The sequence below is a fragment of the Rhizobium sp. Rhizsp42 genome (assembly GCF_047304155.1).
Taxonomy (GTDB): domain Bacteria; phylum Pseudomonadota; class Alphaproteobacteria; order Rhizobiales; family Rhizobiaceae; genus Rhizobium.
Map to the genome: position 1 here is coordinate 1 of NZ_JBGLYS010000042.1, position 46,721 is coordinate 46,721.

A 46,721-nucleotide genomic window follows, 5' to 3' on the forward strand; every position below is an offset into this window, starting at 1 on the left:
TGACTGTCCCTCGATCATTACCCGCATCTCACTGATCCGTTCTCTCAACGGGCGCGGCATCTTTCATGCCACCTCCTTTCCAGCATTAGTGCAGTGAACCGCCAGCACGGTCCCATCTTTCCCGACGACGGTTCGTGGATAGCCGACGTCCGGCAGTGGCGCGGGTGGGCCGACGACTTCCTCGTCGGACCACGATTTGCCGTGTCGGTGCTGATTTTCATTCAGATGCCATACGGCGCGATACCCGATCCGTAAACCAACGCCACTCGTGCGCCGGGCAGCAGGGATAAGCTACCGGGATTGCCGCCGAAGCCAGTATTCTCCACCGGTAGACCCAGTGGGCGCCATGATTTCCCCAGATCTTCCGACGAATGCTTCCAGCCAGCCATCCTGCCCGGCCCGCGACCTCGTCGAATGACAGTCAGCACGGTATCATCGTCCAATCGCACGCTTGATGGCATTATGCTGTAACTTTCGTCGTCGTAGGGAAGCCGACACTTGGCCTGGAACGACCTGCCACCGTTCAAGCTCTCGGCGCACAGCGTTCTTCCCTCCTGACCGTCAGGCTTCGCGCAGGTCACCATGAACAATGCATGTTGCGATGATATGGGAAGGATGTCGGTTCTGGTGGCGGCGCCGCCGATATCGTGCCCGCTGAACCCAAAAGGTCCGTCCCAGTGCGCGCCTCGGTCCCGGCTGAGGTAGAACCAGCTCCTAGCATTGATCCCAAGGTCTGTTCGAGCCGCCAGCAAATGCACTCCGGGTCAAGAAAATCACTTGGCGCGGTGACGCGATCGAAGTGTCCATCATGAAGCCTCGGCCCGGACCGAAGGCGTCTTGCAACGTGCTCATCCGCGGAAAGACTTTCACCGCCCGGCGCGTGCCCGTGGAATTCCTCCACCATCCACGATTTTCCCCCCATCCTTGCTACGGGCCTGCCTAGGCACGAAGTTGTGGCTTTTATCGCGTGCGTGGAGCTCACCCTGATCCTCCAACCAACACGGCGAGAACCTCTTCCTCCCAGCGCCAGAGCCCATAATCGGCTGGCCAGGCGGCGAAGTGATGCTTCTCGCGGTAGACAACGGAATGTTCGGCCAAAATCCGTCATCTATCCCCCGCGATCGCGTACAAGACCGAGGAGTTTGAACGCCGAGACCCCATTATGGTGAGGGCGTAAATTTTCGCTGATATCTCTTTTGTCTCGCGGCTGCGAATAATCTTGGCGGCTTGGGGAATGAAGCTAGCGACCGAGCACATGGACGCGCCGCAACCGATCATTGTCGCCATATCCATCACGACTTGCTCCAGTGCGGTTACATTGCCGTCGGCTTCGTGGCGTCCACGCCTCGTTTGCGATCGATCCATCCCATGACGGGAGTGACCGCGATCCCGTGCAGAAAGATCGATGCCAAGATTATGACAAAGACCGTCGCCCAAACGGTTTCCATGCCGGTGAAGTCAGCCTTGCCCGAGGCGTAGGCAAGGTAATAGATCGATCCCAGACCCCGGATCCCGAAGACCGACACGATTAGCTTTTCGGCTGTTGGGTGGCCGCATCCAGCAAGGCTTAACCAGCCGGCGAGAGGCCGAACGAAGACAAGTGTCGCTGCCCCGACGATGGCGACCCGCCAATCGACTAGATCCAGCAGCGATCCTTCCGCGACGATAGATCCGAAGCAGACGAGCAGGACCATCATCAAGAGCCGCTCGATCTGTTCCCCGAAATCGTGCAGTTCACTGTGGAAGCGGCTCTTGCGCTCGACGTGACGAATGGTCAGCGCGGTCACGAATACCGCGACGAACCCGTATCCGTGCAGGAGTTCCGTCGCGCCGTAGGACAGAAACGTGAAACCTAGCGCGGCCAAGCCATCCCCGGTTTTTTCGATCCGTCTGGTCTCGGGCAGTTTAAAGGTCAAATAACCGAGCAATCGACCGATGAGCCATCCGACCCCAATTCCGGCCGCGAGCTTCCAGACGACATCGAAGGCCAACCAGTAACCGATCCACTCCTGTCCGTTGCTTGTCGCCATGGCGATCGCGGCCATGACGAAGGGGAAGCTTAGCCCGTCATTCAGCCCTGCTTCCGACGTTAGGGAGAACCGAATATCGTCTTCCTCGCCGGTTTGCGGCGGTCCAACTTGTACATCGGCGGCAAGGACCGGATCGGTGGGCGCGAGTGCCGCGCCAAGCAGAAGCGCCGAGGCGGGTGGCAAGCTGAGTAGCCACCACCCAAGAAGAGCGATGCCGGCGATCGAAAGAGGCATGGCGATGCCGAGCAGACGCCAGGTGATCATCCAACGTTTCCATCCTAGCGCTCGGTCAATCTTCAGGCCCGCGCCCATCAAAGCCACGATGACCACCAGTTCCGTGAGATGCTCGGCCCAGCTGGTGTTTTCCAGGGGATTGAAGCGTGGAAGGGGCGTGAATGGCGACCAGGTCAGCAACATGCCGATGACAATGCAACAGATGGGCAGAGATATCGGCATGCGTTTCAAGGCCAGCGGCAGCCACGTCGTCAGAAGCACGATCAACCCGAATATGAAAAGTGTAATGACGTAGCTGTTCAATCGGCTATTTCTCCCGCGTCGGCTTAAGCCCGTTCCAGCGGCAATCTGGCGACCTCCGCGCCACGACCTTCACGCTTGCTTGAAAGTCCTCGGCCATGTCATGAGAAACTTGATTGGTGGCGCGGGGCTCCCGGTAACCGACATGGCGGTCCACCTCGGCGGGTCTGTCCGCCGGTATACAGCATGGATTTGAGCCAATTCGCCACCGAACGTCGCACGTTCTCGGCGCGTTCGGTGTCACCATGAATAATGACCGATAACAGACCGCGTCCAAGACGACTTGTGTCGAGTACTGCGGCCCGACACCTCGGGTCCTGTTCCAGGACCGCTCTCGCGCTCTTTGCCCTCTTGAAGCTTTTCGATGACCCACCCGGGCAAGTTTGCTCGCTTCCCGAGCCATTCTCTTCGCGGTGAGTCCGGGTCTGGCCAATGGTGTGGTGAACCGCGATCTGATCCGTGGCCAGACCGTATTTCGGCCCCCGAACTCCACCCCTGATTTTCGGGTCAGGGGAGCCCTCCCTGAGTGCTTGCGCGCGTCGCGAGCGGCATCGGCAATTTTCGCGAGTTCCTCGTCCAAGCAATCACAGGCGGTGTCTTGAAAGTCGTGTGGCGCGAATATGCCGTCAGACAAACCAAACGTTGTCATCGCGATCCTCCAGCCGGCCTGTTTAATTAGGCAAGCCTTACACATAATCAGGTGCCCGGCCAACGAAATATACTTTCCAGGGTTGGTGTTTGACACATATCGGGTCGGTCCTTTTATTAGCTCCACGACGTTTGTTGGGCGTTCGCCATGGAGGCATGCGACAGTTTTTCGGAACTCGTCGCCGAGACAGTTGGTCCCGCGGCAACCCTTGGCGATGCGATGGACCTCGTGGAGCGTGGCCCGCCGATCGATGGAGCGATCCTGGATATCAAGGGAAGTCTGAGGCTTGGACTGCCTTCAGGTGCAGTTGGATCCTCAAAGCTGGGGCGGGACATCGGTTTGCTCCTGTCTCGAAGCAAGTTAACGTTGGGCAATGTCACCAGTTCCAAAGCCGGATCGTCGATTTGGGCCGGTCTTGGCCGCTACGTACCGAACCTCGTTTTGCGAGCGGTTACGGAAGGCCATAATCATAGACCTTCCTATTGGTCGAACCTAGCCGAAAGCCGCTGTCTGAGATAGATATTCACAAGATGGGCGGACTGAAACGAGCAATGCGATCAAAAACGGGCAAGGCGTGGCTAACCAAGCTGCTTGCCGGTGCCGGTGGGCTGTTGGCGGCTTCGATTTCACTTGGGTACACGCTGTATGAGCGCAGGCAGGCCGATGTCGTCCCTCAGGTCGAAGTTGCGACACCGGTGGATGCTGGGCGTTGGAAGGTGTCTTTCGCCGGAAGCGCTTTGGCCAAAGAGATGCCGAATGGAGCGAAGATATCGCCGGGCAAGAAGGCCATCGTTGTCAGCATGATGCTAGAAAACCTGTCGGCACAGAGCTCCAATCTCTATGGAAGCTTGATCAAGCCCACCAATCTGCCCGACACGCCGAAGCCGCAATATTACCTGAGCCGCGACCGGGCCATCCTTTGGGATCTGCAGCCTCGAATGCCCGAGGCGGTAACTGCGGTATGGGAGGTTCCCGCGAATGTCGCATTGCCTGATGTTCTAAGGCTGCGGGTCGAGGGCGAGTTCTTCAAGCCGAGGGACAATCTCTATAACGCGCCGGGCTGGTTCCCCTTGGGGACGGTCGCGGAAATCGCATTGCCGCTGGATGGCGAGACGTCGGAGACAAAACCTTGAGGCGTGCGGCACCAATGATTCCGGCTGTTCTTGGAGCAGCGGCTCTGCTTGCGGCACTCCAGGCAACGACGCCACCCTATGCCACATTGACCGGGCCAATCAGCACCGTGGGTCGTCAGAGCGACACGGTTTCGAGTGATACGTTCAGTGTAAAGATCAACCGCGTCCTGAAGGCGAAGAGCATTGCCTACAAGCAATTTGGACGAGCGGTGGATCTCCAGAGTTCCGGCGTCTGGGTGGCGGTCTCCGCCGAGTTGCAGGCGTTCCAGAAAACCGTGCCGGTTCGCGCCGCGACGCTGATCGGTTCATCCGGTCGAATGTACCGTCAATCGCGACGGGCAGGGGATGCGCCAAACGTTCTCTCGACGAAAACCGTTCAACCCGGATTGCCGACGACGGGCCTGTTGGTGTTCGAGCTTCCTGAGGACGAGCTCCGCAACATGAAGCTTGTGCTTTCCGAACAGTATGATCCGCAGCTGAAGGATGAGATTAGCGTGTCGCTGGAGACGATCGAGACCGCACCGCAGGCTAGGCTGGAGATTCGCAAAGATGGCGTTTGACCGCGAGAGAAGGACTTGGTTGCTGTCGCTCGCAAGCTTGCCGCTTCTCGTAGTCGCAGCTGTTGTCGTCAATGCATGGCGCAACATCGAGGATTACCGGCATCGGATCGAGACGGATATCCAGCAGGGATCCGGCCAGCTCGACTACGCCGGCGCGGCGTGGCGCCTCGAGAAGGTGAGACTTATTGGTGATGGGCGCGACGCGCAACTGCGTCTTCCCGGCGAGATGCGGCTGATCATCGTTCGCATGGTCGCAACCGCCGCCCGCGATATCGGTGACGGCTGGGGCCAATGCGAGGTCAGCCTGGTGGATGGGACGGGGCGCCGCTGGTTGCCGCTCGACGTCATTCTATCGAGCGACATCAGCCGCGATCTGGAGCCTGACAACGAGCCCCTAAAAGGCTGCGGTATCACGTCGCTCGATCCGCCTCATCAAGACCATGCCGCCTTGATCGAGGAGAAGTTCGTCGTTCCTGACGCGGCAATCCCCACGCTGTCTGTAAGGTTGAGCGTCGCGGCCTTGCGGCCGCGGGCGATCGGCTTCCCGCTCGCGTTGAACTGACAATCACGCCTCACCGAGGCGCAATTCTCGCCCCCTCCATACTCGACCCTGGGCAAAGCCGATCTCCAGCGTTGCCGCCAGCAGGCAAATCTTGATCGGTGTGATCAGCAGGCCCTCGCCCGGATCACTTGGCGTGCCGACGAAGGGTGAAATCGTCTGCGCGATGACCTGCCACAGCGGCAAGTCATGCGGTCCGATGAGCTGTGTCAGCCAATACCAGCTCCAGGCGGAGCCCCAATCCAACAGCCGATAGCCGATAATGGCGACGAGGATCGAACCAATACCGGAATTCAGCGCCAAGCCTATCCCTTCGGCAAGCGCGCGATAGCGTTTCACCGTGCCTGCAATGAAGTGCGAAATGAAATCGCGCACCGACTTCGGCAGTGCTTCCCAACGGGACACGGCGCGGGCGAGGCGCCCTTCGCCGGGCATACGCACGCTATCGATGTCATAGCCGTACACGACGGCAGCGAGCGTGAGCCAGACGACCGGGTAAAGCGCATAGAAGAATAGGCTGACGAGCTGCGCTGTGATCGGCGGTGACGCGAATTCGGGTGGAATCGGCACATCCCGTTGCGCAATGGCGTCTGTTACGGGCGAAAGCAGGCTGACCAGTGTGCCGATCGATTCCGGGATATGGCTGAACCAGGCCCTGATCTCATCCTGCCACTCCGACAGGACGAACAGACCGATAAACGCCCAGTTGGCTTCGCAGACCACGATGAGGATCGGCCAGATCGGCGCCTGCGAACGCTTGTGCATGGTTTTTGCGAACCGTCTCACCACCCAGGCGACAATGACAGGGATGATCAGCCACTTGCCGCGGGAAACATCCAGCAAACCGGCGCTTTCGCCGGCCAAGAAAAGGCTGAGCGACAGTTTGGAATAGTCCCGCACCGTGTCGGCGAGAAAACCCCAGGCGGTGTAGAAGGCGAAGAAGGGGACAAGGCTGAGCGCCAGAGCACTGACGAAATCGCCGGGGGGCGGGGGCGTCTCAACCTCGGTCGTCGTTTCGAGTCGATCCGTCAATCCATGTGAGGCGGCATTCAGCGCCGGAAGGCCGCGCCGCACCGTCTCAAACAGGGCCATGATGACGACAAGTTTCAACAGCACGACCAAGGCGAGAACGGAAAGACCAGCGAGCGAGCTCCAGCGCCCGATCATGGCAGCGAATTCGTTCAGTAGAAGATTGCCGATGAAACCGAGCAGCCAGAGGGCTGCCAATTGCGGCCAGAAACGCCAGACGAGAGAGGCGGTCAATCGCAGTTGATGCAATGCGGTCTTGAAGCCGCCGTCTAAGGTAGTCGCCTGAGCGGAGTAGGACATTTCTCCCTGATACCATTGCTAGGATTCATGGCCAAGATTGGATTTGTCGATCCCAGCCTCTGGGGGCCGCACTTCCAGCAAGGTCGGCCAGCCAATGATGACCGGCTCTCGACCGATCAGCGGCCTGAAGACTTCAGCCTCGGGCTCGTCAGCCGCTATCGCGATGATCACCGAGGTATCGACGGCGATCATATTGGTAGACCGTTCTCGTCATAGAATTCGTCGTGCGCCGACGTCGTGCCGGCCGGGATGTTGCGCCGATCTTTGGCTGCCAGATCCCAAACGGCGTCCATTGGATAGCGGATCTTGTCTTCGCGCAGCGCCTGGTCGTAACGCTCGAGCGCCAGCTCCACCAGCCGGTTGATCGGCTGCCCGGTGCGGCTGGAAAGGGCATGGGCCAGATCGCGGGCCTTGCTGCTGCGAACGGAAAGCTGCGGTTCAGACATGCGGCGGACCTGATTTTTTATGCGGCGAATATCGGGGAAGCAACGCGAGATGGCAACGTTTTCGGTTTGGATGGCATACGCCAGCATGATCGGATGCAACGGCAATGGCGGCATTAATTGACCTCGAGGCGATTGCACCGGCTCAATGAATGGCGACGCTATCAATACGGAGAGATACCGCCCGTTAGACGACCGACGAGAAGCCGTTCATCGGAGTTGGGGCGCCGAGCGCTTCAGCGGTCACATGGACCGCTTGGGTTGCATCTAGCGCCACCGCCGCTAGTTCTTATGTGAGTGGAATCGCGGAAGGTGACCATGTCAAGGATTGCCGTTGTCGGAATGGGAGCAATGGGAAGTGCCATTGCAAAGGCGCTCCCGTCATCGAGCGCGGAGATTGTCACCTATCTGGAGGGACGATCATCTACGACACGTGAACGCGTGGCCGCTGCGAGCATACGGGAAGTTGAGCTGACGGCGTTGGTTGACGCGGACGTCATCTTGTCGGTTCTGCCGCCTTCCCAGGCTCTAGCGGTCGCTGACCTTGTCGCACCCGCTATGCGCTCTTTCAAGTCTTCTTCCGCGGTCTTTGTCGACTGCAATGCCATTTCAACTGAGACGATGGGCAAGGTCGCTCAGGTGTTACACAACGCCGATGCCAAGGTGCTTGACGGCTGCATCATCGGCGGGCCGTCGGAGGTGGCAAAGCCAGGTCCACGCTTCTATCTTAGCGGGGGCGCGCGAGACACAATTCCTGTTCTTGTCGAATACGGCTTGGATGCACGTGCCCTGGACCGAGACGTTGGTGCCGCGTCCGCCCTTGAAATGTGCTACGCGGCCATCAACAAGGGCCTCATCGGTCTTGGCGCCTCGATGCTCTTGGCCGCCGCGCGGAGCGGTGCGAAGCAAGCTCTAATGGCAGAGCTTTCTGAAAATCAGTCTCGGCTCGTGGCGAAGCTCGCCAAGGACATTCCCGACATGTACCCGAAAGAATACCGTTGGGTCGAGGACATGGATGAGATTGCCGCGTTTCTGGGAGCAGATGACCCGGCCGCGGATATATTCTCTGGGATGGCGGCTGTCTTCCAACGACTGGCAAACGACCGCAAGGGCAACGGCGAGATAGCGACGACCTTGTCCGAGATGCTGGCGGATCGACCAGAAGGTAGCCTCAATCGGTACGATGCCTTGAGCAACCGTAATTTTGACGAAGGCAGCAAGTGCCTCGAACCGGTCCCAAGCGCTCGTGAAAGCCAGGATAGAGCTGAACTGGAAGAGGGGCTTGAGGCGAGCTTTCCGGCTGGTGACCCGATCTCAGCTACCGTGACCAGCGAAGCGGGAAGCACGAGGACGTGAAAGCTTCCGATGACCTTAGGAAATGAGGCACAAATGGCTGTCGTCCGCGTCGTCGATCTTGAAACAGGAGGTAGTGGCCAGCAGGAGGTGTGCGAGATCGGTTGGCAGGACGTCGTCCAAAGCCGGGATGGTCGGTGGCAGCTCGATGTCGAGCGTGGCTCATTGATGGTCAATCCGGGGCGAGCTATCTCGGCGGAAACGATGGCCGTTCATCACATCCTCGACCGTGACGTCGCCGGAGCACCATTGTGGAGGGAAGTCGCATCGTCGGTGCTGCAACCGCGTCGGCGTCCTTTAGCACTTGCCGCTCACCGCGCCGCGTTCGAACAACGCTATTGCACTCCACGTCTGAGCGGAGGTGCGCAATGGATTTGCACATGGAAGTGCGCGTTGAGACTGTGGCCAGACCTACCGCGCTTTTCAAACCAGATGCTTCGCTACCTGCGAATGCCCGACGGGCTGGTTCACGAGCTAGGCCTCCCGGCCCACAGGGCTTTGCCCGACGCATACGTGACCGCCCACCATCTCCGTGACATGCTCAATGAAGCTTCGCTAGGTCAGTTGCTTGCTTGGAGTGCCGAGCCGGGTCTTCTACCCCGCATTCCATCCGGAACGGAACGGGGAAAGACTTGGGATGAAGTCGACATGGAGGTCGTGCGGCATTTCCTTTCCGACCGAGATCGAGATGTACGCTTCACCGCCCAGACGGAGATCACGAGACGGGGCGGCGAGCCTGCTCGGGAACGTGTCCCAGCTCAAGGCCGGCTCCTCTAGCGGGTGCGGGCACGAACGACAAGAAAATAACTAGCGAGGAGGGCCGATGTTAGTCGACCCCCCTCTGTGGCCGACGTCCGCAACAGGCTAACGGACGTGGGGCTCGGCGATCTATCAATCTTCGCGACGGCGAAAGGTTGCGGAAATGCATGTACTCACTTCGGCGTAATGCCACCCCGGGCGACCGCTGGGCGACGGTGCGTCGAGCGCCCGTAACTATCGCGGCCACCGGCGGGGAAGATGGGACCTAAGGGACCAAGACCAACTCGGCACGGACGACGAAGCGAACGGCGGGCAAGGCACAAGGCCGACGTTAAGCGCGGCCGGGCAACCGGCGTCCGACCCACGTGGTGATGACCCTCGCGGCCCCTTGATCGCCTCGGCGTCAACGCTCGCGCATGGTCCTTGTGACCTTCGATGGGCTTCCTTAGATGCGGGGCGCGCGGATCGGCCATGTTGATAGGCCGTCATGCCACCGTTGCGGCACACGATCAGCCGGAACGTCGCCGATAAAGTCAGTCTGTCCTGGAACCGTGGACGCGTTTCCGCATTTGGATTAATGACCGATCCGCGAGAAAAACCATGGCCGACAACCTCTCCAAATACCGCGCGAAACGCGATTTCAAAAAGACCGCCGAGCCAAGCGGAGAGGTTCAGGTAAAGCCCTCGAACCGCCGACGCTTCATCATCCAAAAGCACGACGCCACTCGCCTTCACTACGACCTGCGGCTGGAATTGGACGGTGTCTTCAAATCCTGGGCGGTCACGAAAGGGCCATCGCTCGATCCGCAGGACAAACGTCTGGCGGTGGAAGTCGAGGATCACCCGCTCGATTACGGCGATTTTGAAGGTACGATCCCCAAGGGCCAGTATGGCGGGGGCACGGTCATGCTGTGGGATCGGGGTTACTGGGAGCCAGAGGGAAACAAGACGCCAGAGCAGGCGCTCGCCAAGGGCGATTTCAAGTTCACCCTTGAAGGCGAACGGCTTCACGGGAGCTTCGTCCTTGTGCGAATGCGTGGACGAGAGGGCGAGAAGCGAACAAATTGGCTTCTGATCAAACACCACGATGATTTCTCTGTCGACGAAGGCGGCGCGAGGGTGCTCGAAGAGAATGAAACATCTGTCGCCTCCGGACGGACCATGGATGCCATCGCATCTGGTAAAGGCCGAAAGCCAAAGCCGTTCATGACATCGGGCGGTGCCGTTGAAGCAGACGCGGTCTGGGACAGCAACGAAGGGCTTGCCGCCGACGAACGAAAGGCAGGCAGCAAGGAGAAGCCGAAATCCGCGACAAAGGCCGCCGCGGCCGCGATGCCTCTCTTCATTGAGCCGCAGCTCTGCGAAACATTGGAACGACCACCGTCGGCCAAAGGCTGGATTCACGAGATCAAGTTCGACGGCTACCGCATACAGATGCGAATCCAAGGTGGTGAGGTCACCCTCAAGACCCGCAAGGGCCTTGATTGGACCAAGAAGTATTCTGCTATCGCGAGTTCTGGCGAAAGTCTCCCGGACGCGATCATCGACGGCGAGATATGCGCCCTCGACGAGAACGGTGCACCGGATTTCGCGTCACTGCAGGCGTCGCTGTCCGAGGGCAAGACCGATGAGCTCGTCTTCTTCGCCTTCGATCTTATGTTCGCTGGCGATGACGACCTTCGTGAGTTGCCGCTCACGCAACGCAAGAAGCGGTTGGCTTCACTTTTATCCGAGGCGGGCGACGACCCGCGTATACGGTTCGTCGAGCATTTCGAGACCGGCGGTGACGCGGTTTTGAAATCGGCCTGCAAGTTGTCGCTCGAAGGCATCGTCTCGAAGCAGGCCGACGCGACTTACGTGTCGGGACGAACGAAAACATGGGCAAAATCAAAGTGCCGAGCGGGCCACGAGGTGGTGATTGGTGCCTATGCCACCAGCAACGGTAAATTTCGGTCGCTCCTGGTCGGTGTCAATCGCGCTAACCACTTCGTCTATGTTGGCCGCGTTGGAACCGGTTACGGGGCGAGCGTCGTCGAAAAATTGTTGCCGCGACTGAAAAAGGTAGAGGCAACGAAATCTCCGTTCACCGGCATCGGCGCTCCGAGGAAGGCACCAGATATTGTTTGGCTAAAGCCCGAACTGGTTGCTGAAATCGAGTTCGCGGGGTGGACGGCGGATGGCCAGGTCCGACAAGCCGCGTTCAAGGGTTTACGTGAGGACAAGCCCGCCGATGAGGTTGAGGCAGAGCGGCCCGCGAGCCCAGACGAAACGGATGTTCCCGACCCCGAGGCCGCACCCAAACCGCCAAAGGCGTCGAAATTTCGCAAGGGGGCCAGGGTCGATGTTATGGGCGTCCTGATATCCAGCCCCGACAAGCCACTGTGGCCCAATGCCCTGGACAAGCAGCCCGTCACCAAGGTTGATCTGGCTCACTACTATGAGGCCGTGGGACCATGGCTGATCGGCCACATAAGGGGGCGGCCTTGTTCGATCATCCGGACGCCAGACGGGATCGGCGGTGAGCAGTTCTTTCAGAGGCATGCGATGCAGGGAACATCAAACCTGATCGAGCAGGTTAAAGTAACGGGCGATAAACAGCCGTACCTGCGGATTGACCGCGTCGAGGGGTTGGTCGCCATCGCCCAAATCGGGGGCACGGAGCTGCATCCCTGGAATTGCGAACCCGAGCAGCCCGAGGTTCCCGGGCGCCTGGTGTTCGATCTCGACCCCGGTCCGGACGTTGATTTCGACACCGTGGTCGAAGGTGCGCGCGAGATACGAGATCGACTGGAGGAGCTTGGCCTTGTCAGTTTCTGCAAGACAACCGGCGGCAAGGGTCTCCATGTCGTGACGCCATTGTCGGTGCCGAAAGGTAGGAAGCTGACGTGGGACGAGGGAAAGGCCTTCGCGCACGATGTCTGTCAGGAAATGGCAAGGGACAACCCGGACCTTTACCTGATCAAAATGACGAAAAGTCTTCGGAATGGGCGTATCTTCTTGGATTACTTGCGCAACGACCGCACCTCGACCGCGGTCGCGCCGCTCTCGCCAAGGGCCCGACCGGGAGCGACGGTGTCGATGCCTCTCAATTGGACGCAGGTCAAGGCGGGGCTTGATCCCAAGCGGTTCACGATCAGAACGGTGCCCGGCATCCTGAAGAGCAGCACGGCCTGGCAGGATTATTGCGACGGCCAGCGGTCCTTGGAACAGGCCATCAAGCGATTGAAGCAGCGCAAAAGGCGGGATGACTGAGCGGGTGGTCGCCCGCCGGGCGATTGGCCGCTTATCGAATTCGAAAAGCATGGCTTCTCTGACCACGGACACCATAGATGGATCTTGCCTGGAAGAAGCTTTGATCGGGGACCCGGTTATCCCACTGAACGGGCCCGGCGAACTCGAAGGCTGTTTCACTCTGCTGCCCCTCAACAGCGGAGAACTGAAATGCCCACGCGTCCACGTCGTGGGCTTTTTTCCTTCTTCCAGACGGCAATTGCGCTAATAGACAACCCAGCCACCGCCGCTCAAACCTCCCTGGTAGTTCGAGACCAGACACCGTGGGTGAGCTCCTCGATCTGTCCAGTCATCCCGGGGTTTAACAGCGCGTCCGCTGGGTGGACGTAGAAGGACGCTCCCCGCCTCTCTCTTGTCGGTGAAGAGGTCGTTCGGGCCGGTCCCATTGTTCCCAATCATTAAGTTGCGGTCGGGAACGCGCTGACGTCCCAAGAGCGTTGCGACCGTGGTGAAGCAACCTAGTAACCGCCAAGGCCACGACAGCGTGAGAGGCTGATCTTCGAAACGAGATGAAAAATGGATCCGAGCCGCGCGCGCGGCGGTCGCACGTAAGTGGGGCGACTTGTTAACCAGCCTTGCGCGATTTCAGTTCCTTTTGGACCGACTTCTTCAGCGCATCCATTATGTCTACAACGTTGCTCTGCTTACCGTCATGCAGTTCCTTCGATTTGGACGTCGCTTTCCTTACGGGCTCGTGAGCTTTTTTCTTTGAAGCAATAAGCTTCAGCAAGCTGTCCTGGATCGGATCGGACGTCATCGCTGGCGACCATTTTTGGGTCCGCTTCTTGATGAACTTTTCGAGCGCGGCGACACCCTTGGTGTCCGAACCCTTGCCGATGGAAGTGAAATACTCGCCTTCTGGCCGAACTTCGTCACCAAACCTGAGAGTCCACACGACAATGCCGTTGTCGCGCGGCTCAAGGATCACGGCATGTTCTCGACGCCCGAGAACCACGCGAGAGAGGCCGACGACGTCCTTAGCCTTCATGGCCTCTCGAACGACGGCGAACGCCTCGTCGCCGATCTTCTCGTTCGCCGTCAGATAAAACGGAGTGTCGAGATAGATCCACTCGATCTCCTCTCGCTGCACAAATCTCTCAATGTCGATGGTGCGGACGCTTTCGAGCTCAACGGATCCCAGTTCGTCATCGGTGAGAATGACGTAATCGTCTTTACCGCGCTCATAGCCCTTGGCCTCGTCCTCATCTTTGACCGGCTTGCCCGTTACACTATCGATATACCGCGAAACAACCCGATTGCCGGTCTTTTCGTTAAGCGTATGAAACCGCACTTTCTCGCTTTCCGAGGTCGCTGGGACCATCGCCACGGGGCAGGTGACGAGAGACAGCTTCAAGTAGCCTTTCCAGTATGGACGACGAGGAGCCATGGTCAGCTTGCTTTCTTGCGAGTGGTCTTGGACGACGCCTTGGCATCCGCCTTCGGTTTCCTTTTGCCAGTATTGGCGTTCGCGGCGCTTGGCTTCCTGGACGAAGCCCTGTTCACTCCAGCGCTTTGCCTCAGTGCCTTCAAAAGATCATTGGGTTTGGAGACCTTGACCGCCCTTGGCTTGGGAAGTGCTTTCCCTTCCGCTTTCGCCTTCACCAAGGCGGCGAGAGCGGTCTCGTATCTATCGTCAGTCTTGGCGGGGTCGAATTCCCCGATCTTCGTGTCGATGATGTGCTTGGCCAAGTCGAGCATTTCGCCCTCGACCTTGACCTTCGCAACGTCCTTGAACGCTTCCTTGGAAGACCGCACTTCGTAATCGAAATTGAGTGTGGTTGCGATCAGGCCTTCTTCGTGTGGCCTGATCAAAACGGTTCGCATTCGCCGGAACAAAACGGTCCTGGCGATTGCTGTCACGTTCGTCTTGGACAGGGCGTCGCGGATACAGGTGAATGCGTCTCTTGCTTCATCGTCGACTGGCACCAGGTAGTACGGTTTGTCGAAATAGACACCATCGACTTCCCCGCAGGAGATGAAAGCCTCTGCTTCAAGCATCTTGTCCGAATCTGGGATGACGGCCGCGACCTCTTCGGGGTCGATCATGATGTAGTCGCCGCTTCCGGTCTCGAAACCCTTCACCTGTTGTTCCCGCTCGACAACCTCTTCGGTCTCGCTATCGATGAATTGCCGCTTCAGCCGGTTTCCGTTCTCCTGGTTTAGTAAATGGAAGCTGATACGATCGGAAGTCGAAGCGGCGGTGTAAAGACCTACAGCACAACTAAGTTCGCCAATCTTTAGGTGGCCTTTCCATTGAGCGCGGTGCGCGGTCATTCCACGTCTCTCCCATCTGTTCAAGACAACTAACTAAATCGCCTTCAATATAGTTCCCGCAGCCCCGCGAGTGCGGCGAGACAGCCGGTTCAGACAGTGATTTTGCTCGGACCAATACGGTATCTGTCGCGCAAAGCTCGTGCATGGCTTCTTTAAGGGTCTCCTGAGGTCACGGATCTTGCCTCGCCCCAGCTGCTTCATTTTGAAAACATTGGGCGCTTGTTTCAACAGTACTCGTCCACCAACCATTCTCTACCACTAGTAACAAAGTGTCCGCAGCATTCCCTCGTAATTCGGTTTGCCTCGACACGATTCCACGAGGGGCGAGGTCATCCTCACTTGGTCTTTCGCCGGATAAGGCTTGGTAACGACCTTGCCTTGATGAGAGCAACCAAAAACCGGACAAAAGATGATCGCAATGGTCAGGCCACGGATGAGTTTCATCGCCGGATCTGCCTTTACGATTTCGCCGAGACAGAGTTCTTGGACAGCCAAGTGATATATTTTTCTTCCACGAACTGATTGCGTGGCATTCATTTGTCCCTCCTTAGCAGTGCCGTCTCAATATTTGCCGAAGCGCTCCAGCCAATCTTCAAATAAGTCCGCCGGAAGATCTCATTGATGAATTTTTCCGGATAGAGCCTTTTATACCGCTCCATCACCCTATACCGCTCCATCACCGCGGCGATGATGTTAGCCGCACGGAAGCCCCGACCCGCAACTGCCGCCGACAGCCCCGAAGCTCACTGCCCGGAATCCTTGTTGAATTGCCGCCAACTGAAATGCTGCTCTACTGCCTGGTACACAACCACGGCAGCGCATGATCCCGCTTAGCGGAAAATCCGAGTGCTATAAATGTGGTTCCTCCAAGCGTACACAGCTGCCCCAAATTTTCAACCCACACTGATATGCTAAAGGGTCAATGGATCGGGCGGGCCGACATTGATGTAGAACGATAAGAACGCGTGGTTGAAAGCGGATCCGCGCTCAGCATGGCATCTTGCGTCTCACCGAAATTCGGCAAGAACTCTTTCACGAACGTCTGAGCCGCCGCTTGGGTGGCAACGGCTCATTTCTCGCGCGACGCGCGTGCCATCGACTGTTTCGATCTTGTCATTCGGTTCAACGGCTGTCGGTGGGTCGGCGGGGGACGCCCAGCAAATATCGCCGCGGTTCGCGATAATGGGCGGAATCGCGAAAAAGAGCGGCTAGCTAGAAAACCGCCACGAATTCCCAGCGTAAAGGTCGATAATGCATGAGATTGGATCCGCGAGAGGCTTTGTATGGAATTTGAAGCATTCGGCACCCGGTCGCGCCGCCTCGACGTTGGAATTATTGGCACGGCTATATCAAGTCCTTCCGCGGCTTGGCTTCTCGCGAAGCATCATGATGTAACGGTATTCGAGGCACGGGATTGGATCGGCGGTCACTGTAACACGATAACGTTTAAGTCAGAGAGCGGCGACACTGCTGTCGATACCGGCTTCATTGTCTACAACGAAGTGACTTACTCCAATCTGACAGCATTGTTCGATGTCCTTAGCGTTCCGGCGGCTGCTTCCAATATGTCTTTCGCGCCGTCCCTCAACGGAGGTCAATTTGAATATTCCGCCCGCAGGGAACTGGGCTTATTCGCTCAGTGGTCAACCATCGCCATCCGCCGCTTTTTGTTGATGATGCGCGATCTCTTGCGCTTCTATCGTTACGCACCGGCATTATCCCTTAGCGACTGTCCTTCTCGCAACGGTCTAATCCCTTCTGATTGGGAGGCATTTGCATGATGATCACGCTGGCGATCGTCCCTAAAGGTTGTGTTGTCTCCGGTCTGATCCACAAGGACGTGGACTGGACGCGCTTAAACTAAGCCTAAAATCCATCCATCTGGGAGCCCCTTATGAAAACTTATCTGACCGCCTACATCGCGACGCTGATCGCCTTCGTCGCGATCGATTTTGTCTGGCTGAGCACCATGGCCGACCGTCTCTATAGGCCGACACTAGGCGAAATCTTGGCGCCGCAGTTTCGACTTGCGCCGGCATTGGCGTTCTACCTGATCTACGCCGCCGGGCTGACCTTCCTCGCGGTCAGGACGGGGTTGATTTCAAGATCGATGACGACAGCCGTGCTTCACGGCGCTGTCATCGGCCTCACGGCTTATGCCACCTATGACCTCACCAACCAGTCGACGCTGAAAAACTGGTCGCTTCTTTTGACGATCGCCGATCTTATCTGGGGAACCGTCTTGTCAGCGGCAGCATCGGGCTTCGGGTTTTGGCTCACGCAACGAATCTTCGGGGTTGCTCGCCTCTAACGGTCGGCGCTACGCCGGCTGCCAGCGTCATCGTAGCCCAAGTAAGGGCTTAAGGGTAAATTTCCGAATTTATTTTTGATCCACTAGCATGCTGCTGCGTAGTTAACGCCATGAACATGCAGATGCCGCTTAGAACCGAGCTACGTCGAGCCTTAAGCGCCGAGGCGAAAGTGTGGCCGACGTCGTCGGGCGGGGCGCGAGAGGTCGATAAATTGGAGGAAGAACCCGTTAGCTTGGATGCGGGACGGTTAAAGGCCTTGATGTCCGCGGTCGCGGATTCGCGCGACATCGGCGCGTTTGAATTACTCTATCGCTATTTTTATCCACGCGTGCGCTCTTACATGGTGAAGATGACGAGGGGAAATCGGATTTTGGCCGAGGAGCTAGCGCAAGAGACGATGATGCGCGTCTGGCACAAGGCGGGGCTTTTCGATCCGGCCAGGGCGCAGGCTTCAACCTGGATATTCACGATCGCCAGAAATCAGATGATAGACTCGGTGCGTAAAAGTTCTAAGCCTGACTTTGATCCAAACGATCCAGCATTCGTGCCAGATGAGTTCGAGGCGGCGGACGTGCTTATCGAGCGGCAGCAAAGTGCTGCGGCGCTGGGTCGGGCGATGGCGACTTTAAAAGGCGGATATGCTGAAGTGCTGCGCCTGTCGTTTTTCGAGGGTCTTACCCACTCGACGATCGCGGAAAAACTAAACCTCCCAATTGGTACGGTGAAATCGAGGATACGACTTGCATGCGAGAAACTGCGTACAGCCCTTCAGGACGAAGCCAAATGATCGAACATCACCTGGATGACGATATGCTCCTGCAATACGCGGCTGGAACCTTGGCCGAAGGCTGGAGCGTTGCCGTTGCGACCCATCTCGCCTTGTGCCCGGCATGCAGATCCAAGCTGTCGGTCCTCGAAAGCGTTGGCGGATATTTTATCGATAGTGAAATTGCCAATGACACCAATGTTTCGCGAGACTGGGAGTGCTTGAAGGCGGAAATCGATGCAGGCAAGATTGACAAGGTTGTGCCTATTAAGAAGCGTTCTGATACCGACCGGACATACCCAGAGCCTCTGAGGACCTATATCGACGCAGCCGGTGGTCTGCGGTGGCGAACGCTTGGGCGCGGCGCCGCCCAGATGATCATACCGACCGGCGACGAAACGGCGACGTTGCGATTGCTCAAGATTCCAGCCGGTCAGCCAGTCCCGGAGCATTCCCATCGGGGCGTTGAATTGACCCTGGTGCTTGATGGGAGCTTCAGCGACGAAGTTTCCACGTTCGCTCGAGGCGACATCGAAATGGCGGATGACAGCCTGATGCATCAGCCCAAGGCCGATGCCGGCAAGGACTGTATCTGTCTTGCCGTGACCGAGGCGCCGCTCCGCTTCAAGAGCCGGTTATTGCGGCTGATACAGCCAATGCTGGGCATCTGAGGCGGGGCATCATCCTTGTGACGTCGCAAGTCAGCTCGCTTGCTTGGAAATTTCACCAGCTATTTATCCAATGTCTGAACCGAGGCCGCCGTTATCCGTGCAAGCTCTACCGAGCCAAGGAGCCGGTATTGAGAGGAGATGATCATGAAGAAGTTTCTGGTGGTTTCTTGCGTAGCGTTGGCAAGCGTCATGGCAGGGAGCATGATTGCGTATGCCGCGAACCCGAAGGTTGGTGGAGCCGCGATGTTCGAGAACAAGAACATCGTTGAAAACGCCGCGAATTCAAAAGATCACACGACGCTCGTCGCTGCCATCAAGGCCGCGGGGCTTGTCTCCACACTCGAGGGAAAGGGGCCGTTCACCGTCTTCGCTCCAACCAATGAAGCCTTCGACGCGCTTCCCAAAGGCACCGTCGAGACGCTGCTCAAGCCCGAGAATAAGGACAAGCTCACGAAAATTCTGACCTGTCATGTCGTCGCCGCGGACGCGATGGCCAGCACCGTGGCGAAGATGATCAAGGACGATGGCGGCGAGCATGACATCAAGACCGTCGGCGGCTGTGTATTAAGGGCGAAGGACCACATGGGCAAGATCACGCTCACTGACGAGGCAGGCGGAACCGCGACGGTGACGATCGCTGATGTGAAGCAGTCGAACGGCGTGATCCACGTGATCGACAAGGTACTTCTTCCCAAGATGTAACTTCCAGCGCCGGGCTAGTTTGGTGCATGGATTTTCAGGAACAGCAAAGCCACCACTGGCACTTTCAAAAGGTGCCTTCAGGAACATGGTTCTCCTTCAAAAACAACAAAGAGGGTATTTGAGACCGGCTCGTGGCAGGCACATGCGGTCTTCCACGTTTATCGATTAACCTCCTTCCAGAATGGGCCGGCGACCGAGCCGCCGGCCCCCCGCGGAGCCAATGACGATCCGCGCCAGCTCCTGGGGCGTGGAGCCGGGTCCAGCGAGTAAGTAGCTCGCATGGGACGATTTTGTTACGGAGTACTCGAGCACTGGATCAAAAAAGAATCATGTGATGCAGCCATGCGTCCGGAGGATCGCGAGCCAGCAATCATTGCACGGTTCGTGGATGTGGCCGCGGAAGCAGCACTGTGATCAAAATGTCGTCGCCTATCTATTGTCAGGGCTCCGCGACCCACCCAAGCCGCGGCTCTCATCCAAGGTTCCAGAAGGTTACGGGGCGGCCGCTGGTAGGAAGCCTAGCTGTCAGGCGGCGGAAGGAAGCTAGCCCCTCGCTCGACGACCTGCTCAATCCGGCCGACAATTTCCTTCGACGCATTGCTCCATTGATGATCGTATCCGAGAGGAAGCCGTTGGCCGGGCAGAGAATTGGCGGGCTTGCACCGGTTGTCGACGATCGTCCAGCCCTCCCGCGCCTTTCGACCGCCCTGCAAGGAACCGTTCGCCACGGCGGACGGATCACGAATTAGAGATTCAATTCCGAGCATCGCGGTCAGGGCAGCACATCCACTCGGTTGAGCGTCTCTCGAACCATCGGGTTATGAAGCAGACGCGGGTTTGTCATGTTGCTTCCATCCAAGACCTTGCTGACGCGGATGCGGCGAATGGGTAAGATGTGCTGTCGACGGAAGCTCATTAATTGGAAAAGCCTCCAAACGCTTAAGAAGGACCCTATGGTCGTGTATGAATAACGGGCCAATGGCCGAAGTTCCGAAACTGCAAGACGCAGCGCATTACCCTCAACATCTTCCGTGGCCATTGACATGTCGTGTGGATGACAGAAGCTGACGATCCAGCACTCGGAACGGAGATGGAGATGGTCCAGTCGATCGTGGAACTGCGGAACGTCCCGGGCACGGAAGCGGCAGTCGGGTGGGCTGGCGGTCACACTGTGGTGGTCGACAGACCAGATGGTAAGGCTGGCGGCATGGGCCTCGGCTTCAACGGCGGCCAGCTGCTGGCCCTGGCCATCGGAGGTTGTTACTGCAACGACCTCCGCTATGTCGCTCACGATCTCGGCGTGGCCATCGGAGAGATCGAGGTAACGGTGAAACTGGAAATCGACGGGGCGCCCCTAGTAGTGACCGACGCCGTCCTCTCCGTGAGATGTACGACGCTGCACGGCCCCGATGCGCAGACCTTGATCGACCGCGCGTGGAAGGCCTGCACGGTCGCAAATTCCCTGAGGGAAGGCGTGCCCACGAGATTATTGGTGATTGACGGCTCATGACGCGTCCGGCCATGCTGGCCAGCCTTGTATCCTCCGGACAGACGTGCTTTAAGAACCTCCAATATCCTGCCTTGCTGGCCGCCGAACCTGTCGATGAAGGGTGCGACCCTTCGCCTTAGCCGAGACTTCCGGCAAATCTTTTGGCGTATCGGCGGCACGATCACGCTAGCGGTCATGGAAACACTCACTATCGAAAATGGGCTCATTACCGTCTGGCGGGATTATTTTGATCCCGGTGACTTCGATAGACAGCTGGCTGCCTTGTAAAGTAAAGTCGAAACGATAGGCCCGGTGCGTGCGCTATCGGGCCTATCGTTCCAGCGTCAGACCTGGGCCATGCCTCCATCCACAGCCAGTTCCGCACCCGTCGTGAAGCTGCTCTCGTCGCTGGCAAGGAATAGTGCTGCCGCCGCCACCTCATCAGGTCTAGCCATGCGTCCGAGAGGGACCATGCTGGACAAGGCGTCCCGAACCTCCCGTGAGGCGCTCGCCATCATCGCTGTATCGGTTGGTCCTGGGCTAACGACGTTGACGCGAATGCCCCTGGGAGCCAGTTCGTTGGCAAAGGTGCGTGCAAACGAACGGATCGCGGCCTTGCTCGCACCATAGACGCCATAGCCCTTGGTGCCGATGTCGCCCGCAATGGACCCGATCAGCACGATTGTGCCACCGTGTCGCATGAGATCTATCGCACCTTGCGCCGCGAATACGAGAGACCGGACATTCAAGTCAAATGTCCGATCGAAATGATCCTCGGCAATGTTTTCCAGCGGCGCGTATTCAGACAGGCCCGCGTTGATCACGAGCACATCGATCCGGCCTCGTTCCGATGCGATATGCTCGAATACGCGCTTACGATCGGCATTTTCGCTGGCGTCCGCTTGAATGACCCTGATGCTGCCCGTGGTCCCTGCCTTTGATGTGCTGTCGCCACCCTTCCGGCTGGTCGCGTAGACGTGCGCGCCTTCGCTGGCGAATCTCTGCGAAATGGCTCCGCCAATCCCGCCCACGCCGCCGATCACGAGGGCGATCTTGTTTGCTAAGCTGCTCATGTGAACTCCATTTATAATGACCGAGGATTTGATATATGAGCTATACCTACGGTCAATTACGCACTACATATAAAGCAGATATCGAGGAGTATACCCATGTCGGAAGTGGAGGCTGTTCTTTCACCCAAAGACAGCTTGTCTCGTCGGGCAAAGCCCGTCTCCAAGGAGGCGTTGGTGGATGTCGAGAAGGCACGACCGGTGCTAGAGCAGATCGCCAACAAATGGTCGGTCCTGATCCTGACGGTCTTGTGCAGCAGGCCGTCACGGTTCAACGAGATTATGCGGCGTCTTGACGGGATCACGCACAAAGCGCTCGCCGACGCATTGAAACGGCTAGAGCGCAATGGGCTCATACGCCGTGAAGTGCTCACGACCACGACGCCTGTAGGCGTTGAATATACCATCACGCAGCTCGGCCGTTCCCTTCAGCAGCCGTTCGAGGCGCTATACGCGTGGTCCATGACCTTCGGTCCTGAGCTTGAGCGGGCGCAAGTGGAATACGATCGCCAGCGAGACTAGTTCTCTGGCGATCGTAATGCGTGCTACTGTCCGCCTGACGCGCGGACCACCAACTTGCCAAAATCGCGCCCCTCGAGAAGACCCATGAATGCGGCAGGGGCATTTTCGAGGCCTCGATCATGTGTCCCCGGTACTTCAGCCGGGCGTCAGCGATCCAAGCCGCGGCTTCCTTTAAGTTCATGCAAGACCATGCCCGAAATTAATCGTTCCAGGCGACCCGGGCCGTCGAGAGGCCTTGGGAGCTGAGTGACTAAGGCAGAGCAGGCAACACGGATTGCGTCCATCGTTTGCTAGTGTCACGTTTTTGCCAACATTCGCGGTAGCGTTACCCGCGCTTGATCGATCGCCGCGCAACCGAAAATTTTTGGCGGACTTGGACCATGCCGACTTATGAGATAGACCAGCCTTCAATATCTTTTCAGACAGCTGCTAGGACGCTTGCGGATCATATGGAGGATTTCGCGAACGAGCTGTCCAAGTTACCCCGCTCGATCGAGCTTACTGCCCTTGAACTCAGGTTTGCGATGCTGCGGGCTTTGATGGAGGAGCGACTGACCGGCGAGGACCTGCCACCATGCGGGGCGGCCAATCAGAACTTCGCGGCTCAGGAGCGACTTTCCCGCTCCTGATCTATGCTGAAGGGTCTTTTGAAGGTGGCACGCAATGCGATAACTTTGGCATATGCGGATCAACCCTTAGCTTTAAGCAGTTCCACGCCACGGTCGGTAGTCGGAGAAGACCCGATGATCGACCCGTTTCAGCGGGCCGTCACCTATCTGCGTGTCTCGGCGACCGATCGCTGCGATTTCCGCCGCACCTATTGCATGGCCGAGAACATGAACTTCCTGCCGAGGAAGGATCTTCTGACGCTGGAGGAGCTGAACAGGCTCTGTTCCGCCTTTATCGCCAAGGGCGTTCGCAAGCTGAGACTGACCGGCGGCGAGCCGCTGGTGCGCAAGAACATCATGCATCTCGTGCGCCAACTCGGCCAGCAGATCGGCTCCGGTCTCGACGAGCTGACGCTGACCACCAACGGCTCGCAACTCGCGCGTTATGCCGACGAGCTCTATGATTGCGGTGTTCGCCGCATCAACGTGTCGCTGGATACGCTCAATCCCGACAAGTTTCGCGAGATTACCCGCTGGGGCGACTTCCACAAGGTCATGGAAGGGATTGATGCCGCCCAGAAAGCGGGCCTGCACATCAAGCTCAACGCCGTCGCCTTGAAGGATTTCAACGACGTCGAGATGCCCGAGATGATCCGCTTCGCCCATGGTCGCGGCATGGATCTGACCGTCATCGAAACCATGCCGATGGGCGAGATCGAGGAAGACCGCACCGATCGCTATCTGCCGCTCTCCAAGTTGCGCGCCGATCTCGAAAAGCAGTTCACGATGAGCGAAATCGGCTACCGCACGGGTGGCCCTGCCCGCTACGTCACCGTCGAGGAAACCGGCGGCCGCATGGGCTTCATCACCCCGATGACCCATAATTTCCGCGAGAGCTGCAACCGCGTGCGCCTCACCTGCACCGGCACGCTCTACATGTGTCTCGGCCAGAACGACGCCGCCGATCTGCGCTCGGCCGTGCGCGCCACCGAAGACGACGGCTTGCTCTACGCCGCGATCGACGAGGCGATCTCCCGCAAGCCCAAGGGTCACGACTTCATCATCGACCGCACCCACAACCGCCCCGCCGTCAGCCGCCACATGAGCGTCACCGGCGGGTGATCCAACCGGCTCTCCCTGGGGGAAGTTCCTGAACTTCAACGGTCGACAACCACCCGCGCGCGGCAAGGGACTGTTTCAAAGGCAAGGTGTCACGGCGCTACGACGAGAATCGGCCATTTTTCAATCCGACTAAGCGTCGTCGAACATCCCAGTCGGAAGCCCGTCAATGCTGTAGCTGTTCTTCTCGCGGCGATAGATCTCGATACCGTCCGGGCCCTTTGCGTCCGTCCATTGGTCCAGGCTCGACCGCTCGGCCTTGTAGTCGAACAGCGGAACGCCGAAGCCGCAGGACGTTTGTACCAGATCGATTTCCAGCAAGATGAATTGACGGGCTCCGGAAGGTTCCGAGCCTCCAAAATGAGTGAGCAGGATGTTGCCGTATTCGGAACTGTCACGGCGTATGGTTCGCCCGCGGCCGTAAAGACGCAAGATCATCGGCGGCCCTTGGACGGCGCAAAACATGATCGTCAGGCGACCATCCGCGCGCAAATGCGCGGAAGTCTCGTTTCCACTGCCGGTCCTGTCCAGGTATACAATCTTGTTCGCGTCGATCACACGCAGTGAGCCCGTCTCCCGAGGCGAAATATTCACCCGGGAATCGCCGGTGGCCGAGGCCGTGAAGAAAATGTGCTGCCGATCAATGAAGTCTTTAAGACGAGCGTCGATACTCTCGAACTGCTTTGCCACGGCTCATGCGCCTCGTGTTTTCATGAAGATGGGTGCAAATAGCCACGAGCCTAATTGGAAATCAAGCAGCAGACCACCGCGCAGGATCACCTTTGACGTTGGGTTCCCCGCGGCGACGAGTGACGCCGGAGCCGTTTCACCAGTATGGCGACCTCGCCCTGTGAATAGAGCGCGGCACTCCGCCCGGGATGACTACTGCAGCCACGATAGAGCTGCTGAACGGCTCCCAACCGTATGATCGGGAGCCGTTGGCGGTATTCGCTTCACTTGATGCGGGCGCTGACCTTTTCGATTGCTTTGTTCGCGCACGCTTCGTCCAGGTTGCCGCCCGGTGCGCCTGCAACGCCAATCGCGCCGATCGTATCCTTGCCGACCTTGATCGGGACGCCGCCGGCTAGAACGAGGAAGCCTGGAATATCCGACATACCGGCCGCGACCGGGTTCTTGGACACATTTTCGGCGATGGCGCTGGTGGGGTTGCGCGACGAGGCCGAAGTGAAAGCCTTCTGCGTGGACGCATCGGCGGTGTGGGCGCCCGCGTTCTCGGAGCGAACCAGCGCAAGAAGGACCCCAGACCGGTCGGTCACGGCTGCTGACACGTTATATCCGTCGGCCGTGCATGCCGAAACGGCCGCCTGGGCGATATCAACCGCGAGCGTGGTCGCAATACTGGTCTGCTTCACGGTATCCTGCGCAAAAGCCGGGGCGGCTACAAGCGCGCTGGCAGTAAGGGCGAGCATAAGGGTTTTCATTTTGTCCGCTTTCTTTCCATTGTTGATGGCTTCCAGCTTAAAGGGAGCTAGCTTGGAGTATATTCGCTGTGTCACCGAGTGGGATCGGTACGATTACCGATGTCCCATGAGCCAGATGCGGGTTTGCTCGGCGACTGCCGGCGTTCCGAGTTTAGTTGCAATGCTAGCCCGATGACTGTCGACGGTTCGGACCGACACATCGAGCGCGACCGCGATGTCCTTGCTTCCAAAACCCTTTGACACCAGCTCGATCACCTCCAGTTCTCGGGATGTAAGATGGTCGAGCAACCGACTGTTCTCGTCGCGGACGAGTAGATCGTCGAGCGCGGCCTCGCAGGTTGCGATTGTTTCCATCAGCACGTGCTCATCGACTGGCTTTGCGAGGAAATCGAGGACGCCGGCCTTGAACGCACGGCGACATGCCTCGACGTCGCCGTGTCCTGTAATCATGATGGCAGGCCAGCGGATCCCGAGATCCTCGAGCCTCTTCAGAAGCTGCAGGCCGCTGATCGCGGGCATTCTGAGATCAAGCAGCATGATTCCGGGCTTTGCCTTCTCCACATGAGCGAGGAGGTGGGCCGCGTCAGGGAAGGCCGCAACTTCTTTTCCATAGGTCGCGAGCAGAAGCGTCATCGCCTCCCGCACCGCAAGGTCGTCGTCGACGAGGTAGATCACGTGGGCTCTCCCAGTGGCAGGCGGATGATGAAACTGGCGCCGCCGTCATTGCGTGCTTCCAGACTGCCATCCATCCGTTCGATCAGCCGTGAGGACAAAGGCAGGCCAAGACCCAATCCGTCAGCCTTGGTGGTGAAGAACGGGTCAAAGATCCTGTGGAGCGAACCCGTCTCGACGCCTGGCCCATTGTCCGCGACAATGATCGCGACGCCGTCGCCCTCCCATCGAGCCTCCAATGTAATGCGCGGAGAGGGGCGCCCACCGAGCGCATCGGCGGCGTTCCGAACGAGGTTGTGAATAACCTGCTGAAACGAAACCACATCGATCGGGACGGCGGGTAGGTCCGAGGGAACGTTCATGTTGAGGGTGATTGCCCGCGCGTCGATGTCCGCTTCAACGAGTCGCATGGCTTCAATGATCGCCTCATGGAGAGGGACCATTTTGATATAGGCCGGCGCACCTGAAATATATGCCCGCATGCGCCCAAGGATATCTCCCGCACGCTTGGCCTCGCGAATATTCGCCTCGAGTGCCTTTTCGAGGATATCCTGACGGCCCATGGCCAATGCTCGTCTTGCGGCCTGGCTCTGGCTGAGCATTGCCGCTACCGGCTGGGCCAGTTCATGGGCAATGCCGGAGGCCATTTCGCCTAGGGCATTCACGCGCCCGGCATGGGCAAGTGTCGCTTCCTGTTTTAGAAGTGCTGCTCGTGTCTCGTGACCACGGCGTTCAGCTTGGGTTTGCAGGTACGACACGGACAACCAGATGACCGCCGCCCAGCCGACGATAAGCGGAATGGCCAACCGGAGCGGGACCAGTTCAATGATGCCAAAATTCCGGCCGATCTCCAGCTGGAGTGGCTGGGTATGGCTCGTCATCACGATCCCGGTCGTCGTGGAAAGGAGCCCTGCATCGATGGCACCATGTAATGCCAAGGTCTCATCGTTCAACGTCAGCCTTGTGGAATAGTTCTGGGGCGGCTCCTCACCAGCCAGCAAGGCATTCGCGTCGATGCGCAGACGCAAGATCCGACCGGGCTCGACAAGCTTGAAAAGATCGTAGGCGTGGATGCCGGGCAGGGCGCGCGTTGTGATTTCGCCGACATTGGAGAGCTTTGGCAGATCGTCGAGGGTGCGCCCGCCTTCCTCCCGAGCCCCGCCGGCATGGCCGTAGCGGAAAATTCGCGCCGCACCCTCATCGAGACGGAACGTGGCAATTTCGACGATGCGAGGGTAGCGGACCAGAATGTTTTGCGAGAGGCCCTGAATACTCGGCGACGGCTCCTCCGGCGACATTCGTACGATCGCGCCCAGCGCGCTAAGGTGTGCATCGTGCTGCGCCAGCTTCTCGGCGAGAAGCGTTTCTGTGGCACCAGCCCTGTCCAACAACTCCTGCCGACCCGACCGATATTCGACCGCCGTGAGGGCAAGAATCGACAGCGAGCTGGCCGTGACCCATGCGAGGACGGCCTTAGCAAGATGAGTGCGCTGGTTTAGAAAGCTATGCATGACATATGACGCCGCAGGGCATCCGCTCCGTCGTTGGGTGGTTTATGGTCAAATCAACACTTATCGGGGGGACGCGGCAATCGGTAATCCTACTGGAACAGAACTGCCGGATCCACAGGGACGGGCCAGATAGACGGCGCGATAACGGTGCCAAATCGGAGGAGGCGGGACCACAAAGGGATAGGGTTGCCACCGCGGGCCGCTGAGATCCGCATCTTTCGCGATATCCCTAAAGGATGGATGCGTTGAGATAAGCGGCAAATCCCGCAGCGGACACGCCGCGAGACGGAAGCGGTCCCAGGATGTCACCGAATTTGTAAGCGACCAACATCCCGACCATTACAATCGCGCCGCCGTGAGCGACACCGGCTGAGACTGCCAGCCCGATCGCACAGAGGCAGATGGTCGTCGCCAGGCACGTCATTGCCAACTGCCCCGTGATGTGCTCGCGTCGGCGGAAAAGGTCGACATGAAGCCGATCCAGCTGAAGCCTACCGCCAAGCATAAGCAGAGTGATTGCATCTTCGATCCTTAGCGAAATAGTGAAACCGACACCCGACGAACTGTCATGTCGTTTGCAGCTAGCAAGGCGAAATCGATAGCACGATTATCCCGGTCATTAGCGCCGCGAGACATTGGCGATCTCGACCACGGCCCATGGTGGCCCGAGAGGAAAGCGGGGATGCACTTTGGGACCGCGGCTCCGATCACGCGCCACCGGGCGCCTGCCTCGCCCGAGGGGGTGGCGAGGTGAAAGGCCCGTCGTCGCATTCGTTTGGGCTTTGCTAAGCCGTCAGAGCGTGCTGCCGCTGGCACCGCCGCCGTGGCCTTCATTGAACGCCAATCGAGCATGGAGTTGATCGATCGCGCGTTGGAAGACGGCGGGATCATCGAGTGCCCGGGAGAGGACGATCGCGCCCTGGATGGCGAGAACGGCATCTTCCGAGAGGAGGCGTGCCTGCTCAGCGTCACGGCCTTGCCGGACGAGCGCTGCTTGCAAAGCGTCCACCCAAGCGACGAAGTAACGCCGGATGGCCTGCGCGAAGAGGTCCCGGGTGTTGGCAACAGCCAGGGCACCGACGAGACAGACGCGCCTGCCCGACCTGAAGTATGTCGCGGTTTCATTGAGCATTGTCGCTATCGCGGCATTGGCATCGTCCCCGTCTCGCAGGGGAGAATAGACGGACGCTTCAAACCATTGCTCTATCTCGGCGAGCACGGCCCGGACCATCTCCTCCTTCCCATTCGGGAAGAAGTGGTACAGGCTGCCCTTGCCCAGGCCGGTGGCCTTGCCGATCAAGGCAAGGCTCGCACCTTCGTATCCATGCTCGCGAAAAACTTCGGCCAGGGAGGCGATGGCATCAGATCTTTCAGCGACCATGCGGGCCATGATTAGAGGCCCAGATCGCTGAGGCTGGGATGGTCGTCCGGACGACGGCCGAGCGGCCAATGGAACAGGCGATCGCCTTCAGCAATCGGCATTTCGTTAATGCATGCGTGGCGGTGCGCCATCAGGCCGTCCTCTGCGAATTCCCAGTTCTCGTTACCATAGGCACGGAACCAATGGCCACTGTCATCGCGATATTCGTAGGCGTAACGCACAGCGATGCGGTTGCCGGTGAACGCCCATAGTTCCTTGATGAGGCGGTATTCATGCTCCTTGTTCCACTTACGCTCCAGAAATGCCTGGGCTTCTTCGCGGTTGGTGGCGAATTCAACGCGGTTCCGCCAGCGGGTATCGACGGTGTAAGCGAGGGCGACCTTGGCGGCGTCGCGGCTGTTCCAGCCATCTTCGGCCAGACGAACTTTTTCGACCGCGGTTTCGTGATCGAACGGGGGGAGAGGAGGACGTGACATGTTGATTTTCCTTTGTAAATCGCTTTTCGTGTACTGATTGGTCAACGCTTGACTGATTGGTACAGTAGTCATGGTGATTTTTGGTGTCAACGATTTTTTGAGGCGTCGTGACGTTTCTTCCGACGGAATTTTCCGATCGCGAACCGAGAGGCCTGGCGGTCAGAACGCCACGCGAAGGCTGATCAACCGCGCGACCATGGACCCGGGCGCGCCGACGGCAAATCAAGCGGTACTTCCGCATCGATCTTTCGGGTAGCAAACCGACGGCCTGAGGCGGCGAACGGATGGATCAGCGCAGCGACGCTGCAAGACTGCCCCGCCATGTTGGCGACCTGGCAATGAGAGACATGCGTTTTGGCGGACTTTGGTGCCGCGCGCGGGCTGGAATGGCGTCGCAATCAAAAAGGGATGTCACGCCTCGTTGCGAGGCGAGCGGCAAATCGGCGTTGGGCGCTCTAGCCCGGACGCCCATCGCGTTGCTGAACGATGGGAAACCCCATGGAACAATGGCCGACGGGGTTGACGGGCGAAGGTAAGAAATGGCGGAAAGCGCGCCTTGTCGGCCTATGGGCGGGGCGTCCGAGCCATTATGGAAAAAGAGGCGGCGCCCAATCTGGAGGCCGCCCGTCCGGCGATCAGTTGTTGGTGTCGCGGAGGATCTCGAACAGGAACCAGACACGCTTCTCGGTCTCGTCGATCCAGTTTTCCAGCAGACTGGCGGTCGCGACGTCGCCATACTCAACGCAGAGGTCATGTAGCGAGCGCATGCTGGCCACGAGCGAACCGTTGTCGTCGCGCAATTCCGCAAGCATCTCATGCGGATGAACGAACTCCGCGTCATTGTCGGCGATGCGCTGCCTGCGCGAGATATCTCCAATCGACCGCAGGGTGCTGCCGCCGACCTTCCGTACCCGTTCAGCCAACGGATCGGTCATCGCGAACAACTCGTCGCCGTGCTCGTCGAGCAGGAGATGGTAGTCACGGAAGTGCGATCCCGACATGTGCCAATGGAAATTCTTGGTCTTGAGATAGAGCGCGAACACATCCGCCAGCAAGGCCGTCGCGCCAGCGGAGATATCCCTGACCGCGTCGCTGCCCAATCCTGCCGGAGTTTTCAGCGTGGCGGCGCCACGCGACCTAATCTGTTGGTCCATGACCCTATTCCGTTCTTGGAAACGAATTGATTATGCCGCCCCTGAGGCGCCGGGCATCGCCTGAGCGGGCGGTGCGGCGTAATCCGGTGGCTCGCGGCTTTCGAAGAGGGACAAAAGCCCCTCTTCGTTTTTATCGGCCGAGACGGCCACGGCGCGGGTCATCCACACCGGACCGGGGTCAGCCCTTGATAAAGGCCAGCAGGTCCTTGTTCAGCACGTCGGCATTGACGGTGAGCATGCCGTGCGAGAAGCCGGGATAGGTCTTGATCTGGCCGTTCTTCAGAAGCTTGATCGACTTCCTTGCAGCATCGGCGATCGGTACGATCTGGTCGTCTTCGCCATGCAGGACGAGCGTCGGAACGGTGATCGCCTTCAGGTCTTCCGTCTGGTCCGTTTCGGAGAAGGCCTTGATGCCGTCATAGTGCGCCTTGGCGCCGCCCATCATGCCCTGGCGCCACCAATTCTGGATCACGCCTTCCTGAACCTTGGCGCCGTCACGGTTGAAACCGTAGAACGGGCCCGCCGGAACGTCACGGAAGAACTGCGCGCGGTTCGCGGCAAGCGCGGCACGGAAGCCATCGAACACTTCGATCGGCAGGCCCTCGGGGTTGGCGGCGGTCTTGACCATCAGCGGCGGAACGGCCGATACCAGAACGGCCTTGGCCACGCGGCCGGCCGGCTGGCCGAACTTTGCAACGTAGCGGGCAACTTCACCACCACCCGTGGAATGGCCGATGTGCACGGCGTTCTTCAAATCCAGCGCTTCGACGACGGCAAAAGCGTCAGCGGCATAATGGTCCATGTCATGACCGTCGGCGACCTGGGCGGAGCGGCCGTGACCGCGGCGATCATGGGCAACGACGCGGTAACCCTTCGACAGGAAGAACAGCATCTGCGCATCCCAGTCATCCGACGACAGCGGCCAGCCGTGGTGGAAGACGATTGGCTGTGCGTCCTTCGGACCCCAGTCCTTGTAAAAGATTTCAGTGCCGTCCTTGGTTGTTACGAGGCCCATGTCGATATCTCCTTGTACTGAATTGTTTGTGGAAGAGTTGTGTGAGAAGGCGAGCGCCGGAATGCTCACGCTGGCAAGTGCGATGCTTCCGATCAGTACGCTGCGTCTCGACACGAAAAACCGATCTGCATCGGATGCCATTGTATTTCTCCTGTCGCGCCGTGTTTGCGAATTCCGTATTTGACAAATAGAAGGTATCGCCATCTTCTGGCGGAAACACGTGGCGGAAATGACTTTATCCGAGGCAAAAGTGGCAAAACGCAAGGAACCTGATTTCATAGAGGTGGGGTTGCTGATCTACCCGGATTGTCAGTTGGCCGCTGTCTACGGACTGACCGATCTGTTTCGCGTCGCCAGCGACTGGTCGACGGATCTGCAAGTGCCGACCAGCCTTCGGAAAATCCGCGTCAGCTACTGGAAGATGGAGGGAGGAGATGTGTCCTGCACATGGGATTCACGACCCGGAGCTCCGCATTTGCTGAGCTACGTTATCGCGCCACCGAGCATCATCATGCCGGAGAAGATGCAAAGCATGAGCCCCGCATCGCAATGGCTCGCGTCCCAACATGCGCGTGGTGTAACCGTCTGCTCAATCTGTGCCGGAGCGTTTGTCCTTGCCGAGACCGGGCTCATCGACGGCCGGCGCGCCACGACTCACTGGGCTTTTGCCGAAAGGCTTGCCGAACAGTTTCCCAATATCGACGTCTCGCCGGACAATATGATCATTGACGACGGTGACGTCATCACCGCGGGCGGTATTCTCGCCTGGGCGGATCTTGGACTGCTGCTTGTCGAGAAGCTGTTGGGGCAGGCGGTGATGCTGGAGACAGCTCGCTTTCTCGTCGTCGATCCGCCGCGTCGCAGTCAGAGCCAGTACAAGGCTTTTCTCCCGCGGTTCGACCATGGCGACAAGGAGGTTCTGCAGGTCCAGCACCAGTTTCATGCGACACCAGAGCTGCAAAAGTCGATTGGCGAGCTTGCCGATAGTGTGCGTCTTTCGGAGCGAACCTTACAGCGCCGCTTTCACCGCGCGACACGGCTGAAGCTGACCGAATATCTGCAGAACGTCCGCATCATGAAGGCGCGGCAGTTGCTGGAAACAACGAACGGCTCCGTCGAGAGCATTGCCTGGGCGGTTGGCTATACCGATCCGGCGGCATTTCGAAAAATCTTCGGCAGGTTGACGGGCGCGAAGCCAAACGTCTATCGCGGCGACGCGCGGCTTTGATCGTGTCAAAGATGTAGCCGACCGCTGATCGTCGGCCCGCCGGAAATTGCCGCTTGCGTCCGCGAGGTGAGCGGTGATGTCGGTTCGATATCAAACTCTATAAGCGCACCCACCCGGTTATCGGAAGTTACCGACGTTTCGGTCTGCCGCGGCTCACCAGCATAGCCGATTGTGAACCCGCACCTGGAAAGCCTCGCCGGGTGCCCGGCTCTCCCGACAACAAACCGCGCCAGTGCGGGCGGGCACTGGCGCGGTCGATCAGAACGGGCGTGTTGGTCAGAAGCCAAAATCGCTCAAGGACGGGTAGTCGTCCGGGCGCCGGCCGAGCGGCCAAAGGAACTTGCGATCCGCTTCGGCGATCGGCATCTCGTTGATGCTGGAGTGGCGATGCGACATCAAGCCGTCTGCTGCAAAGAGCCAGTTTTCGTTGCCATAGGCGCGAAACCACTGTCCGCTGTCGTCGCAATATTCGTAAGCATGGCGCGCGGCTATCCGGTTGTCCTTAAATGCCCATAGCTCCTTGATGAGCCTATACTCGCATTCCTTCTTCCACTTGCGCGCCAGAAAGGCCTGAGCCTCCTGCCGATTGGTGGCGAGTTCCACGCGGTTGCGCCAGCGGGTGTCGAGGGTGTAGGCCAGTGTAACCTTGGCTGCATCACGCGAGTTCCAGCCGTCTTCGGCAGTCGAACCTTTTCGATGGCGGTTTCCCGCGTTAAGGAGGGGAAAGGGGGGCGCGTCACTGGCGTTGCCTTCGTGATCTGAGCGGTTTCGGCAAGCGCCGACCCAGCGAGGGCCGCAGCGGGCGGTGCAGCAATAAAAGGGCGGCGGTTCATAAGATTCACCTGTCAAGAAATGGGGGCTGTAACGTTTCGCGGGGAGGGGAGGCGATGAAAGCCTCGCCTGGACGATCGACCGCGCTATCGCCGCAAGCCACCCGGGGATCCGAGTTCTGCACATCAACTCGAATCGGGCGGGGTCAAGCGCGGTGGGGCGCGTGCTGAAGGCCAGACAACCCGCAATGCGTCGCGTCGCGGCCTAGAAGAGGCAGCCCGAGCGCCCAAAGCGCCGCGCTGCCCATCGGCGCCGTCAAAACGGCTTGGTCGGAAGGTATTTGCCGTCGAGCGTGATAACGGCACGGGAGCCGCCTTCCGGATCTTCAACCTTTTCGACTTTCAACGTGAAGTTGATCGCGCTGATAATGCCGTCGCCGAACTTCTCGTGGACCAGAGCCTTCAGCGTGGTACCGTAGACCTGCACGATTTCGTAGAAGCGATAGATAGTCGGATCGGTCGGTACACCATTTCCGAGGCTGCCGCGGACCGGAACGGTCTGCAGAAGTGCAACGGCGTCGTCATCGAGGTCAAGCGCCTTGCCCACGGTCTTGGCGGCGTCAGCCGGAAGCGGATGCTGGCCGAGCAAGGCGGCGGTGACGAAGGCCTCGGACAGGCCGGTGCCTTGGGTGATCTGGGCATAGCTCAGGTCCTTCTTGAGCTTCGATGCCAGAATGATATCGGTCAGGTCCTGACGGCTGTTCTGTGTGGCTTGAGACTGTAACATTTGGGTGCTTTCTCTTGTTGGGATTGGGATGTTGGTCTTGAGGGGTCAGGCAACGCGTCTTGCTTGATATCTGATGGCCTGGACCTCGGGATTGTCGGCAAGCGAAACGAAGGCGCCCCTGCTGCCATCGAAAGCTTCGATGTTTCCGCTCGCGATGTCGTAGATCCAGCCATGCAGGGCGACGCGGCCCTCCTCGAGAGCCAGGCGTACCGATGGGTGGGTCTGGATATTGGCGAGCTGTGCGATGACATTTTCACGCACCATGGATGCGACCTTGGCGGGCTCGTCCTTGTGCTCGCGGGCCTCGTTCACCACACGGGCGGAGTCGGCGTAACGCAGCCAGCTGCCCACGGCAGGCATGTGGTCCAGGCACTTACAGGAGGCGATGGCGGTCATCGCGCCGCAATCAGAGTGGCCGCAGATCACAATGTCAGAGACCTGCAGAGCCGCGACCGCGTATTCGACCGAGGCGGAAACGCCGCCCGGCTCGGGGCCGTAGGACGGGACGATGTTGCCGGCGTTGCGGATAACGAAGAGGTCGCCCGGTTCGCGTTGGGTAACCAGTTCAGGCACCAGGCGGCTGTCCGAGCAGGAAATGAACAGAGCCCGGGGGTTCTGCTGATTTGCCAAATCCTTGAAGAGCTTAACCCGCTCAGGAAAGGCCTCCTTCTGGAACTTCAGAAAGCCGTCAATAATGTCTTTCATCGCTGCGATCTCCGTTTCGCGATCTGTTGAGATGAAAGCTAAGGGCCGCATGGCATAATGTAAAAGTCTCGTTTATTATGCGATGGATTAGATAATCTTATAGGTTTGATGATGCTTTCTCGACAGGTTCGCTATTTCCTTGCAGTGGCGGAGCACCAGAGCTTCACGCGGGCCGCGGAGGCCATGCATGTCTCGCAGCCGGCGCTTTCGCAGCAGGTCAGGCTGATGGAGGAAAGCCTTGGCGTGCAGTTGTTCGACAGATCAGGGCGCATGACACGATTGACGGATTCCGGAGAGGTTTATCTCCAATACGTGCGTCGTGCTTCGCAGGAGTTCCGGGAAGCCAAGCGCGCGCTCCACGATGTGAACGACCTCAGCCGTGGAGGGCTGCGGGTGGCAGTGACGCCAACGTTCACGACCTATCTGGTCGGCCCCCTCGTCGAGGCGTTCCACAGTCGGTACCCGAATATCTCCCTCAACCTGCGGGAAATTTCGCAAGAGCACATGGAGGATCTGCTTCTGTCTGACGAGATCGATCTGGGGATCGCGTTTTCCGGAACGCCGACAGCCGACCTCGATCTTGAGCCCCTGCTGGTGGAAACCCTGGCCCTGGTCGTCAGAACCGGACATCCTCTGGCGGGTGAAGCATCAGTGGGACTTGAGGCCCTGAGTGCGGCGTCCTTGGTGCTGCTCAGCGCGGAGTTCGCCACGCGCGAGCAGATCGATCGTTTCTGCCGTCAGCACGGCATTCAACCGCAGGTCCGGATAGAGGCCAACTCCATCAGCGCGGTGATCGAAATTGTTCGCAGGACGTCTCTCTCGACACTCCTACCCGCAACGATCGCCTTCGCCCATCAGGACCTGAAGGCAATTGCCCTCGATCCGGTGCGCCTGCAGCGCACCGCCGTGTTGATGCAGCGCCGGGACGCCTACCGAAGCGCCGCGGCCAAGATCTTCCTTGCCCTGGCAAGGGAGGTTGCGGCCGGGTTGGAAGGGTTTGAGGCTGCGTGAGGCCACCGCGCAGGTGATCAGCCGCAGAAGGCGACGTCCACACTCACCTTGCGGATCATCTGCGCCACTTGCGGTAAGGCCCGCACGACGGCGCCCTTGTTGGTCCCGATGAACACGTCCTGCATGGGGAGGCGGGAGTGGGTCCTCAGCAAATGTACCGTTCCCGCTTTCAGTTGGGTATGAAGCAATCTGCCTGGCAGGATGCTGATGCCCGTGCCTGCCTCAACCAAGTTGAGGATGGCGCCAAGGTTGTTGCAGACGTTGAGGCGAAGGCCAAGCTCGCGGTTGCCGCTCAGGGCATTGGTCGTCAAAGTATGGAGATTGGACGGCGCGGGGGTTGAGAATATTCTCTGTCGGAGAAGCATCGCTTCCGAGACGAATTCGCGCGGCATCTCGAGTTTGGGGCTGGCGAACCATTCGACCGTTTGACGGCCGAGCAATTCCAGCGCGACGTTGTCGTGTTCGGGTGGTGTCGACAGGACTGCGATATCGAGCAGCCCTTCGGAAAGCTGTCGGGCGAGGTTGTGGCTGGTGTCGACGGTGGCTGCAACGCGGGTCTCGGCAAAGCGACCGTCGAGTTCGTCCAGCAATGCGGGAAGGCACACGACCGCGAAACTGTCCATCACGCCCACTCTGAGTGTCGGCAGCCGGGTGTTGCGCGTCTTGATATTGGATTCGATGTCCCTGGCAATGCCGATCATCGCCTCGGCATAGTGCTTGAGAGCCTCGCCCTCGCTGGTCAATTGCAGCTGGCGCTTTTGCCGGATGAACAGCGCCACACCGAGTTGCTCCTCCAACTCCTTGATACGATAGGACACAGTCGGCTGGGTGATGCTCAGCTTCTCCGCCGCGGCATTGAAGCTGCGCAATTGCGAGGCCCAATAAAATGCCTCGACCGCCGAAAAGCTGAGAGCCATGTCAACCTATAGAAAAATTCGATCGATACCTGGCAATATCCTAATTGGATTTTGAATTCAATCACTCCTAAGCTCACTCAGTAAGCAGCTCAGCTAGGTGGTCAAAAAATGTACAAAACCATTTCCCGCGCGCATATCCTCGAAGATCTGCCAGAGATAGCGGATATCGAGTCGGCCGAGTTGCGTGAGAAGGTTATCGACGCCTGGGTGTTCGCTCTCGAGCGCTCGTCCTTCGATCGCGTCACCGACATTCAAGGTGAGGGCAGCCCTAACATTTTCTCCCTGAAGCGCGGCACGCAGGATGCACATCTGCGCGGCGTCACCCGTCTGGCTCTGTCGATCTATGAAGAATTCAAGGCGACCTATCCCGAGGCCAAGGTCGATCGCGACATCATTCTGGCCGGCGGCCTTTGCCACGACATCGGCAAGACCTGGGAATTCGATCCGGTCAAGCTGAAGCGCTCGGCCGAGCGCGGCGATCGCTACGGCGACCCGACCTACCGTCATTCCGCCTATGGCGCACATGTCTGCTTGTCCGTCGGCCTTCCCGACGAAATCGGCCATATCTGCATGGGCCACGCAATGGAATTCGGTCAGATCGGCCATAGTACCGAATGCTTCATCATCCGCCAGGCCGACCACACCTGGTGGCTGGTCGCGGCAGCGCTCGATCTTTGCCATCCCGATACGATCGCGCAAGCGGGCAAGAATATCCGCGTGCGACCGCTCGGGACTGAATGACGACTGTAACTGTAAGGCGCGAAAGCCGAGGTTAGCATGGATTACACCTTCCAATTCGGCCCACTAGCAAACTACCTACCGCAGTTCATCAGCGGCTTCTGGCTAACGATGCTGCTGGCGTTCGTGGGAATTTTCGGGGGCATTGCGCTCGGCGTCGGCTGTGCCGTCGCCTCCACCTTACCGGGCTGGTTGCCGCGTTTTCTCGTCCGTTGCTACGTGGAGGCGATGCGCAACACGCCGCTTCTGGTGCAGATCTTCGTGATCTTCTTCGGACTTCCGAATCTCGGCGTGCGGATGTCACCATTGACGTCGGTCTTCATCGCGCTGGTTCTCAACAATGGCGGCTATATCGCGGAGATCGTCCGCGGCGGCATCCAGTCGACGCATCGCAGCCAGGTCGAGGCGGCCGAGAGCCTCGGGATGACCTATTTCCAGACGCTTCGCTTCGTCATCCTGCCGCCGGCGCTCGAGAAGGTGTTCACGCCCGTCGTGTCGCAATGCGTGCTGCTCATGCTGTCTACCAGTCTCGTGTCGGCTATCGGCGTCGAGGACCTGACCGGAGCTGCGATGATCGCCAGTTCGGAGACCTTCCGGACGATGGAAGTCTATCTCGTTATCGCCGCTGTCTACGTCATGATGAATTTCGTCTTCCGCGCCATCTTGAACCTTGCCGGGTTGCTGATCTTCCGCCGCTCGCGCCGCAATCTTTTCCGGGGGAACTGACATGCGTACCTTTGGCTCGCCGGAATTCTTCTTCATATTTCACGCGCTGCGCTGGACGTTGACGCTGACTGTCATCGCTTTCGTGGGCGGGGGTCTGGTCGGCATCGCGCTCGCCGTGATGCGCATCTCGTCTTCGAGAGCGCTGCGCGTGGCGACCTCCGCCTATATGCAGTTCATCCAGGGGCTGCCGCTGCTGATCCTGATGTTCATCTGCTACTATGCCCCATCGCTGTTCGGCCTCGAAGTCAGCGCGATTGCAGCTGCCGCCGTGGCACTGACCATCAATTCCAGCGCGTTTCTCGGCGCCATATGGGAAAGCGCGCTTCGGGCCATTCCGAAGGCGCAGTGGGAAAGTGCGGATGCCTTGGCACTGCACCCCTACAAGGTCCTTCGCTACGTGATTGCACCGCAGGCCATCCGGCTGGCAATGCCCTCGACCGTCGGCTTTCTGGTGCAGATTATCAAACAAACCTCGATCGCCTCCATCATCGGCTTCGTCGAGATTACCCGTGCCGGCCAGCTCGTCAGCAATGCGACATTCGAGCCACTGAAGTCCTTCCTGGCCGTAGCCGCCTTTTATTTTGCTGTGTGTTTCCCGCTCACCCAGCTCAGCCTCTGGCTCGAGAGCCGCGCCGCAAAGCGTGGAGCTCGTGCCTAGGCAATATCATCATCAACGACACGAAGAAGGTCGCTGATCATAGCCGGAACCCAAAACTGAGAGGATACAACATGCGCCTGAAATCCCTATTCATGCCCCTGATCGGTCTCGCCATCGCTCTGGGCGCCACTGCGGCCTCCGCCGCCTCTCTTGACGAAATCATCGCCCGCAAGAAAGTCCTGATCGGCGTTGATCTCTCGGTCCCGCCCTTCGGCATCACGAACGCCGAAATGCAGCCTGATGGTCTCGACGTCGATGTCGCCAAGCTGCTCGCCAAGGATCTCGGCGTCCAGCTGGAACTCGTGCCGGTCACCGGCCAGAGCCGCATCCCGTCGCTCCAGACAGGCAAGGTCGACTTTGTCGTCGCGAGCTTCGGCATCTATACCGAGCGCGCGCTGTCGGTCGCTTTCTCGAACCCCTATGGCGGCCACAAGTCGGTCATCATCGCGCCGAAGGGCACCGAGATCAAAAGCCTGGAGGACCTGAAAGGCAAGAAAGTTGGCGTGCCGCGCGGAACCGCGCATGAGAAGGTGCTATCGGCGGCGAACATTCCCGGAATGGAGCTGGTCCGCTTTGACGATGACAGCACGACGCTGAACGCGCTGGTCGCCGGTCAGGTGGATGCCATCGGGACCGTGAACTATATCGGCGCGCAGCTTCAGCAGCGCTATCCCGACAAGTTCGAGGAAAAGACGACCTATCTGCAGAGCTTCTATGGTGTGGGTCTGCGCCGTGGCGATCCGGATCTCCTCCACTGGCTGAACACGGTTCTCTTCGTCCACAAGCAGAGCGGCGAGCTCGGCCAAATCTACGAAAAGTGGATGAAGACGCCGATGCCCGAACTGCCATCCTTCTAAGCCTAATGGTCGCAGGGGGCAGCATAGGTCGCTGCCCCGGCATTCCCATCGTGAGGTGAACATGTCTGTCGTAATCGCAAATGATATCCGCAAGAGCTTTGGCCCGCTCGAAGTGCTCAAGGGCGTGTCCTTGAAAGTCGAGGCAGGTGAGGTTATTGCACTGATCGGGCGGAGCGGCTCGGGGAAGAGCACGTTCCTGCGTTGTCTCAACGGATTGGAAACGGTCGATAGCGGCCATATCCAGATCGCTGGTCACGCCATGTCGCGCAAGCCAGCGGCCTTGCGGGAGCTCCGGCGCGACGTCGGCATCGTTTTCCAGAGCTATAATCTCTTCCCGCATCTGACAGCAGGCGAAAACATCATGCTCGCCCCCGTGCAGGTGAAAGGCGAGGCCAAGGCCGCCGCGCGGGACGAAGCGCAGCGTTGCCTGTCCATGGTCGGGCTAGGCGATCGCTTCGATGCCTATCCGGACATGCTTTCGGGCGGCCAGCAGCAGCGCGTTGCAATTGCCCGCTCTCTTGCCATGCGCCCCAAGGTCCTGCTGTTCGACGAGGTGACTTCGGCTCTCGATCCGGAGCTGACCGGTGAGGTGCTTGCCGTCATCGAGGATCTCGCTCGCCAGGGCATGACCATGCTGCTCGTGACCCACGAAATGGGTTTCGCGCGCCGGGTCGCAAACCGGACAATTTTCATGAAGGACGGCATCATCCACGAAGAGGGGCCGTCCGCCGAATTTTTCACAAGTCCCAGAACGCCCGAGCTGCAAGCCTTTCTCAGATCAGAGATCGGCTGACCGCCACGTAACTCGTTTTGGCTATCACATTGAGCCCCCGGTCGGGAGGAGAGGAAAAGCTTTGTCGAAAAAACGAAAAATCGCACTGATCGGTTGCGGCGTCATGGGTCACGCAATCGGCTCACGTCTCCTGAAAACCGGCCATACCGTCGTTGCCTTTGACGTGGATTCGGTCAAGGTGGAGCAGATGACCGCCCAGGGCGCGGAGGCAGCATCTACCGCATCCGACGCCGCGTCGCGGTCCGACGCCGTCGTTCTCAGCCTCAACTCCGCAACGATCGTCCGCGAAGCGGTGTTCGGTTCCACCGGCGTCGTCAAAGGTGCCGCGGCCGGGACCGTGGTAATCGACATGTCATCGATCGACCCGATCCTGACCAGGCAATTCAATGCAGACGCCGCGGTGCTCGGCCTAAGGTGGCTTGATTGCCCGCTCTCCGGCGGGGCGCCAAAAGCTTACGAAGGCAAGCTCACGGTGATGGCCGGTGGTAGCCCCACCGACTTTACCGAGGCGAAGCTGATCCTTGATGACCTGTGCCAGAACCTGACCCTGATGGGCCCGAGCGGGGCTGGGCAGACGACCAAGCTTATCAATCAGGTCCTGTGCGCGCTCAATTTCGTCGCCGTGGCGGAAGCGACCAAGCTGGCAATCGATTCCGGTGTCGATGCGCAGCGGATCCCCGCGGCGCTGAGTGGTGGCCGCGCCGACAGCGCGATCCTGCGGGAGTTCATGGGCAAGATGGCGCGCAACGACTACTCGCCGACCGGCCGCATCGACAACATGGTCAAGGATCTCTCCGCCGCGCAGTCACTAGCCATCCACACCGGCACGGCAATGCCCATGACATCGCTCTGCATGGAGATCCATCGGCTGATGGTCTCAGCGGGCCTCGGTGCGGCGGACAATGCCGCCCTGATGAAGTTTTACGATGGCCCGAAGGCCTGACGAGGAGGAATGACATGCTGATCCGCTACGCAGAATTCGTTGGAACGATCAAGGCTGGCAAGGAGGACGAATTCCACAGTTTCGTGGAGAAAACGCTGACGCCACTATGGACAAAATTTGACGGTGCGGTGAGCGTTTCCGTCTGCCGCGAGCTCGAACGCGACGAGGGTGCGCCCTCCACGCCTCTCATTCTTGCCATCACCTATCCGGACCACGCAGCGCTTGAGCGCGCCATGGCCTGCGACGCACGCTTCCAGTCGCGCGAACAGACACGGCACCTGCTGACCATGTTCGACGGCAAGGTCTATCACCGCGTTACGAGTGCCGCGATCCACGATCTCTCGGCACAGGGGTAAGCGCAATGACGTTCCCGCTTTTCGACCTTGCCGGTCTGCGAGCGCTCGTCACGGGCTCGTCGCAGGGGATCGGGTTCGCGCTTGCGCGCGGGCTTGCCGAGCACGGCGCCGAGGTCGTGCTCAACGGTCGGAATCAGCGCAAGCTTGATGTCGCAGTCCGCGAACTGGCAGACATCGGCGTCCGGGTTTCGGCCAGCGATTTCGATGTGACGGATGCCGACGCGGTCAAGCGCGGCGTCGACGCGATCGAAGGCAGCACCGGCCCGATCGATATTTTGATCAACAATGCCGGCATGCAGTTTCGCGGTCCATTGGAGGAGTTCCCGGTGGATCGCTGGGAGGGGTTGTTGAAGACCAATATCTCCAGTGCCTTCTACGTCGGGCAGGCGGTTGCCCGGCACATGATTGGCCGCGGCCGCGGCAAAATCGTCAACATCGCCTCGGTACAGAGCGAACTCGCTCGCCCCGGGATCGCGCCCTATACGGCAACCAAGGGCGCTGTGAAAAATCTGACCCGTGGCATGGCGACGGATTGGGCAAAATACGGTCTGCAAATCAACGCATTGGCGCCCGGCTATTTCAGCACGCCGCTTAATCAGGCGCTGGTCGACAATCCCGAGTTCACGGCGTGGTTGGAGAAACGCACGCCAGCCGGTCGCTGGGGCAATGTCGAGGAACTGGTCGGCGCAGCCGTTTTCCTGTCGTCCCGAGCATCATCTTTTGTGAATGGACACACGCTTTATGTCGACGGCGGTATCACAATCAGCCTTTGATCCGGTGGCATTGGTCGGGCCTGTTGTGGTCATGGGCGTCTCGGGCTGCGGTAAAACCTCGGTGGGGGACGGCCTTGCCCGCCGCATCGGCGCCGATTTCATCGAAGGTGACAGTCTTCATCCCGCGGCGAATGTCGAAAAGATGCGGACAGGCTCACCACTGCATGATGCCGATCGCTGGCCCTGGCTCGATGCGCTCGGTCGGGCGCTGGGTGCCGACGGCAATGTCGTCGTCTCCTGTTCGGCGCTGAAGCGGTCATATCGCGATCGGCTTCGGGCGCTGGCCGGCAGGCCTGTGGTCTTCATCTATCTGCATGGCGACCGCGACGTCCTGGCCGCGCGAATGGCGGCCCGCAGTCACGATTACATGCCGCTATCGCTGCTCGACAGCCAGCTCGCGACGCTTGAGCCTCCTCGCGCAGAGGACCGGGTCGTTGCGATCGAGATCAATCAACCGCTGGAGGCGATCGTCTGCTTGGCGCTCGAATATCTGGCGTCGCCAAACTGTCCTTGAGACCGGATACAAAACAAATGGAGGAAACCATGAGCAAGCCGAACATCCTGATGATCGGACCCTATCCGGAATGGGATATGGTCGAATTGGAAGCGCAGTTTGAAGTACACAAGCTTTATGAAGCCCCCGATCGCGAGGCGTTTCTGGCGCAGCGTGGCGCCGATATCCGCGGCATCGCCACGCGCGGCGAGCTTGGCGCCTCGGCCGATCTCATCGGCCAGTTGCCGAAGCTGGAAATAATCTCGGTCTATGGTGTCGGTTACGATGCGGTCAATCTGGATGCGGCTCGCGCCCGGGGTATCCGCGTCACCAACACGCCAGATGTCCTGACGAACGATGTCGCCGATCTCGGCATTGGCATGATGCTGGTGCAGTCGCGTGGCATGATCGGCGCGGAAACCTGGGTCAAGGACGGCAGCTGGACGGCCAAGGGACTCTATCCGCTGAAGCGTCGCGTCTGGGGCCGCAAGGCCGGTGTTCTCGGCCTCGGCCGCATTGGCTGCGAAGTCGCCAAGCGTCTCAAGGGCTTCGACATGGACATCGCCTATAGCGACGTGTCGGCCAAGGATTTCGCCAAGGACATGACCTTCATCGCTGATCCGGTCGAACTGGCAGACCGCTCCGACTTCCTGTTCGTAACGCTCGCCGCCTCCGCCGTGACACGCCATATCGTGTCGAAGCCGGTGATCGAGGCACTTGGTCCGGAAGGCATGTTGATCAATATCTCGAGGGCGTCGAATATCGATGAGGATGCGCTTCTCGACGCGCTCGAAAGCGGCAAGCTTGGCTCGGCCGCACTCGACGTGTTCGAAGGCGAGCCGAAGCTCAACCCGCGTTTTCTGACGCTCGGTAATGTTCTGGTGCAGCCGCATCATGCATCGGGCACGATCGAAACCCGCAGGGCAATGGGCAAGCTGGTGCGCGACAATCTCGCCTGCCACTTTGCCGGCCAGACCCTGCCGACCCCGGTGTTGTAAGGAGATCCCGATGAAAGCCGTCGTCATCCACGCCGCCAAGGATCTTCGGATCGAGGAACGCGAAGCCGAAGCGCTTCAGCCAGGACAGGTCGAGGTCGCCATCGAGGCCGGCGGCATCTGCGGTTCCGACCTGCATTATTACAACCATGGTGGCTTCGGCACGGTGCGCGTACGCGAGCCTATGATCCTTGGCCATGAAGTGGCCGGGACGATCGTCTCTCTTGGCAAGGCGTCGGGCGAAGGCGTCTCCGGTCTTGCTGTCGGCGACCGTGTCGCCGTGTCGCCATCTCGGCCCTGCAATGCCTGCGACTATTGCCTCAAGGGCCAGCAGAACCATTGCCTGAACATGCGTTTCTATGGCTCGGCCATGCCAATGCCGCACATCCAGGGCGCGTTCCGGCAACGTCTGGTGGCCGAAGCCTATCAGTGCCACAAGGTGGCCGAGGGCGTCTCGATCAACGAGGCGGCGATGGCCGAGCCCTTCGCGGTCACTCTGCATGGCGTCAACCGTGCCGGTCCCTTGACCGACAAGCGGGTTCTGGTGACAGGCTGCGGGCCGATCGGTGCGCTCGCGATCATCGCGGCGCGCGCCCACGGCGCCCGCGAAATCGTCGCCACAGACGTGATGGACACGGTTCTCAACAAGGCGCTGGAGATCGGTGCCGACCGCGTGATCAATGTCGCTGACAATCCGGACGAACTGTCGGCCTATTCGGCCAACAAGGGCTATTTCGACGTGCAGTTCGAAGCGTCGGGTAATGAGCGCGCGGTACGCTCAGGCCTCGAAGCACTTCGGCCGCGTTCCACTCTCGTCCAACTCGGCCTTGGCGGCGATGTTTCCATTCCGCAGAACATGGTCGTCTCAAAGGAAATAGAGATGAAGGGAACGTTCCGCTTTCATGAGGAATTCGGGCTGGCCGTCGCGCTGATCAACAAGCGCCGTGTCGACCTGAGGCCGCTTCTGACCGGAACCTTCCCGCTGGAGGATGCAATTGCCGCATTCGAAACCGCCGGCGACCGAAACAAGTCGATGAAAGTTCAGCTGTCCTTCTGACATCCAGGTAGCGGGAACCGCACATTGACGTCTCGCTCCTTGCCGCGGCCGACCTTGTCGATCGCCGTGCGCATGTTGTCGTAGATACCGCGGCCGGGAATGTCGTCAAACACGCGAAATGCATGATTGTGGGCATCGAACAGCATCTCATGCGTCTGAAGGAGATAGGCCCGAATAATGAAGACGCGGCTACCGTCGCGTCATTTGTTCCTCTCGCATCGTGCTGCTCCTGGTTGCCTATCCGCTCTTTACGGCTGCACATGGATCGATCCCCGGTGTAATTTTGCTTAGCAGCTTGGTCCCGTTCCTTGCGATGATCAGTGGTGGGGCGAGTTTTGGCGCGATTGCGGGTGCGCTTCCTGCTTGGCGACAGGCCGGGCGCGGGCAACACGGCAAGTGATACCGACGTCCTCTAGCGCGTGTCGTCTGTGAGCCGGCCGGTGCCAATCACGGGGCATTCGAACGCTTCATGGCCACCGGTGGCCCGTCGTTTCCAAGGTCAATCCGCGTCAGGCGCGACGGCTTGCCGAGGCGATTGGAAAACTGGCGGAGACCGTCAACTTGTTAGGCGCGCACAGCGGGCGACCGTCGCGGAAGCAGTTAATTACCTCGCTAGGTGGGAAGCTAGCGACGTTATCGCACGCGCGATCCCGTCGGCGGCGACACAAGCGCCTGAGCGGGCCACGAGTGCGCAAATATATGGTTCGCGGGTTCGGGATCCGTGCTGGCAGACAAACCGCCAGCACGAAAGTCAATTCAGGCAGCTGTTTCTTCGTCCATGGCCGCTGACAATAGCTTGTCGCGTTCGCGTAGTCCTTTATTGAAAAGCCTCGCGACTTTCACCATCAGGGCCCCGATCGCGGCCGGGTCCGCGTCGACACCTTTCGCACGCGCGACCTCCCTTACCACACCGGCGCATAGACGTGAATCTTCCTTCGAAACTGGCGCTATCATTCTTGTCCCCTTGGTCTAGCCCGCCCCGAGCGGGGCGGGCCTGCTTGGTTGCCTAGAAATCCATGCCAGCGGCGGCCGGCAGAGCAGGAGCGGTATCCTTCCTAGGCTTTTCAGCGATCATCGCTTCCGTCGTCAC

The 46,721-nt window shown here is 59.2% G+C and carries 45 protein-coding genes and 5 pseudogenes; 28 read left to right on the forward strand and 22 right to left on the reverse strand.

Going from position 1 to position 46,721, the window contains the following annotated elements:
* Positions 1–1,104: 1,104 nt before the first annotated feature.
* Both ACCD05_RS27330 and ACCD05_RS27335 read right to left on the reverse strand, forming a co-directional pair.
* Entirely contained in the window at positions 1,105–1,365 is a 261-nt protein-coding gene (locus ACCD05_RS27330) for a PQ-loop repeat-containing protein (RefSeq protein ID WP_112436999.1), read from the reverse strand.
* The gene (locus ACCD05_RS27335; RefSeq protein ID WP_111564195.1) at positions 1,314–2,567 is read right to left on the reverse strand and encodes a cation:proton antiporter; all 1,254 of its coding nucleotides are present in this window, start codon (positions 2,565–2,567) and stop codon (positions 1,314–1,316) included. The genes ACCD05_RS27330 and ACCD05_RS27335 overlap by 52 nt, the downstream gene beginning before the upstream one ends.
* A 1,176-nt stretch (positions 2,568–3,743) precedes the next feature.
* Between ACCD05_RS27335 and ACCD05_RS27340 the strand changes: the two genes are divergently transcribed.
* The 3 genes from ACCD05_RS27340 to ACCD05_RS27350 are packed head-to-tail and all read left to right on the forward strand — an operon-like array spanning position 3,744 to position 5,468.
* On the forward strand, positions 3,744–4,346 hold the full coding sequence (locus ACCD05_RS27340) for a hypothetical protein (protein WP_146618535.1): 603 nt from the start codon (positions 3,744–3,746) through the stop codon (positions 4,344–4,346).
* Between the two features lie 14 nt (positions 4,347–4,360).
* Positions 4,361–4,906: a hypothetical protein gene (locus tag ACCD05_RS27345; protein ID WP_111564193.1), complete on the forward strand. Its 546-nt coding sequence runs from the start codon at positions 4,361–4,363 to the stop codon at positions 4,904–4,906.
* A complete protein-coding gene (locus tag ACCD05_RS27350; protein WP_111564192.1) occupies positions 4,896–5,468 on the forward strand; it encodes a hypothetical protein in 573 nt (190 codons plus the stop codon). Before ACCD05_RS27345 ends, ACCD05_RS27350 begins: the two co-directional genes overlap by 11 nt.
* Positions 5,469–5,471: 3 nt before the next feature.
* Here ACCD05_RS27350 and ACCD05_RS27355 read toward each other — a convergent pair whose 3' ends face one another.
* Genes ACCD05_RS27355 through ACCD05_RS27365 form a run of 3 tightly spaced genes read right to left on the reverse strand, consistent with a single transcriptional unit; the run spans position 5,472 to position 7,354 of the window.
* Entirely contained in the window at positions 5,472–6,794 is a 1,323-nt protein-coding gene (locus ACCD05_RS27355) for a hypothetical protein (RefSeq protein ID WP_111564191.1), read from the reverse strand.
* 18 nt (positions 6,795–6,812) lie between these two features.
* Complete coding sequence (locus tag ACCD05_RS27360; protein WP_283193642.1) at positions 6,813–6,986, reverse strand: type II toxin-antitoxin system VapC family toxin; 174 nt, start codon at positions 6,984–6,986, stop codon at positions 6,813–6,815.
* Positions 6,983–7,354, reverse strand: coding sequence for a type II toxin-antitoxin system VapB family antitoxin (locus ACCD05_RS27365; protein ID WP_413396732.1), 372 nt, complete (start codon positions 7,352–7,354; stop codon positions 6,983–6,985). Before ACCD05_RS27365 ends, ACCD05_RS27360 begins: the two co-directional genes overlap by 4 nt.
* A 201-nt stretch (positions 7,355–7,555) precedes the next feature.
* Here ACCD05_RS27365 and ACCD05_RS27370 point away from each other — a divergent pair.
* The 4 genes and pseudogenes from ACCD05_RS27370 to ligD all read left to right on the forward strand — a co-directional run.
* A pseudogene (locus tag ACCD05_RS27370) lies at positions 7,556–8,320 on the forward strand (DUF1932 domain-containing protein); the annotation flags it as partial.
* Positions 8,321–8,384: 64 nt separating this feature from the next.
* Positions 8,385–8,429 (forward strand): annotated as a pseudogene (locus ACCD05_RS27375) (hypothetical protein); the annotation flags it as partial.
* Positions 8,430–8,626: 197 nt separating this feature from the next.
* The gene (locus ACCD05_RS27380) at positions 8,627–9,367 is read left to right on the forward strand and encodes a DNA polymerase III subunit epsilon (protein ID WP_111564333.1); all 741 of its coding nucleotides are present in this window, start codon (positions 8,627–8,629) and stop codon (positions 9,365–9,367) included.
* A gap of 582 nt (positions 9,368–9,949) precedes the next feature.
* Positions 9,950–12,601 carry a DNA ligase D gene (gene ligD, locus ACCD05_RS27385; protein ID WP_112436997.1) on the forward strand — a complete coding sequence of 884 codons (2,652 nt, stop codon included), beginning with the start codon at positions 9,950–9,952 and terminating at the stop codon, positions 12,599–12,601.
* A gap of 604 nt (positions 12,602–13,205) precedes the next feature.
* Here the strand turns inward: ligD and ACCD05_RS27390 are convergent.
* The 3 genes from ACCD05_RS27390 to ACCD05_RS27400 all read right to left on the reverse strand — a co-directional run bounded on the left by ACCD05_RS27390 (position 13,206) and on the right by ACCD05_RS27400 (position 15,451).
* Entirely contained in the window at positions 13,206–14,027 is an 822-nt protein-coding gene (locus ACCD05_RS27390) for a Ku protein (protein WP_112950256.1), read from the reverse strand.
* A 2-nt stretch (positions 14,028–14,029) separates the two neighbouring features.
* Positions 14,030–14,914: a Ku protein gene (locus ACCD05_RS27395; RefSeq protein WP_111565253.1), complete on the reverse strand. Its 885-nt coding sequence runs from the start codon at positions 14,912–14,914 to the stop codon at positions 14,030–14,032.
* A gap of 258 nt (positions 14,915–15,172) precedes the next feature.
* On the reverse strand, positions 15,173–15,451 hold the full coding sequence (locus ACCD05_RS27400) for a hypothetical protein (RefSeq protein WP_113037631.1): 279 nt from the start codon (positions 15,449–15,451) through the stop codon (positions 15,173–15,175).
* 746 nt (positions 15,452–16,197) lie between these two features.
* Here ACCD05_RS27400 and ACCD05_RS27405 point away from each other — a divergent pair.
* The 6 genes and pseudogenes from ACCD05_RS27405 to ACCD05_RS27430 all read left to right on the forward strand — a co-directional run.
* Positions 16,198–16,626 (forward strand): annotated as a pseudogene (locus tag ACCD05_RS27405) (NAD(P)-binding protein); the annotation flags it as partial.
* Positions 16,627–16,808: 182 nt separating this feature from the next.
* Entirely contained in the window at positions 16,809–17,225 is a 417-nt protein-coding gene (locus tag ACCD05_RS27410; RefSeq protein WP_111565251.1) for a DUF2177 family protein, read from the forward strand.
* A 110-nt stretch (positions 17,226–17,335) separates the two neighbouring features.
* On the forward strand, positions 17,336–18,013 hold the full coding sequence (locus ACCD05_RS27415) for a sigma-70 family RNA polymerase sigma factor (protein WP_413396736.1): 678 nt from the start codon (positions 17,336–17,338) through the stop codon (positions 18,011–18,013).
* Complete coding sequence (locus ACCD05_RS27420; protein ID WP_112436993.1) at positions 18,010–18,663, forward strand: ChrR family anti-sigma-E factor; 654 nt, start codon at positions 18,010–18,012, stop codon at positions 18,661–18,663. Before ACCD05_RS27415 ends, ACCD05_RS27420 begins: the two co-directional genes overlap by 4 nt.
* Before the next feature lie 189 nt (positions 18,664–18,852).
* Positions 18,853–19,365, forward strand: coding sequence for a fasciclin domain-containing protein (locus tag ACCD05_RS27425; RefSeq protein ID WP_413396749.1), 513 nt, complete (start codon positions 18,853–18,855; stop codon positions 19,363–19,365).
* A gap of 1,096 nt (positions 19,366–20,461) precedes the next feature.
* Positions 20,462–20,875, forward strand: a complete 414-nt coding sequence (locus ACCD05_RS27430) for an OsmC family protein (RefSeq protein WP_112950255.1) — start codon at positions 20,462–20,464, stop codon at positions 20,873–20,875.
* Between the two features lie 323 nt (positions 20,876–21,198).
* Here the strand turns inward: ACCD05_RS27430 and ACCD05_RS27435 are convergent, their stop codons facing one another.
* The gene (locus ACCD05_RS27435; RefSeq protein WP_112950254.1) at positions 21,199–21,927 is read right to left on the reverse strand and encodes an SDR family oxidoreductase; all 729 of its coding nucleotides are present in this window, start codon (positions 21,925–21,927) and stop codon (positions 21,199–21,201) included.
* 96 nt (positions 21,928–22,023) lie between these two features.
* Here ACCD05_RS27435 and ACCD05_RS27440 point away from each other — a divergent pair, with 96 nt between their 5' ends.
* Both ACCD05_RS27440 and moaA read left to right on the forward strand, forming a co-directional pair.
* Positions 22,024–22,446 carry a winged helix-turn-helix transcriptional regulator gene (locus ACCD05_RS27440; RefSeq protein WP_111565246.1) on the forward strand — a complete coding sequence of 141 codons (423 nt, stop codon included), beginning with the start codon at positions 22,024–22,026 and terminating at the stop codon, positions 22,444–22,446.
* A gap of 743 nt (positions 22,447–23,189) precedes the next feature.
* Positions 23,190–24,176: a GTP 3',8-cyclase MoaA gene (gene moaA, locus ACCD05_RS27445; RefSeq protein WP_413396738.1), complete on the forward strand. Its 987-nt coding sequence runs from the start codon at positions 23,190–23,192 to the stop codon at positions 24,174–24,176.
* A 129-nt stretch (positions 24,177–24,305) separates the two neighbouring features.
* On the opposite strand, the gene ACCD05_RS27450 is transcribed toward moaA, so the two are convergent.
* The 8 genes from ACCD05_RS27450 to ACCD05_RS27485 form a co-directional block, all read right to left on the reverse strand.
* Positions 24,306–24,863, reverse strand: coding sequence for a pyridoxamine 5'-phosphate oxidase family protein (locus ACCD05_RS27450; protein WP_111565244.1), 558 nt, complete (start codon positions 24,861–24,863; stop codon positions 24,306–24,308).
* A 263-nt stretch (positions 24,864–25,126) separates the two neighbouring features.
* A complete protein-coding gene (locus ACCD05_RS27455; protein WP_111565243.1) occupies positions 25,127–25,615 on the reverse strand; it encodes a heme-binding protein in 489 nt (162 codons plus the stop codon).
* Between the two features lie 93 nt (positions 25,616–25,708).
* Entirely contained in the window at positions 25,709–26,290 is a 582-nt protein-coding gene (locus ACCD05_RS27460) for a response regulator transcription factor (protein ID WP_111565242.1), read from the reverse strand.
* Positions 26,287–27,798, reverse strand: coding sequence for an ATP-binding protein (locus ACCD05_RS27465; RefSeq protein WP_112949875.1), 1,512 nt, complete (start codon positions 27,796–27,798; stop codon positions 26,287–26,289). The genes ACCD05_RS27460 and ACCD05_RS27465 overlap by 4 nt, the downstream gene beginning before the upstream one ends.
* 793 nt (positions 27,799–28,591) lie before the next feature.
* On the reverse strand, positions 28,592–29,188 hold the full coding sequence (locus ACCD05_RS27470) for a TetR/AcrR family transcriptional regulator (RefSeq protein ID WP_112949877.1): 597 nt from the start codon (positions 29,186–29,188) through the stop codon (positions 28,592–28,594).
* Between the two features lie 2 nt (positions 29,189–29,190).
* The gene (locus ACCD05_RS27475; RefSeq protein ID WP_112437041.1) at positions 29,191–29,655 is read right to left on the reverse strand and encodes a DUF1348 family protein; all 465 of its coding nucleotides are present in this window, start codon (positions 29,653–29,655) and stop codon (positions 29,191–29,193) included.
* A 635-nt stretch (positions 29,656–30,290) separates the two neighbouring features.
* The gene (locus ACCD05_RS27480; RefSeq protein ID WP_111565239.1) at positions 30,291–30,809 is read right to left on the reverse strand and encodes a Dps family protein; all 519 of its coding nucleotides are present in this window, start codon (positions 30,807–30,809) and stop codon (positions 30,291–30,293) included.
* Between the two features lie 178 nt (positions 30,810–30,987).
* The gene (locus ACCD05_RS27485) at positions 30,988–31,824 is read right to left on the reverse strand and encodes an alpha/beta fold hydrolase (protein WP_111565257.1); all 837 of its coding nucleotides are present in this window, start codon (positions 31,822–31,824) and stop codon (positions 30,988–30,990) included.
* A gap of 229 nt (positions 31,825–32,053) precedes the next feature.
* On the opposite strand from ACCD05_RS27485, the gene ACCD05_RS27490 reads away from it, so the two are divergent.
* The gene (locus tag ACCD05_RS27490; protein ID WP_111565238.1) at positions 32,054–33,052 is read left to right on the forward strand and encodes a GlxA family transcriptional regulator; all 999 of its coding nucleotides are present in this window, start codon (positions 32,054–32,056) and stop codon (positions 33,050–33,052) included.
* A gap of 276 nt (positions 33,053–33,328) precedes the next feature.
* Here the strand turns inward: ACCD05_RS27490 and ACCD05_RS27495 are convergent.
* The 3 genes and pseudogenes from ACCD05_RS27495 to ACCD05_RS27505 form a co-directional block, all read right to left on the reverse strand.
* Positions 33,329–33,792: pseudogene (locus tag ACCD05_RS27495) on the reverse strand (DUF1348 family protein).
* A 346-nt stretch (positions 33,793–34,138) separates the two neighbouring features.
* Positions 34,139–34,609: a cyanase gene (gene cynS, locus ACCD05_RS27500; protein ID WP_111565237.1), complete on the reverse strand. Its 471-nt coding sequence runs from the start codon at positions 34,607–34,609 to the stop codon at positions 34,139–34,141.
* A 45-nt stretch (positions 34,610–34,654) separates the two neighbouring features.
* Positions 34,655–35,314 (reverse strand): carbonic anhydrase, encoded by a 660-nt coding sequence (locus tag ACCD05_RS27505; RefSeq protein WP_111565236.1) that lies wholly within the window; start codon positions 35,312–35,314, stop codon positions 34,655–34,657.
* Positions 35,315–35,425: 111 nt separating this feature from the next.
* On the opposite strand from ACCD05_RS27505, the gene cynR reads away from it, so the two are divergent.
* Positions 35,426–36,325 (forward strand): transcriptional regulator CynR, encoded by a 900-nt coding sequence (gene cynR, locus ACCD05_RS27510; RefSeq protein WP_112437291.1) that lies wholly within the window; start codon positions 35,426–35,428, stop codon positions 36,323–36,325.
* Positions 36,326–36,342: 17 nt separating this feature from the next.
* Here cynR and ACCD05_RS27515 read toward each other — a convergent pair whose 3' ends face one another.
* Complete coding sequence (locus tag ACCD05_RS27515) at positions 36,343–37,242, reverse strand: LysR family transcriptional regulator (protein ID WP_111565235.1); 900 nt, start codon at positions 37,240–37,242, stop codon at positions 36,343–36,345.
* Positions 37,243–37,350: 108 nt separating this feature from the next.
* Between ACCD05_RS27515 and ACCD05_RS27520 the strand changes: the two genes are divergently transcribed.
* From ACCD05_RS27520 to ACCD05_RS27570, 11 genes are all read left to right on the forward strand, one after another.
* Positions 37,351–37,983: an HD domain-containing protein gene (locus ACCD05_RS27520; RefSeq protein WP_052821381.1), complete on the forward strand. Its 633-nt coding sequence runs from the start codon at positions 37,351–37,353 to the stop codon at positions 37,981–37,983.
* A 36-nt stretch (positions 37,984–38,019) separates the two neighbouring features.
* Complete coding sequence (locus tag ACCD05_RS27525) at positions 38,020–38,706, forward strand: amino acid ABC transporter permease (RefSeq protein WP_111565234.1); 687 nt, start codon at positions 38,020–38,022, stop codon at positions 38,704–38,706.
* Position 38,707: 1 nt separating this feature from the next.
* Positions 38,708–39,364, forward strand: coding sequence for an amino acid ABC transporter permease (locus ACCD05_RS27530; protein ID WP_111565233.1), 657 nt, complete (start codon positions 38,708–38,710; stop codon positions 39,362–39,364).
* Between the two features lie 71 nt (positions 39,365–39,435).
* Positions 39,436–40,221: a transporter substrate-binding domain-containing protein gene (locus ACCD05_RS27535; RefSeq protein WP_111565232.1), complete on the forward strand. Its 786-nt coding sequence runs from the start codon at positions 39,436–39,438 to the stop codon at positions 40,219–40,221.
* Positions 40,222–40,282: 61 nt separating this feature from the next.
* Positions 40,283–41,014 (forward strand): amino acid ABC transporter ATP-binding protein, encoded by a 732-nt coding sequence (locus ACCD05_RS27540; RefSeq protein WP_112437288.1) that lies wholly within the window; start codon positions 40,283–40,285, stop codon positions 41,012–41,014.
* Positions 41,015–41,075: 61 nt separating this feature from the next.
* Positions 41,076–41,957, forward strand: coding sequence for an NAD(P)-dependent oxidoreductase (locus ACCD05_RS27545; protein ID WP_112949878.1), 882 nt, complete (start codon positions 41,076–41,078; stop codon positions 41,955–41,957).
* Between the two features lie 14 nt (positions 41,958–41,971).
* Positions 41,972–42,313, forward strand: coding sequence for a hypothetical protein (locus ACCD05_RS27550; protein ID WP_112949879.1), 342 nt, complete (start codon positions 41,972–41,974; stop codon positions 42,311–42,313).
* A 5-nt stretch (positions 42,314–42,318) separates the two neighbouring features.
* The gene (locus ACCD05_RS27555) at positions 42,319–43,086 is read left to right on the forward strand and encodes an SDR family oxidoreductase (RefSeq protein WP_111565228.1); all 768 of its coding nucleotides are present in this window, start codon (positions 42,319–42,321) and stop codon (positions 43,084–43,086) included.
* Positions 43,055–43,600, forward strand: a complete 546-nt coding sequence (locus tag ACCD05_RS27560) for a gluconokinase (protein WP_413396746.1) — start codon at positions 43,055–43,057, stop codon at positions 43,598–43,600. Before ACCD05_RS27555 ends, ACCD05_RS27560 begins: the two co-directional genes overlap by 32 nt.
* 29 nt (positions 43,601–43,629) lie before the next feature.
* Positions 43,630–44,577 (forward strand): 2-hydroxyacid dehydrogenase, encoded by a 948-nt coding sequence (locus ACCD05_RS27565; protein WP_111565255.1) that lies wholly within the window; start codon positions 43,630–43,632, stop codon positions 44,575–44,577.
* A gap of 10 nt (positions 44,578–44,587) precedes the next feature.
* Complete coding sequence (locus tag ACCD05_RS27570) at positions 44,588–45,631, forward strand: L-idonate 5-dehydrogenase (RefSeq protein ID WP_112437290.1); 1,044 nt, start codon at positions 44,588–44,590, stop codon at positions 45,629–45,631.
* A 14-nt stretch (positions 45,632–45,645) separates the two neighbouring features.
* On the opposite strand, the pseudogene ACCD05_RS27575 reads toward ACCD05_RS27570, so the two are convergent.
* Positions 45,646–45,822 (reverse strand): annotated as a pseudogene (locus ACCD05_RS27575) (IS21 family transposase); the annotation flags it as partial.
* Positions 45,823–46,721 lie beyond the last annotated feature (899 nt).

What these genes read in the sequence shown, in the direction of transcription:
- ACCD05_RS27330 (WP_112436999.1), bottom strand. Translation starts at nt 1,365, where the DNA reads ATGGATCGATCGCAAACGAGGCGTGGACGCCACGAAGCCGACGGCAAT.
- ACCD05_RS27340 (WP_146618535.1), top strand. Translation starts at nt 3,744, where the DNA reads ATGGGCGGACTGAAACGAGCAATGCGATCAAAAACGGGCAAGGCGTGG.
- ACCD05_RS27345 (WP_111564193.1), top strand. Translation starts at nt 4,361, where the DNA reads ATGATTCCGGCTGTTCTTGGAGCAGCGGCTCTGCTTGCGGCACTCCAG.
- ACCD05_RS27350 (WP_111564192.1), top strand. Translation starts at nt 4,896, where the DNA reads ATGGCGTTTGACCGCGAGAGAAGGACTTGGTTGCTGTCGCTCGCAAGC.
- ACCD05_RS27355 (WP_111564191.1), bottom strand. Translation starts at nt 6,794, where the DNA reads ATGTCCTACTCCGCTCAGGCGACTACCTTAGACGGCGGCTTCAAGACC.
- ACCD05_RS27360 (WP_283193642.1), bottom strand. Translation starts at nt 6,986, where the DNA reads ATGATCGCCGTCGATACCTCGGTGATCATCGCGATAGCGGCTGACGAG.
- ACCD05_RS27365 (WP_413396732.1), bottom strand. Translation starts at nt 7,354, where the DNA reads ATGCCGCCATTGCCGTTGCATCCGATCATGCTGGCGTATGCCATCCAA.
- ACCD05_RS27380 (WP_111564333.1), top strand. Translation starts at nt 8,627, where the DNA reads ATGGCTGTCGTCCGCGTCGTCGATCTTGAAACAGGAGGTAGTGGCCAG.
- ligD (WP_112436997.1), top strand. Translation starts at nt 9,950, where the DNA reads ATGGCCGACAACCTCTCCAAATACCGCGCGAAACGCGATTTCAAAAAG.
- ACCD05_RS27390 (WP_112950256.1), bottom strand. Translation starts at nt 14,027, where the DNA reads ATGGCTCCTCGTCGTCCATACTGGAAAGGCTACTTGAAGCTGTCTCTC.
- ACCD05_RS27395 (WP_111565253.1), bottom strand. Translation starts at nt 14,914, where the DNA reads ATGACCGCGCACCGCGCTCAATGGAAAGGCCACCTAAAGATTGGCGAA.
- ACCD05_RS27400 (WP_113037631.1), bottom strand. Translation starts at nt 15,451, where the DNA reads ATGAATGCCACGCAATCAGTTCGTGGAAGAAAAATATATCACTTGGCT.
- ACCD05_RS27410 (WP_111565251.1), top strand. Translation starts at nt 16,809, where the DNA reads ATGAAAACTTATCTGACCGCCTACATCGCGACGCTGATCGCCTTCGTC.
- ACCD05_RS27415 (WP_413396736.1), top strand. Translation starts at nt 17,336, where the DNA reads ATGAACATGCAGATGCCGCTTAGAACCGAGCTACGTCGAGCCTTAAGC.
- ACCD05_RS27420 (WP_112436993.1), top strand. Translation starts at nt 18,010, where the DNA reads ATGATCGAACATCACCTGGATGACGATATGCTCCTGCAATACGCGGCT.
- ACCD05_RS27425 (WP_413396749.1), top strand. Translation starts at nt 18,853, where the DNA reads ATGGCAGGGAGCATGATTGCGTATGCCGCGAACCCGAAGGTTGGTGGA.
- ACCD05_RS27430 (WP_112950255.1), top strand. Translation starts at nt 20,462, where the DNA reads ATGGTCCAGTCGATCGTGGAACTGCGGAACGTCCCGGGCACGGAAGCG.
- ACCD05_RS27435 (WP_112950254.1), bottom strand. Translation starts at nt 21,927, where the DNA reads ATGAGCAGCTTAGCAAACAAGATCGCCCTCGTGATCGGCGGCGTGGGC.
- ACCD05_RS27440 (WP_111565246.1), top strand. Translation starts at nt 22,024, where the DNA reads ATGTCGGAAGTGGAGGCTGTTCTTTCACCCAAAGACAGCTTGTCTCGT.
- moaA (WP_413396738.1), top strand. Translation starts at nt 23,190, where the DNA reads ATGATCGACCCGTTTCAGCGGGCCGTCACCTATCTGCGTGTCTCGGCG.
- ACCD05_RS27455 (WP_111565243.1), bottom strand. Translation starts at nt 25,615, where the DNA reads ATGAAAACCCTTATGCTCGCCCTTACTGCCAGCGCGCTTGTAGCCGCC.
- ACCD05_RS27465 (WP_112949875.1), bottom strand. Translation starts at nt 27,798, where the DNA reads ATGCATAGCTTTCTAAACCAGCGCACTCATCTTGCTAAGGCCGTCCTC.
- ACCD05_RS27470 (WP_112949877.1), bottom strand. Translation starts at nt 29,188, where the DNA reads ATGGCCCGCATGGTCGCTGAAAGATCTGATGCCATCGCCTCCCTGGCC.
- ACCD05_RS27475 (WP_112437041.1), bottom strand. Translation starts at nt 29,655, where the DNA reads ATGTCACGTCCTCCTCTCCCCCCGTTCGATCACGAAACCGCGGTCGAA.
- ACCD05_RS27480 (WP_111565239.1), bottom strand. Translation starts at nt 30,809, where the DNA reads ATGGACCAACAGATTAGGTCGCGTGGCGCCGCCACGCTGAAAACTCCG.
- ACCD05_RS27485 (WP_111565257.1), bottom strand. Translation starts at nt 31,824, where the DNA reads ATGGGCCTCGTAACAACCAAGGACGGCACTGAAATCTTTTACAAGGAC.
- ACCD05_RS27490 (WP_111565238.1), top strand. Translation starts at nt 32,054, where the DNA reads ATGACTTTATCCGAGGCAAAAGTGGCAAAACGCAAGGAACCTGATTTC.
- cynS (WP_111565237.1), bottom strand. Translation starts at nt 34,609, where the DNA reads ATGTTACAGTCTCAAGCCACACAGAACAGCCGTCAGGACCTGACCGAT.
- ACCD05_RS27505 (WP_111565236.1), bottom strand. Translation starts at nt 35,314, where the DNA reads ATGAAAGACATTATTGACGGCTTTCTGAAGTTCCAGAAGGAGGCCTTT.
- cynR (WP_112437291.1), top strand. Translation starts at nt 35,426, where the DNA reads ATGCTTTCTCGACAGGTTCGCTATTTCCTTGCAGTGGCGGAGCACCAG.
- ACCD05_RS27515 (WP_111565235.1), bottom strand. Translation starts at nt 37,242, where the DNA reads ATGGCTCTCAGCTTTTCGGCGGTCGAGGCATTTTATTGGGCCTCGCAA.
- ACCD05_RS27520 (WP_052821381.1), top strand. Translation starts at nt 37,351, where the DNA reads ATGTACAAAACCATTTCCCGCGCGCATATCCTCGAAGATCTGCCAGAG.
- ACCD05_RS27525 (WP_111565234.1), top strand. Translation starts at nt 38,020, where the DNA reads ATGGATTACACCTTCCAATTCGGCCCACTAGCAAACTACCTACCGCAG.
- ACCD05_RS27530 (WP_111565233.1), top strand. Translation starts at nt 38,708, where the DNA reads ATGCGTACCTTTGGCTCGCCGGAATTCTTCTTCATATTTCACGCGCTG.
- ACCD05_RS27535 (WP_111565232.1), top strand. Translation starts at nt 39,436, where the DNA reads ATGCGCCTGAAATCCCTATTCATGCCCCTGATCGGTCTCGCCATCGCT.
- ACCD05_RS27540 (WP_112437288.1), top strand. Translation starts at nt 40,283, where the DNA reads ATGTCTGTCGTAATCGCAAATGATATCCGCAAGAGCTTTGGCCCGCTC.
- ACCD05_RS27550 (WP_112949879.1), top strand. Translation starts at nt 41,972, where the DNA reads ATGCTGATCCGCTACGCAGAATTCGTTGGAACGATCAAGGCTGGCAAG.
- ACCD05_RS27555 (WP_111565228.1), top strand. Translation starts at nt 42,319, where the DNA reads ATGACGTTCCCGCTTTTCGACCTTGCCGGTCTGCGAGCGCTCGTCACG.
- ACCD05_RS27560 (WP_413396746.1), top strand. Translation starts at nt 43,055, where the DNA reads ATGTCGACGGCGGTATCACAATCAGCCTTTGATCCGGTGGCATTGGTC.
- ACCD05_RS27565 (WP_111565255.1), top strand. Translation starts at nt 43,630, where the DNA reads ATGAGCAAGCCGAACATCCTGATGATCGGACCCTATCCGGAATGGGAT.
- ACCD05_RS27570 (WP_112437290.1), top strand. Translation starts at nt 44,588, where the DNA reads ATGAAAGCCGTCGTCATCCACGCCGCCAAGGATCTTCGGATCGAGGAA.